This window comes from Mariniphaga sp. (assembly GCF_041687215.1).
Classification (GTDB): domain Bacteria; phylum Bacteroidota; class Bacteroidia; order Bacteroidales; family Prolixibacteraceae; genus Mariniphaga.
The window spans coordinates 1-57,671 of record NZ_JAWLCI010000020.1 but is presented as its reverse complement, the minus strand read 5'-3'; the positions used below and the strand labels follow the sequence as shown (position 1 = coordinate 57,671).

The 57,671-nt window shown below is 39.6% G+C and carries 52 protein-coding genes and 1 pseudogene (1 of these 53 running past the window's edge); 28 read left to right on the top strand and 25 right to left on the bottom strand.

From position 1 onward, the window contains the following. On the top strand, positions 1 to 302 hold the end of the coding sequence (locus ACESMA_RS09245) for a Do family serine endopeptidase (RefSeq protein WP_372948514.1). Its footprint begins 1,030 nt before the window's first position; 302 of the gene's 1,332 nt are visible here — the last part of the coding sequence; its start codon lies off the left edge, out of view; it ends in the stop codon at positions 300 to 302. An 83-nt stretch (positions 303 to 385) separates the two neighbouring features. Then, the gene (gene trxA, locus ACESMA_RS09240) at positions 386 to 685 is read left to right on the top strand and encodes a thioredoxin (RefSeq protein ID WP_372948513.1); all 300 of its coding nucleotides are present in this window, start codon (positions 386 to 388) and stop codon (positions 683 to 685) included. Positions 686 to 712: 27 nt separating this feature from the next. On the opposite strand, the gene ACESMA_RS09235 is transcribed toward trxA, so the two are convergent. From ACESMA_RS09235 to ACESMA_RS09215, 5 genes are all read right to left on the bottom strand, one after another. After that, entirely contained in the window at positions 713 to 1,066 is a 354-nt protein-coding gene (locus tag ACESMA_RS09235) for a hypothetical protein (RefSeq protein WP_372948512.1), read from the bottom strand. Between the two features lie 12 nt (positions 1,067 to 1,078). Continuing rightward, entirely contained in the window at positions 1,079 to 2,044 is a 966-nt protein-coding gene (locus ACESMA_RS09230) for a DnaJ C-terminal domain-containing protein (protein WP_372948511.1), read from the bottom strand. A gap of 164 nt (positions 2,045 to 2,208) precedes the next feature. Beyond that, positions 2,209 to 2,754, bottom strand: a complete 546-nt coding sequence (rsmD, locus tag ACESMA_RS09225) for a 16S rRNA (guanine(966)-N(2))-methyltransferase RsmD (RefSeq protein ID WP_372948510.1) — start codon at positions 2,752 to 2,754, stop codon at positions 2,209 to 2,211. A gap of 2 nt (positions 2,755 to 2,756) precedes the next feature. Then, positions 2,757 to 3,581 (bottom strand): DUF3822 family protein, encoded by an 825-nt coding sequence (locus ACESMA_RS09220; protein ID WP_372948509.1) that lies wholly within the window; start codon positions 3,579 to 3,581, stop codon positions 2,757 to 2,759. Between the two features lie 5 nt (positions 3,582 to 3,586). Continuing rightward, on the bottom strand, positions 3,587 to 4,219 hold the full coding sequence (locus ACESMA_RS09215) for a hypothetical protein (RefSeq protein ID WP_372948508.1): 633 nt from the start codon (positions 4,217 to 4,219) through the stop codon (positions 3,587 to 3,589). 92 nt (positions 4,220 to 4,311) lie between these two features. On the opposite strand from ACESMA_RS09215, the gene ACESMA_RS09210 reads away from it, so the two are divergent. The 4 genes from ACESMA_RS09210 (at position 4,312) to ACESMA_RS09195 (ending at position 8,225) form a co-directional block, all read left to right on the top strand. Continuing rightward, positions 4,312 to 5,730 carry an ATP-dependent RecD-like DNA helicase gene (locus tag ACESMA_RS09210; protein ID WP_372948507.1) on the top strand — a complete coding sequence of 473 codons (1,419 nt, stop codon included), beginning with the start codon at positions 4,312 to 4,314 and terminating at the stop codon, positions 5,728 to 5,730. 543 nt (positions 5,731 to 6,273) lie between these two features. Continuing rightward, the gene (locus tag ACESMA_RS09205) at positions 6,274 to 6,717 is read left to right on the top strand and encodes a hypothetical protein (protein WP_372948506.1); all 444 of its coding nucleotides are present in this window, start codon (positions 6,274 to 6,276) and stop codon (positions 6,715 to 6,717) included. After that, entirely contained in the window at positions 6,695 to 7,336 is a 642-nt protein-coding gene (locus ACESMA_RS09200; RefSeq protein ID WP_372948505.1) for a methyltransferase domain-containing protein, read from the top strand. The genes ACESMA_RS09205 and ACESMA_RS09200 overlap by 23 nt, the downstream gene beginning before the upstream one ends. Position 7,337: 1 nt before the next feature. Next, positions 7,338 to 8,225 (top strand): hypothetical protein, encoded by an 888-nt coding sequence (locus ACESMA_RS09195; protein ID WP_372948504.1) that lies wholly within the window; start codon positions 7,338 to 7,340, stop codon positions 8,223 to 8,225. A 140-nt stretch (positions 8,226 to 8,365) separates the two neighbouring features. On the opposite strand, the gene ACESMA_RS09190 is transcribed toward ACESMA_RS09195, so the two are convergent. From ACESMA_RS09190 to rpsA, 3 genes are read right to left on the bottom strand one after another with little or no spacing between them, the layout of a single operon-like run. Further along, the gene (locus tag ACESMA_RS09190) at positions 8,366 to 9,277 is read right to left on the bottom strand and encodes a ribonuclease Z (protein WP_372948503.1); all 912 of its coding nucleotides are present in this window, start codon (positions 9,275 to 9,277) and stop codon (positions 8,366 to 8,368) included. A 6-nt stretch (positions 9,278 to 9,283) separates the two neighbouring features. Continuing rightward, complete coding sequence (locus tag ACESMA_RS09185; RefSeq protein WP_372948502.1) at positions 9,284 to 9,637, bottom strand: STAS domain-containing protein; 354 nt, start codon at positions 9,635 to 9,637, stop codon at positions 9,284 to 9,286. Positions 9,638 to 9,684: 47 nt separating this feature from the next. Further along, positions 9,685 to 11,796: a 30S ribosomal protein S1 gene (rpsA, locus tag ACESMA_RS09180; protein WP_372948501.1), complete on the bottom strand. Its 2,112-nt coding sequence runs from the start codon at positions 11,794 to 11,796 to the stop codon at positions 9,685 to 9,687. Positions 11,797 to 12,032: 236 nt separating this feature from the next. Between rpsA and rfbA the strand changes: the two genes are divergently transcribed. The 7 genes from rfbA to ACESMA_RS09145 all read left to right on the top strand — a co-directional run bounded on the left by rfbA (position 12,033) and on the right by ACESMA_RS09145 (position 17,459). Next, positions 12,033 to 12,914, top strand: a complete 882-nt coding sequence (rfbA, locus tag ACESMA_RS09175) for a glucose-1-phosphate thymidylyltransferase RfbA (protein ID WP_372948500.1) — start codon at positions 12,033 to 12,035, stop codon at positions 12,912 to 12,914. Between the two features lie 7 nt (positions 12,915 to 12,921). Continuing rightward, a complete protein-coding gene (rfbC, locus tag ACESMA_RS09170; protein WP_372948499.1) occupies positions 12,922 to 13,476 on the top strand; it encodes a dTDP-4-dehydrorhamnose 3,5-epimerase in 555 nt (184 codons plus the stop codon). Positions 13,477 to 13,482: 6 nt separating this feature from the next. Continuing rightward, entirely contained in the window at positions 13,483 to 14,355 is an 873-nt protein-coding gene (gene rfbD / locus ACESMA_RS09165) for a dTDP-4-dehydrorhamnose reductase (protein ID WP_372948498.1), read from the top strand. 4 nt (positions 14,356 to 14,359) lie between these two features. Continuing rightward, positions 14,360 to 16,105 (top strand): phospho-sugar mutase, encoded by a 1,746-nt coding sequence (locus ACESMA_RS09160; RefSeq protein WP_372948497.1) that lies wholly within the window; start codon positions 14,360 to 14,362, stop codon positions 16,103 to 16,105. 83 nt (positions 16,106 to 16,188) lie between these two features. After that, positions 16,189 to 16,341: a hypothetical protein gene (locus tag ACESMA_RS09155; RefSeq protein ID WP_372948496.1), complete on the top strand. Its 153-nt coding sequence runs from the start codon at positions 16,189 to 16,191 to the stop codon at positions 16,339 to 16,341. Between the two features lie 9 nt (positions 16,342 to 16,350). Beyond that, entirely contained in the window at positions 16,351 to 16,683 is a 333-nt protein-coding gene (locus ACESMA_RS09150) for a type II toxin-antitoxin system PemK/MazF family toxin (RefSeq protein ID WP_372948495.1), read from the top strand. Between the two features lie 17 nt (positions 16,684 to 16,700). Next, positions 16,701 to 17,459, top strand: coding sequence for a DUF1080 domain-containing protein (locus ACESMA_RS09145; RefSeq protein ID WP_372948494.1), 759 nt, complete (start codon positions 16,701 to 16,703; stop codon positions 17,457 to 17,459). A 64-nt stretch (positions 17,460 to 17,523) separates the two neighbouring features. Here the strand turns inward: ACESMA_RS09145 and msrA are convergent, their stop codons facing one another. From msrA to ACESMA_RS09110, 7 genes are all read right to left on the bottom strand, one after another. Further along, positions 17,524 to 18,117 carry a peptide-methionine (S)-S-oxide reductase MsrA gene (msrA, locus tag ACESMA_RS09140; RefSeq protein WP_372948493.1) on the bottom strand — a complete coding sequence of 198 codons (594 nt, stop codon included), beginning with the start codon at positions 18,115 to 18,117 and terminating at the stop codon, positions 17,524 to 17,526. After that, positions 18,114 to 18,407 carry a DUF6787 family protein gene (locus tag ACESMA_RS09135; RefSeq protein ID WP_372948492.1) on the bottom strand — a complete coding sequence of 98 codons (294 nt, stop codon included), beginning with the start codon at positions 18,405 to 18,407 and terminating at the stop codon, positions 18,114 to 18,116. Before ACESMA_RS09135 ends, msrA begins: the two co-directional genes overlap by 4 nt. 61 nt (positions 18,408 to 18,468) lie before the next feature. Beyond that, positions 18,469 to 19,896: an L-fucose:H+ symporter permease gene (gene fucP, locus ACESMA_RS09130; RefSeq protein WP_372948491.1), complete on the bottom strand. Its 1,428-nt coding sequence runs from the start codon at positions 19,894 to 19,896 to the stop codon at positions 18,469 to 18,471. Positions 19,897 to 19,960: 64 nt separating this feature from the next. After that, on the bottom strand, positions 19,961 to 21,118 hold the full coding sequence (locus ACESMA_RS09125; protein WP_372948490.1) for a glycoside hydrolase family 172 protein: 1,158 nt from the start codon (positions 21,116 to 21,118) through the stop codon (positions 19,961 to 19,963). A 118-nt stretch (positions 21,119 to 21,236) separates the two neighbouring features. Beyond that, positions 21,237 to 21,812 (bottom strand): hypothetical protein, encoded by a 576-nt coding sequence (locus tag ACESMA_RS09120; RefSeq protein ID WP_372948489.1) that lies wholly within the window; start codon positions 21,810 to 21,812, stop codon positions 21,237 to 21,239. Positions 21,813 to 21,893: 81 nt separating this feature from the next. Further along, a complete protein-coding gene (locus ACESMA_RS09115) occupies positions 21,894 to 23,225 on the bottom strand; it encodes a c-type cytochrome (RefSeq protein WP_372948488.1) in 1,332 nt (443 codons plus the stop codon). 20 nt (positions 23,226 to 23,245) lie between these two features. Next, entirely contained in the window at positions 23,246 to 24,661 is a 1,416-nt protein-coding gene (locus ACESMA_RS09110) for a c-type cytochrome (protein ID WP_372948487.1), read from the bottom strand. 162 nt (positions 24,662 to 24,823) lie between these two features. Between ACESMA_RS09110 and ACESMA_RS09105 the strand changes: the two genes are divergently transcribed. Beyond that, positions 24,824 to 25,219: a DUF2721 domain-containing protein gene (locus tag ACESMA_RS09105; RefSeq protein WP_372948486.1), complete on the top strand. Its 396-nt coding sequence runs from the start codon at positions 24,824 to 24,826 to the stop codon at positions 25,217 to 25,219. A gap of 396 nt (positions 25,220 to 25,615) precedes the next feature. Here the strand turns inward: ACESMA_RS09105 and ACESMA_RS09100 are convergent, their stop codons facing one another. The 5 genes from ACESMA_RS09100 to ACESMA_RS09080 form a co-directional block, all read right to left on the bottom strand. Then, positions 25,616 to 26,443: a mechanosensitive ion channel family protein gene (locus tag ACESMA_RS09100; RefSeq protein ID WP_372948485.1), complete on the bottom strand. Its 828-nt coding sequence runs from the start codon at positions 26,441 to 26,443 to the stop codon at positions 25,616 to 25,618. Next, complete coding sequence (locus ACESMA_RS09095; protein ID WP_372948484.1) at positions 26,440 to 27,210, bottom strand: DUF432 domain-containing protein; 771 nt, start codon at positions 27,208 to 27,210, stop codon at positions 26,440 to 26,442. Before ACESMA_RS09095 ends, ACESMA_RS09100 begins: the two co-directional genes overlap by 4 nt. Before the next feature lie 131 nt (positions 27,211 to 27,341). Then, complete coding sequence (locus ACESMA_RS09090) at positions 27,342 to 27,848, bottom strand: DUF4252 domain-containing protein (RefSeq protein ID WP_372948483.1); 507 nt, start codon at positions 27,846 to 27,848, stop codon at positions 27,342 to 27,344. 135 nt (positions 27,849 to 27,983) lie between these two features. Then, positions 27,984 to 28,517 carry a hypothetical protein gene (locus ACESMA_RS09085; protein WP_372948482.1) on the bottom strand — a complete coding sequence of 178 codons (534 nt, stop codon included), beginning with the start codon at positions 28,515 to 28,517 and terminating at the stop codon, positions 27,984 to 27,986. Continuing rightward, on the bottom strand, positions 28,474 to 29,016 hold the full coding sequence (locus ACESMA_RS09080) for an RNA polymerase sigma factor (protein WP_372948481.1): 543 nt from the start codon (positions 29,014 to 29,016) through the stop codon (positions 28,474 to 28,476). The genes ACESMA_RS09085 and ACESMA_RS09080 overlap by 44 nt, the downstream gene beginning before the upstream one ends. A gap of 164 nt (positions 29,017 to 29,180) precedes the next feature. Between ACESMA_RS09080 and ACESMA_RS09075 the strand changes: the two genes are divergently transcribed. From ACESMA_RS09075 to ACESMA_RS09020, 12 genes are all read left to right on the top strand, one after another. Next, positions 29,181 to 30,461, top strand: a complete 1,281-nt coding sequence (locus tag ACESMA_RS09075; RefSeq protein ID WP_372948480.1) for a Gfo/Idh/MocA family protein — start codon at positions 29,181 to 29,183, stop codon at positions 30,459 to 30,461. A gap of 138 nt (positions 30,462 to 30,599) precedes the next feature. Further along, a complete protein-coding gene (locus ACESMA_RS09070) occupies positions 30,600 to 31,481 on the top strand; it encodes an SMP-30/gluconolactonase/LRE family protein (RefSeq protein WP_372948479.1) in 882 nt (293 codons plus the stop codon). Beyond that, the gene (locus ACESMA_RS09065) at positions 31,482 to 32,486 is read left to right on the top strand and encodes a Gfo/Idh/MocA family protein (protein ID WP_372948478.1); all 1,005 of its coding nucleotides are present in this window, start codon (positions 31,482 to 31,484) and stop codon (positions 32,484 to 32,486) included. A gap of 41 nt (positions 32,487 to 32,527) precedes the next feature. Beyond that, the gene (locus ACESMA_RS09060) at positions 32,528 to 33,136 is read left to right on the top strand and encodes an RNA polymerase sigma factor (protein ID WP_372948477.1); all 609 of its coding nucleotides are present in this window, start codon (positions 32,528 to 32,530) and stop codon (positions 33,134 to 33,136) included. A gap of 1,038 nt (positions 33,137 to 34,174) precedes the next feature. Then, the gene (locus ACESMA_RS09055) at positions 34,175 to 35,407 is read left to right on the top strand and encodes a FecR family protein (protein ID WP_372948476.1); all 1,233 of its coding nucleotides are present in this window, start codon (positions 34,175 to 34,177) and stop codon (positions 35,405 to 35,407) included. A gap of 154 nt (positions 35,408 to 35,561) precedes the next feature. Continuing rightward, complete coding sequence (locus tag ACESMA_RS09050; protein ID WP_372948475.1) at positions 35,562 to 38,987, top strand: TonB-dependent receptor; 3,426 nt, start codon at positions 35,562 to 35,564, stop codon at positions 38,985 to 38,987. A gap of 15 nt (positions 38,988 to 39,002) precedes the next feature. Further along, the gene (locus ACESMA_RS09045) at positions 39,003 to 40,919 is read left to right on the top strand and encodes a RagB/SusD family nutrient uptake outer membrane protein (protein ID WP_372948474.1); all 1,917 of its coding nucleotides are present in this window, start codon (positions 39,003 to 39,005) and stop codon (positions 40,917 to 40,919) included. A gap of 38 nt (positions 40,920 to 40,957) precedes the next feature. Beyond that, entirely contained in the window at positions 40,958 to 42,232 is a 1,275-nt protein-coding gene (locus ACESMA_RS09040) for a DUF5000 domain-containing lipoprotein (protein ID WP_372948473.1), read from the top strand. A gap of 16 nt (positions 42,233 to 42,248) precedes the next feature. Continuing rightward, entirely contained in the window at positions 42,249 to 43,430 is a 1,182-nt protein-coding gene (locus tag ACESMA_RS09035; protein ID WP_372948472.1) for a DUF4998 domain-containing protein, read from the top strand. Positions 43,431 to 43,544: 114 nt separating this feature from the next. Beyond that, the gene (locus tag ACESMA_RS09030) at positions 43,545 to 45,905 is read left to right on the top strand and encodes a T9SS type A sorting domain-containing protein (RefSeq protein WP_372948471.1); all 2,361 of its coding nucleotides are present in this window, start codon (positions 43,545 to 43,547) and stop codon (positions 45,903 to 45,905) included. Between the two features lie 65 nt (positions 45,906 to 45,970). Next, a complete protein-coding gene (locus tag ACESMA_RS09025) occupies positions 45,971 to 48,499 on the top strand; it encodes a glycosyl hydrolase family 95 catalytic domain-containing protein (RefSeq protein WP_372948470.1) in 2,529 nt (842 codons plus the stop codon). 26 nt (positions 48,500 to 48,525) lie between these two features. Continuing rightward, positions 48,526 to 49,320, top strand: coding sequence for a hypothetical protein (locus ACESMA_RS09020; protein WP_372948469.1), 795 nt, complete (start codon positions 48,526 to 48,528; stop codon positions 49,318 to 49,320). A gap of 247 nt (positions 49,321 to 49,567) precedes the next feature. Here the strand turns inward: ACESMA_RS09020 and tnpA (ACESMA_RS09015) are convergent. Beyond that, positions 49,568 to 49,956 (bottom strand): annotated as a pseudogene (gene tnpA / locus ACESMA_RS09015) (IS200/IS605 family transposase); the annotation flags it as partial. A 130-nt stretch (positions 49,957 to 50,086) separates the two neighbouring features. On the opposite strand from tnpA (ACESMA_RS09015), the gene ACESMA_RS09010 reads away from it, so the two are divergent. Continuing rightward, positions 50,087 to 51,112, top strand: coding sequence for an alpha-L-fucosidase (locus ACESMA_RS09010; protein WP_372948468.1), 1,026 nt, complete (start codon positions 50,087 to 50,089; stop codon positions 51,110 to 51,112). 638 nt (positions 51,113 to 51,750) lie between these two features. Further along, positions 51,751 to 51,975 (top strand): IS66 family insertion sequence element accessory protein TnpA, encoded by a 225-nt coding sequence (gene tnpA / locus ACESMA_RS09005; RefSeq protein WP_372948467.1) that lies wholly within the window; start codon positions 51,751 to 51,753, stop codon positions 51,973 to 51,975. A 103-nt stretch (positions 51,976 to 52,078) separates the two neighbouring features. On the opposite strand, the gene ilvC is transcribed toward tnpA (ACESMA_RS09005), so the two are convergent. The 4 genes from ilvC to ilvD all read right to left on the bottom strand — a co-directional run bounded on the left by ilvC (position 52,079) and on the right by ilvD (position 57,380). Further along, positions 52,079 to 53,125, bottom strand: coding sequence for a ketol-acid reductoisomerase (gene ilvC / locus ACESMA_RS09000; protein ID WP_372948466.1), 1,047 nt, complete (start codon positions 53,123 to 53,125; stop codon positions 52,079 to 52,081). An 86-nt stretch (positions 53,126 to 53,211) separates the two neighbouring features. Continuing rightward, a complete protein-coding gene (gene ilvN / locus ACESMA_RS08995) occupies positions 53,212 to 53,754 on the bottom strand; it encodes an acetolactate synthase small subunit (protein WP_372948465.1) in 543 nt (180 codons plus the stop codon). 67 nt (positions 53,755 to 53,821) lie between these two features. Continuing rightward, positions 53,822 to 55,519: a biosynthetic-type acetolactate synthase large subunit gene (gene ilvB / locus ACESMA_RS08990; RefSeq protein WP_372948464.1), complete on the bottom strand. Its 1,698-nt coding sequence runs from the start codon at positions 55,517 to 55,519 to the stop codon at positions 53,822 to 53,824. A 28-nt stretch (positions 55,520 to 55,547) separates the two neighbouring features. Continuing rightward, positions 55,548 to 57,380: a dihydroxy-acid dehydratase gene (gene ilvD / locus ACESMA_RS08985; protein WP_372948463.1), complete on the bottom strand. Its 1,833-nt coding sequence runs from the start codon at positions 57,378 to 57,380 to the stop codon at positions 55,548 to 55,550. Positions 57,381 to 57,671 lie beyond the last annotated feature (291 nt).

Below are 57,671 nucleotides of genomic sequence, written 5' to 3'. Positions count from 1 at the left end.
TGGACGAACGGCCCTCCAACGAAATTCTTGATATTCTTGGTGTTGAACTGGAGGAAATAGATAAAGAAACAGCCCGGAAACTCGATATTAAAGGCGGACTGCAAATAACCAGGATATATACCGGAAAATTAAAAAACAATACAGACATCCGTGTTGGATTTATAATTACCAAAGTTGACGGAAAAAATGTTAAGACAGTTGATGAGTTCGTGAAAATCCTGAAAAATAAAGAAGTAGGAGTAATGTTTGAAGGTGTGTATGAAGATTATCCGGGAACTTATTATTATGCCTTTGGACTGTAATTGATAAAAATAATTGGCATACCTGCGGAAATTTTGAAGTAATATTTTCCGCAGGTATTTTTGTATCATTAAAACTGAAAAATATGAAAGGAAATTTTAATTCAATTATCCAATCACAGGTTCCTGTTCTGGTCGATTTTCATGCTGAATGGTGCGGACCTTGCAAGATGCAGTCGCCCATTTTGGTTGAACTGGTAGGCGAACTGGAAGGAAAAATTAAGGTCATTAAAATAGATGTGGACAAAAACCAGGAAATTGCAAACCGTTTCCAAATCAGGGGTGTGCCAACACTGGCACTTTTTAAAAACGGACAGGTTGTATGGCGGCAATCCGGGCTGGTGCAAAAAAATCAGCTAAAATCAATTCTCCAATCTTATTTGTAATTTTTTTTATCAGGATGAATTAAGAGATTAAATCCCCATGTAACTCATTAATTCCTGTTGTATTTCTTCAATTTTCTGATTTTCAGGTTCGGCACTGATTATAATCAGGCTACAAGCCAGTTCCGACAATTTCCAGTCGCGCTGAGTGCCATTTGATGCCGAACGGTAAATGCAGGAGAAATGTTGCTGCACCGGAACCCCTGTTAAACGCAGAATGGCAATCGCTTTTCGGATTGATTCATTCAAATCGAAATCATCGGATTGCATTAACCGTTCCAGCAATTCGCTTGCATAATACCTGTAATTTAGGTCATTCATCCTTGAGAGGAATAACTCAATCATCGGGTCGGTGTAATTGTAATCATAGTATCTTGCCAGCATAATTTCTTCGTTTTAGTTGTGACTGTAAACGTGATTATTTCGCAATTCCTTTAACTTTTTAAACAGGTTTACTTCCTCCTGGCTCAGGTTTTTAGGAATAACTACATTTAATTGTACATACAAGTCGCCAAATTGACCTGGTTTTCCGTAAATTGGCATTCCTTTTCCTTTTAACCGCAGCTTACTTCCGGTTTGTGAGTCTTTCGGAACAGGGACATTTAATTTGCCTGCCAGGGTATTGATTTCAGCTTTTCCACCCAGAACGGCAGTATATAAATCGATGTCTGCTTTCAACGTCAGGTTGTTACCGTCAGTTTTATACAGACTATCCGGCTGGACTTTTATTTTAATATAAATATCGCCATCGGCGCCTCCTGCTGCTCCGCGGCCACCCTTTCCTTTTATGCGCAGCTCCAGTCCGTCGTAACTTCCGGGTTTTATGTTTACGCGCAATTTTTTACCGTCAACGTTGAGTATCCTGGAAGTTCCGTGGTAGGCTTCATACACGCTGATTTCCATTTCAGCCTGCAAATCCTGGCCTTTGCGTGGGCGTTGCCTGCCGGAAAATCCGGATTGTGCACCTCCGCGCCCTCCGAAAAAGGCATTGAAGAAATCGGAAAATCCACCGCCTGAACCACCAAAAATATCACCCATATCCCCTTCGTAATAGAAAGTCCTTCCACCACCGGGCGACTGGCCGCCAAACTGAGAGAAGTCAAATCCGCCACCACCACCGTAACCGGCATTTTCATATTGTTTCCAGTTGGCGCCCAGCTGGTCGTATTTTTTCCGTTTTTCAGGATCTTTTAAAACCTCGTAGGCTTCACCAATTTCCTTGAAGCGTTCTTCAGCTTTTTTATCACCATTGGTTTTATCAGGGTGATACTTTAGAGCCAGCTTGCGATACGCTTTTTTTATTTCATCCTGACTGGCATTTTTCAAGACTCCCAATATTTTATAGTAATCTTTGTATTCCATCTTTCGTGTGTTTAAAATTTGTTTTAAATCGAATTCGATTTAGTTTTTAAAATAAAAATACAAAATACAGTCCAATTTTCAATATTTTTTTAAAAAGACAAATTGTCCTTAATAATATGAAAATTAGGGATTTGAATTCTGTCAATTTGACGTTTGAGACGTGATTAATGGTTTTGCGAAATAATGAAAAAGCTAAAATTTACTTTACCGTACTTTCTGAGCTCTTTAAAATTTGCTGAACGGGAAAAATCGAAACTTTTTGGATGTTCCAAAATCAGAGTTCCTCCTTGTTTTAATATTCCTGAATCAAATATTACTTTGGGAATGTCATTTATAAACGGAGCATCAAAAGGAGGATCGGCAAAAATTAAATCGTATTTGTTTGGAGTAAATTTTAAAAAGCGAAAAACATCATCGCGAACAACCCGGGCATTTTTTATTTCCAGTTTCTCAATCACATCTTTTATGAAGCGAACGTGGTTGAAATTTGATTCAACAAAAGTGACTTCGCCTGCTTCTCTGCTAATAAATTCGTAACCAATACTGCCGGTTCCCGAAAACAAATCGAGAATGCTCATTTCCGACAAATCGTAACGGTTTGCCAGAATATTGAACAAAGCTTCTTTGGCCAAATCGGTGGTTGGCCGTGCCGTAAATTTTTTACCAGGATTGAAAATCCGGCCTTTGTATTTGCCGCCAACTATTCGCATAATTAAAGCACAGGAGTAAATTGTTGCACTTGCTCTCCGAAAATATTTTCGTTGTAATGCGCTGAAGCTTTTAAAAATTCAGTTTGAGAAAAATAATTGGGAAGTGAAGCAGTTATTTCGCTTGAAGAATTAATTTTCCCGGAAAGTAAAAGTGCAGTTTTTGCAGGGCTTATGTTTCTGCTTTTTAAAACAGAAAGAACGTAAAAAACTACGTCGTTTGGATGTTTAAAATAGTAGTTATTAATTATTTGCAGCTTTTTGTTTACGAATAAAAGAAGGCTGAAAAAATTGTTCTGAAAAGAAAGCGCAAGAATTCTTTCGTTTTTATCGGTTATAAAATTCTGATGGATTTTTTGACTTAAAATTGAAATCGGATGTAAAATGATACAACCCGGAAAAGCTTTTTCAAAGGTTTCCTTTAATGAATTAGGTACTGAAAAAATCAGATTTGCCTCGTCTTCCGGCAAATAATTGTCACGAACCGAATTGTTATTCAGTTTACCAAAAGCAGTTTCAATAACTTTATTTTGATTGGTAAATTCGTAAAATGAAGATGGAACCAGGGTAAATTTTTCTGAAAAGTAGAAAAGCTTGATTTCTGCGTATTTTTTTTGCAGCACTTCCACATCGTTTAACCACTCGGCAAAACGTCGTCCCAAAAATTTTTCAGAACTAATTGTTATTGGAAATAGTCCGGTGGCAAGCAACCTGTTTTCGAAAGGGTCAACCACTGAAAAAGAAAATCCATCCAGGCTGACCTGGATGGATAATTTATATTTTTCAGTCCGGTTAAAATCAAATCCTGGATCGGTTGTCAGGGCAATCATTTTAATTATTCCCAGTTACCTGAATTATTAACAGCTTCAGTAAGCGATCCAACTTTTAATCCCGGGTATCTTTCGTTCAGCCTGCGCTGTTCGTTCATGTTAATTACATACTGCCTGTCCAAACCTCTTAAAACAATATTGTTGTGAGCTTTGGCTTCAAATACCGGAACTTTAATTCCAGAACCGGTAACAATAACATTGGCACCCAGGGTGAACTCTGCAGTGGTGTCAGGAACCGGAACATACTTCAGGCTTTCAGGATCGAATGATTTTCCAAAAAGTGTTTCAAGCACACTTTCTTTAATGGTATCCCGAATAATCAGGCCCTCTCTCATTGCTCTTCTTTCAGTTAATCCGGCTTCAATCATACTGTCGGTCAGTTCACCAATTTTTCTTACATTTCTTAACGAATCATATTTTACGAAATGAATCAGGGTATCCCAGCTTCCGGTAAACCGTCCGTTAACTTCTCTAAATGCCAACTGGGCTTTTCTAATGTCTTTCAACCTTTCAATGGTTTTTTCGTACCTTTCATCTTTTGCTTTTTCAAATTCAATAGGATCCTGAATCCCTTTGTAAATGAAATAAACTAAGCCCAAGGCAACAATTGCAAGTAAAATCTGAATAATGGTTCTCATCTTTATAGTTTTAATACGATTATTGTCGAATGCTTGCAAAATTATAAAAAAAAACAAATTACCTTCCTTTGAACTTTGTTATTTTAGCAGGTATGATTAAAAATCATGTAAAAGCTTTACTTGAACAAAATTTATCATTCAGTCCAACAGTTGGGCAGTCCGAATTAATTTCCGGTCTGGCAACATTTATTGTTTCTGATATTCAGGACAAAATACTTTTGATTAAAGGATTTGCCGGTACCGGAAAGACTACCATGATAAATGCATTAACCCAAACATTCAAATTATTAAAAATTAAAATTGTTTTGATGGCGCCAACCGGCAGGGCAGCAAAAGTTATGGCTGGTTATACTTCAATGCCGGCGTTTACCATCCATAAGAAAATTTACCGGCAACAAACTTCAGCCGATGGGATGGGCCGTTTTGTGCTCGACAAGAACCTGCATAAAAACACCTGGTTTGTGGTAGATGAAGCTTCCATGATTTCCAACGAAAACAATGAAAACTCGGTTTTCGGCAGCGGTCGTTTGCTCAACGATTTATTAGAGTACGTTTATTCGGGCACAAACTGCCGGTTGATTTTGGTTGGTGACACGGCACAGCTTCCACCGGTTGGACTGGCCATTAGCCCGGCACTTGAGGCTTTTAACCTTACAAATGAAGGTTTTGAGGTTGATGAATTTATACTCACCGAAGTTGTAAGACAAGCAGCAGATTCCGGAATTTTATCTTGTGCCACACAAATCAGGCAGTTGGTTGAAGAACAAAATGCAACCGGATTTTTTAAACTTGGGTTAAACGATTTCAACGATGTTGTGCGTGTTTCAGGTGAAGAATTGATTGAACAAATATCATCGTGTTACGATAAATATGGTTTGTTTGAAACAACCATTGTAACACGGTCGAACAAACGGGCAAATCTCTATAATAAAGGAATTCGCGGATCAATTCTTTACCGTGAAAATGAGATCGAACGCGGCGATTTGCTGATGGTGGTAAAAAATAATTACTTCTGGATGGATGAAGAATCCAAGCTCGAATTTATTGCCAACGGCGATATTGCCGAAGTAGTTTCGATTTATGGGTACGAAGAACTTTACGGGTTCAGGTTTGCCGATGTTTGCTTGCGTTTTGTTGATTATGAAGATGTGGAACTTGACTGCAAAATATTTCTGGATACACTTTCCATCGAATCGGCCTCTTTTTCTTATGAACAAAACCGGCAACTTTTCGATTCGGTTTCAGAAGATTATCTGGAGATAAAAAACAAACGGGAGCGCTGGAAAAAAATAAAGGAAAACCCGCACTATAATGCGCTTCAGGTAAAATATGCTTATGCTTTAACCTGCCACAAAGCGCAGGGCGGCCAGTGGAAAGCTGTTTTTATTGACCATGGCTACCTGGTTGAAGATATGCTCGATATTGAATATTACCGTTGGCTGTACACCGCATTTACCCGTCCGGTTGAAAAATTGTTCCTGGTGAATTTTAATAAGAATTTTTTTGAATAACATGATTTATGCTTTCTTTTTCTCCTGGGAAGGTTTGGTGAAGTCTCCCACGCCTCCTTTCGCGCCGGGGGAACACTGGGGGATGTCTCCCAAGCTTCCTTTCCCGCCGGGGGAACACTGGGGGATGTCTCCAACGGCTCCTTTTCCGCGGGGAGAACGCTGGGGGATGTCTCCAAGGCTTCCTTTCTTGTCGGGGAATGTTGGGAGATGTCCCCGACGCTTTCTTTTTTACCCGGTGAAGCTTTTATTACATAATAACGACCTCTTTTTTATTTGAAAAATATAAATTTATGCTTAGTTTTAAGCCGCTAAAAACCAAAGCATTGATTATACAAGGCAACATAAGGCGGAAAAGAAGAACTTTTATTACCGGAGATTTATCGTTAAACTGCCGTTTAACAAGGCATTTCTCCATGCCAACATTGAAAAAAACATTTGATGAATTATAAATATAAAATACCTGAGGCAAACAATAATTCCGCTGGAAAGAAATATTGTATAGTTTAGGGTTAGAGGCAACAAAGTTATGCGCAAAAATGAAATATGGCTCCGATAATAGAAATAACATTTTATGATTTAATTTTTAATTCTTTTTGGATTAAATATGTGAATGGTTTTAATCAAAAATATCATTGTCAAAAATGTTTATTGGGCAGTTTAACAGAAAAATTCAAATATGTAAAATCAGAAATAAAGCTTAATAACAAATATACAGTCTATTTAAATGAACACAGAACTCCATATATTTATATATGTGGTGTTACAAATTCATATGAAAAGAATCTTCATGTACCAATACAACCGAGCAAAGACAAATCTTTCATTTTTGAAAATGAATATTTGAAAATCGAAGTAAGCAACGCAAAACAATTAAATATTAAAAAATTAGATTTAAACTTTCCTCCAGAGTTTTCTACATGTAGAAATTTTCAATTTGCTTATCAATATTTTAAATTGAAATCTAATGAAAAACGATTATTCGATTAAAATTAAAGAAAAGAACATTTCATGGGATCCAAACAAATCAACACCAAGTTGTAAGATGTCCATTAAGGAATTAGATGAAATAATTGAATATCTCAAATTACAAAAGATAAAATCTTGTGTGGATTTTGGATGTGGAAATGGAAGGAATAGCATTATTTTGAAAAAACATTTCAATTTAACACTTATTGAATGTGGACGAAATGTTGAAAAGCTTAAAAAGAATACTGATTTTCAAAATCTCAGTATCGTCAGTTATGACAATTTTTCAAATTTAACTGACTTAAATATTGACTGTTACTTTGTAAGTTTTGTGTTTCATACAATTCCGCATGATGAAATCAGAAGTGAGATTTTACAATTAATTCGAAAAAATATAAAAAAGGAGGGTATTTTATGTATCGTTTCACCTAAAAATGACTCAAAATATACTAGTTCAAAAACATCATTGCTTTTAAAACTTGGTGATGGTTTTATTAAACCACATGATGATTTTAAATTTTCATTTTATGAAAATTTAAAACAACAAAAAATAATTAACTTACTTGAAGAAAATGGATTTAGTTACACTTATAAAATAATATCAAAAGCTAGGAATATAATTTTCGCAAAACCAAAATAATATGAAAGATGCAATTAAATATATTTTTTCATCTTTAATGCCTTCTAAAGATGATGGTAGTTATATAGAGCTAGATAAAAATATGAAATCCCAAATGAAATTATTTGGAATAATTTCATTATTCATTTTTATTATAATCGTTGGTATAACAATTTATTTTTATTTAAAAACACCAATTGTCGTTAATATTATTAATAGAACAAAAGACATTATTGTAGATGAAATTATTGAAAGTGGTGATTTCCCGCAATGGATTATTAAAATATTTCTGTTGTCGATATTTATTATTATTGTTTTTACTCTTGTATTTTTCTATTTCCTCATTGACTTAAGTAAGGTCCATTATAAACTCGATAAGATTACTTTTAAAGTAATCAAAAAACTTAATTTGACACTTTATCAAAAAACAATTGAATATCTAAATTGTACCAACCATACAAGTTGTATAATTCGAAATAAATTAAATGATGCTGTATATCAAAGAAAATTTAGAAATGACTTTTTTTATTTTTTTACAAACAAAGATGAGATTGGAGCATTTAATCAAAAAGATAAAAGAAGACACGTTTTTAAAGAGTGGTCTAAATACTACACTTTCAATTTTGTATTCATTTTCTTAATTTTAATTTCCTTATGGATTGGATATTTAATAATAATATTAAATCCAAACAATCTTGGTTGGAAAATACCAATATATATTTTCTCACTGGTGATTATTATTTATAAGTATAAAAAAATAGGTTCAAAATATAGGACTTTGTTAATAGATTTAGCAATAGACCAACTTAATATAATTTTTACTGAGGTGAGAAATGATGCCTTTAGAAAACTAAAAGATGTATTTGGCAATTGTTTTGAAAATGGATGTAATTTCAATCAAAGCGTATAATAAGTGTAAATTTTATAGCGGGTTCGGTGGTGTAAGGGGTGCAGATTTTCGCTTCGTAGTTCCGTCCTCGCGGACAGGAAATCGCACGCAATCCGCAACTACAACTTGCTATCTACCAATAACTAAAAAATCAGTAAAGTTTATATGACATAAGTTTTCCCGTCCACCACATCTTCTGTATTTGGAAAAACTGTTTTGGCTTCCATTAAAAAAGGCTCTGCGCTTTCATACCGCGACGAAAAATGTCCGAGAATCAGTTTTCCTGCATGGGCCATTTGGGCAATTTTTGCTGCGTCGAGCGCGGTTGAGTGGTACGTTTTATCTGCCCAGTCGCGCAATTCTTCGGTAAATGTGGCTTCGTGATAAAGTAAATTTACCCCTTGAATCACATCTGCAACCGGCGGATAAAAGGCGGTATCGGAACAAAAGGCATACGAAAGCGGCGGTGGCGGGGGAGTAGTCAGTACTTCATTGGGAATGGTTTCCCCTTCTTCAGTAATAAAATCAGCTCCCTGTTTAATTTTTACAATTTGGGCGATGGGAATATTATACTGCTGAATACATTCCTTTTTTATGTTGGCTTCTTTTTCCTTTTCCCTGAATAAAAATCCGCAGCAATTGATGCTGTGTTTTAACGGAAAAGAAACCACTTCCACTTTTTTATCTTCAAAAATAAGCTGTGGTTTTTTAAAATTCAGCGGATGAAAAATAACATTGAACTGCAAATCGCCTTTTAAAAAGTCTAGCTGAGGCTGAATAATTTCTTTTAACTGGGAAGGGGAATAAATGTGGAGGTCGTTTTTTAAACCAAGCAAATTGAATGTGGAGATGAGTCCGATAAGTCCGTAGTAATGATCGCCATGCAGGTGCGAAATAAAAATGTGTTTTATTTTCCCAAAACCTATTTTCTGCCGGCGGATTTGCATTTGAGTTCCTTCGCCGCAATCGATCAAAAAAAACCGCCCAAGCATATTTAATACCTGGGCGGTTGGGTATCTTTCAGATGTTGGTGTAGCAGAACTGCTTCCCAGTATGGTTAACTCAAAAGCCATTCCTGCTTACATCTCCATCTTTTTCTTCAGTAAATCTTCAGCCTCATTGGCTGTTTTAGTAATTAAGAGTACAGTGTGCAGCATCGATATTCGAATCAAATGCTCCACATCAGGATTCAGACCGCAAAGAATAAATGTGCCAATGGCATCTTCGCACAACCGGTTTCCAACCAAAACAGAGCGCAATCCAGATGAATCGCAGTATTTGCATTGACTCAAATCGAGCACAATGTTTTTTACTCCGTTATTGTTTAAAACAACCAGCTCCGATTTTAATCCGGGTGCGGTGTTTGTATCAAGCCTTTCGGCATTTACCCTTACGAGAGTGTAACCCTCCTTATTCAAAATTTCTGTTGACATGCTACAATTTACGAATTTCAGTTAAAATATTTTTAACTGAACCCGGATTATTTTTCGCCATCTTCTTTTTTCTCCTTTTTCTCTTTATTCTCTTTATTCTCAAGCTGAGTTTTCAGAGCTGCCAAATCGGAGATGTCTCCCAAAGTTGTTTTTTCCATGTTCTCGTTCACTGATTTTACCGCTTTTTTGGCAGAACGCGATTGCGATTTCCGTTTTGCGGTGTCTTCAGAACGTTTTTCATCTTCAAAAATCCGGGAGTGTGAAACGATAATCCGTTTGGCTGATTTGTTGAATTCGATAACTTTAAAATCCAGTTTTTCGTCTTGTTTAGCCTGCGTACCGTCTTCTTTTACCAAATGACGCGGTGTTGCAAAACCTTCCACACCATAAGGCAGGGCAACAACTGCACCTTTGTCCATCAGGTCAATCACGGTTCCTTCGTGAATAGAATCGGTAGTGAAAATGGTTTCGAAAACATCCCACGGATTTTCTTCCAGTTGTTTGTGGCCAAGGCTCAGGCGGCGGTTTTCGGCATCGATATCAAGAACTACCACTTCAATTTCTTCGCCAATGGATGTAAATTCCGACGGATGTTTAATTTTTTTCGTCCAGCTTAAATCTGAAATATGAATTAAACCATCAACACCTTCTGCTATTTCAACAAATACACCAAAGTTGGTGAAGTTGCGAACAGCAGCTTTGTGTTTTGTGCCAACGCCGTAATTTTCTTCAATTTTTTCCCATGGGTCAGCTTTAAGTTGTTTCATACCCAGCGACATTTTGCGGTCTTCGCGGTCGAGGGTTAAAATTTCTGCCTCCACTTCGTCGCCCACTTTCAGGAAATCCTGAGCGCTGCGCAAGTGCTGGCTCCACGACATTTCCGAAACGTGGATTAACCCTTCTACTCCCGGGGCAATTTCTACAAATGCACCGTAGTCGGCCAATACCACAACTTTTCCTTTAACGGAGTCACCCACTTTCAGGTTATCGTCCAGTTTATCCCACGGATGCGGAGTAAGCTGTTTCAGACCCAATGCAATGCGTTTTTTGTCGTCGTCGAAATCGAGAATAACCACATTCAGTTTCTGATCCAGTTCCACAATTTCGGTGGGGTGGTTGATTCGTCCCCAGGAAAGGTCGGTGATGTGAATCAATCCGTCCACACCGCCAAGGTCCATAAATACACCGTAAGATGTAATGTTTTTGACTGTTCCTTCCAGAACCTGACCTTTTTCCAGTTTGGCAATAATTTCTTTTTTCTGTTGTTCCAGTTCAGCTTCAATTAAAGCTTTATGCGAAACAACTACGTTGCGGTATTCCTGGTTGATTTTTACCACCTTGAATTCCATGGATTTGCCCACAAAAACATCGTAATCACGAATGGGTTTCACATCGATTTGTGAGCCGGGCAGGAATGCTTCGATTCCGAAAACATCTACAATCATACCACCTTTTGTGCGGCATTTTATGTATCCTTTTATGATTTCGTCTTTTTCCAATGCCTCATTAACACGATCCCAGGAGCGGGTTGCACGCGCTTTTTTGTGCGAAAGAATCATCTGGCCTTTTTTGTCCTCCAGGCTTTCGATGTAAACGTCCACTTTGTCGCCAACTTTCAGGTCGGGATTGTAGCGGAATTCATTTAAGCTGACAATTCCGTCTGATTTGTAACCGATGTCAACTACAACTTCGCGTTTGTTGTATGCTATAACAGTCCCTTCCAGTACTTCTTTTTCGGTAACAGTATTCAGGGTGTTATCATACATTTGCTCCAGGTCGGACCGCTGTTTGTCTGAATAGGCATCTTGTCCTGTTTCAAGGCTTTCCCAGTCAAATTCACCAGTTTCTTCGGTTTCGTTTTCTGTTTTCGCTTCTACTGGTTCTGCAGGTGTTTCTTCTGCTTTTTCTTCAACAGCAACATCTTCGTTTTTCTTTGTTTCAGCTTCGGCAGGTTCTTCCTCTGCTTTTAGAGGTTCTTCAACTTCTGCTTTTTCAGGTTTTTCTTCAACCGCTTCCTCAGCAGCTTCTTTTTCAGGTTCCTCTGCTGGTTTTTCCGCTTTTGGAGCTTCTTTTGTTTCGGGAGTTTTTTCTTCCTGAACAGGTACCTCAGGCGCTTCCTGAGCCTCCTGCTCTACTTTTTCATTTTTCTTTTCAGTCATGTAATTCTTAATAAATTAATAAGTTAGACATTATTGTTGTAATAAATCGCGCGCAAAAGTATAACTTAATTCACTTATTTCAAAGGTTTTCAGTTAATTATTTTAGCTGAAAACGGATTTGGTTTAAAAATAAAAACTCAAACCTGCCGGTACGTTTTCTTAACCGCAAATAATGCCGGGCCGCTGAATTTTATTAATTTTGAATTTCATTTTAAAAAATTATTAAACCAAATAACATGAAAGGTATTATTCTCGCAGGAGGGGCAGGTACCAGACTTTACCCCATAACACGTTCTATTTCGAAACAAATTATTCCGGTTTACGACAAACCAATGATTTATTATCCGTTATCCATTTTAATGTTGGCTGGAATTCGTGAAATTCTCATTATTTCAACTCCAACCGATATTAAATTGTATGAAGAGCTTTTTGGTACCGGAGAGCAACTTGGTTTAAAAATTTCGTACAAAATACAACCCTCGCCCGATGGTTTGGCACAGGCATTTATTTTAGGTGAAGAATTTATAGGCGATGAAAATGTATGTTTGATTTTGGGCGATAACATTTTTTACGGATATAATTTTAGAAAAATTGTGGAGGAATCGGCTAAACTTGAAGATGGAGCCATTGTTTTCGGTTATTACGTGAAAGATCCGCAGCGTTATGGTGTGGTTGAGTTTAATGAAGAAAGGAAAGTTATTTCAATAGAAGAAAAGCCGCAAAAACCTAAATCGAGTTATGCAGTAACAGGCTTGTATTTTTACTCGAACGATGTAGTAGAAAAAGCCAAAAGCCTGAAACCTTCGGCTCGCGGAGAATTGGAAATCACAGATTTGAACCGGATTTATCTTGAAGAAAACCGGTTAGATGTACAACTGCTCGGACGCGGATTTGCCTGGCTCGACACCGGAACACACGACAGTCTGCTGCAGGCTTCCAATTTTATTGCCACCATTGAACAGCGACAGGGACTTAAAGTGTCGTGCATTGAGGAAATTGCCTTTAAAAAGGGTTTCATTTCGCGCGAACAGCTTCTTGAGCTTGCAAAACCCCTGAGTAAAAATCAGTATGGCGAGTACCTTTTGCGGCTGGCTGACAGACAAATTTTATCTTATTAAGGGTTGTATGAAAATTAAAGAAACACCGTTACCGGGACTATTAATTATTGAACCTCGGGTTCATGGAGATTCCAGAGGTTACTTTTTTGAATCGTGGCAGGAAGAACGGTATAAAAAAGCGGGAATTTTTGCCGGTTTTGTTCAGGATAATGAATCGAAATCGTTACGTGGAGTTGTTCGCGGACTGCATTACCAGTTGGAACCGTGGTCGCAGGCTAAACTGGTGCGGGTAGTGCAGGGCCGGGTTTACGATGTGGCGCTCGATTTACGTAAAGGTTCGCCAACTTTTGGAAAATGGTTTGGAATGGAACTTAACGATGATTCAAAAAAACAACTGTTTATTCCACGCGGATTTGCACACGGGTTTTCTGTGTTAAGCGATACTGCCATTTTCTCCTATAAAATTGATAACGCCTATAACCGCGATTCAGAACGTGCCATAAATATTAACGATTCGGATTTGAATATCGACTGGCAATTGGATGCGGAAAATTCAATCGTTTCTGAAAAAGATTTAAACGCACCTTTATTTAAGAACGCAGAAATGAACTTTAAATTTTAAGGTTGGATGAAGGTACTGGTAACCGGAGCTTACGGACAATTGGGTAACGAGTTGAAAGAATTATCGGTGAATTATCCCGACTGGCAGTTTCTTTTTACTGATGTAGATTCGCTTGATATTACCAATGAACATGAAGTTGATGTTTTTTTTCTTGAAAACAAACCTGATTTTGTGGTGAATTGCGCGGCATACACAGCAGTTGACAAAGCTGAATCGGATGCAGAAACAGCGCGCAAAGTGAATGCTTTGGCGCCGGAAATTTTAGCCGGGACAGCGAAAAATCAAAATGCCGGGTTTATTCATATTTCTACTGATTACGTTTTTGATGGAAATTCGTTTTTGCCTTACACTGAAAATGATCCGGTTAAACCATTGGGGGTTTACGGGAAAACAAAACAGGAAGGAGAGGCGCGAAGTTTGAATGTAAATCCAAATACAATAGTTGTTCGTACATCGTGGCTTTACTCTTCGTTTGGAAATAACTTTGTGAAAACCATGCTTAAGCTCGGGCAGGAACGTGAAATGCTGAAAGTGGTTTTTGACCAGATTGGCACGCCCACTTTTGCCGGAGATTTGGCAAAAGCTATTCTTCATATTATAAAATATTGTGTTGAACAGCCGGATAAATGCAATTCCGGAATTTACCACTATTCCAACGAAGGGGTGGCCAGTTGGTACGACTTTGCCAAAGCCATTTTCGAACTGGCCCTGATGGACTGTAAAATACTTCCCGTTTTATCGGAAGAATTTCCCACTGCCGCAAAACGACCAAACTACAGTGTCTTGAATAAATCGAAAATAAAAGTTACTTTTAATCTGGAAATTCCATACTGGAAAGACAGTCTAAAAATTTGCATAAATAAACTTCAAAAGAAATAATACCATGGATAATAAAGAATTACTGAAAAAGGTTCGCGAAAAAGCGCAGGAATGGCTTTCGGATACATACGACGAAGAAACCCGGAAAGAAGTTCAACTCATGCTCGATGCAGAAGATTCAACTAAACTAATTGATTCTTTTTACAGGAATCTCGAATTTGGTACCGGCGGACTTCGCGGCATAATGGGCGCCGGAACAAACCGTGTGAACAAATACACCATTGGGGCTGCCAACCAGGGACTTTGCAACTACCTGAAGAAAAATTTTGCCGACCTGCCACAAATAAAAGTGGCCATTGGCCACGACTGCCGGAACAATAGCCGGACATTTGCCGAAAGCAGCGCCAAAGTGTTTGCCGCCAACGGAATAAAAGCTTATTTGTTTGAAGATTTAAGACCTACCCCAGAGCTTTCGTTTGCCATAAGAGAATTAGGTTGCCAGAGCGGAATAATTCTTACGGCGTCGCATAATCCAAAGGAATACAATGGTTACAAAGCCTATTGGGACGACGGTTCCCAGATTGTTGCCCCACACGATGTCAATATTGTGAACGAGGTTTCAAAGGTTAAAGTGGAAGACATAAAGTTTGACGGACCGGATGATCTGATTGAAATCATGGGCAAGGAAATGGATGAAAAGTTTTTGGAGATGGTAAAAACTGTTTCCATTTCGCCCGATGTGGTGGAGCGGCACAAAAACATGAAAATTATTTTTACACCCATTCACGGAACTACAGTAAAAATGGTGCCTGCCGCGCTTCGGAAGTTTGGCTTTACCAATATTATAAATATTCCGGAACAGGATGTGGTGAGCGGCGATTTTCCAACCGTTGTTTCGCCAAACCCTGAAGAGAAAGCCGCCATGGAAATGGCCATTAAAAAAGCTTATGAAGTAGATGCTGATTTGGTAATGGCCAGCGACCCCGATGGTGATCGCCTGGGAGTTGCTGTGAAAAACGACAAGGGAGAATACATCATTGTTAACGGCAACCAAACTGCGCTCATTTTCATTTATTATATTATTACCAAAATGAAGGAAGCCGGCAAAATGCAGGGCAATGAATTTGTTGTAAAAACTATTGTTTCCACAGAACTGATTGCAGAAATTGCACGAAAAAACAACATCGGATATTATGATGTTTACACCGGTTTTAAATTCATTGCCGAAGTGATTCGCGAACAGGAAGGAAAACAAAAATACATTGGCGGAGGTGAAGAAAGTTTCGGATTCATGCCTGCCGATTTTGTTCGCGATAAAGATGCAGTTTCTTCCTGTGCGCTGATGGCTGAAATTGCTGCCTGGGCAATCGACCAGGGGAAAACGCTTTATGAACTTCTTCAGGACATTTACCTCGAATACGGATTTTCGAAGGAAAAATTGAAATCGGTTGTTCGCCCGGGCAAAAAAGGCGCCGACGAAATTCAGCAAATGATGAGTGAATTTCGGAATAACCCGCCACGGAAATTGGGAGGTTCACCAATGGAATGGGTAAAAGACTATTCCACCCTAGTAGCTAAAAATCTGATTACAGGCGAAGAGAAAAAAATCGACCAGAAAGTAACGTCCAACGTGCTTCAGTTTTTTACACAGGACGGTACCAAAATTTCGGTGCGGCCCTCGGGAACTGAACCTAAAATCAAGTTTTATTTTGAAGTGAAAGGTGAACTGAAATCACGCGCTCAGTTTGACGAAGCTGAAAAAACAGCCGATGCCAAAATTGAAGCGATTATGAATGAGTTGGGACTTTAGCCAGACTTTTTTGTTATTTTTGAGCGAGGAAAAATCTTGATAAAATGGAAACAGTTGAAATAAGAGTAAAAAGGTCAAATTTTTTGAGATTGAAAAGAGTTTTGGAAAAGCTTGACTACCTGGAATCGTACCGTATCAAAAATAGTGATCTTGATATTGTATCCATGGTTGCAGAAAAAAGTTTGGCTGAAGAATGGAGTAGTGATGAGGATGATCGATGGGATAAACTTCTTTAAAGTAAATTCATGTTCGAACAAGGTGATATTGTTGCCGTTTCATTCCCTTTTACCAATGCATCTCAGTTTAAAAAAAGGCCTGCCCTGGTAATTTCAAACAATAGGGTTAATCAGACAGGGGATTATCTTCTTATACAGATTACATCTAAGGTAAAGAACGATGGTCTTTCTGTAAATATTGAAGATGAAGATTATTTAACCAGTGTTTTACCTTTAAAAAGTTACGTACGAATTCATAAGATTTTTCTGTTAAATGAGTCATTGATAATTAGGAAAGTCTCAAAAATTTCGTTAAAATTTAAAGAGATATTGACCCAACGAATTATTGATTTAATCGACTAAATTAAAAAAATCAGAAGATGAGAAAGACTACAATTTTTTCTATTATGTTGTTATTTGCAGCATTTGGAGTTTTTGCACAAACCGATGGGCCTATGCCGATGAAGCCCGAAATGACTGAAATCTGGGACCCGGAAGTCCCTGTTATTAAACCCGGGGCGACTCCGCTCGATGCGCCATCGGATGCCATTGTGCTGTTTGATGGTGTTGATATTGGCAGGGAGTGGACCAATGGGAACGGAGGCGAACCGGGCTGGACAGTGGAAGACGGTTGCGTTACCGTAGTAAAAGGCCAGGGAGGTATAAAAACCAAACGTGTTTTCGAAGATTTCCAGTTGCACATTGAGTGGCGTTCACCTTCTGAAGTTGTGGGAACCAGTCAGGGACGCGGCAACAGCGGCGTATTTCTGCAGGAAAGATATGAGGTGCAGGTGCTCGACAATTATGACAACCGCACTTACCGTAACGGTCAGGCCGGAAGTGTTTACAAACAACATGCGCCCCTGGTAAATGCCTGCAAAGCTCCGGGCGAATGGCAGACCTACGACATCATTTATACTGCACCCCGGTTTAACGACAACGGTACCTACTTTACTCCTCCCACCGTAACTGTTTTGCACAATGGAGTTTTGGTTCAGAATAACGTAAAAATGCGGGGCCCCACAGAATACATTGGAATTCCCGAGTACAGTGTAAAAAAACATGGGCCGGGTAGCATTTCGCTTCAGGATCATGGCAATCCGGTAAGTTTCAGAAATATCTGGATTAGAGAATTATAATTTTTTGAAAATCATTTGATAAAAAGGAACGGAGCTTTTAATTGAGCTCCGTTTTTTGTTGGATTTATTTTACTTTTTCTTTAAAAATTTTTCTGAATTTTTCCACTTTTGGTGCCACAACAAACTGGCAATAGGGTTGATTTTTATTTCGTGCAAAATAGTTATGATGGTAATCTTCGGCCAGGTAAAACGCTTCAAAAGGAGTTACTTCTGTTACAATCGGGTCATCGTAAACTTTTTCCTGTTCAAAAAGCGCAATCACTTTTTCAGCAATTTGTTTTTGTTCTTCGTTGTGGTAAAAAATGGCCGAACGGTATTGTGTACCAACATCATTTCCCTGCCGGTTCAGCGTAGTGGGATCGTGTGTTTTAAAAAACACCTCCAGGATTTCTGAAAAAGTTGTGATTTCGGGATTGAATGTAATTTGCACAACTTCGGCATGGCCTGTTCTTCCAGTGGTCACTTCGCGGTAAGCCGGATTTTTAACATGCCCCCCGCTGTATCCGGGAACCACTTTTTCAACTCCTTGCATTTCAAGGAAAACTGCTTCAGTACACCAAAAACAGCCACCACCAAGCGTTGCCAGTTCAGTTTTTTTATTTTGTTCTGAAAAATTATTCATAAACAATGTGATTAATATGAGTGTAAAAATCTTCATTTTTTAAATTTAAAACGCGAAAAAACCCTTTTTTCAAATTCCCAGGCAAACCTAAACTGTCCGAATAAGGTTCCGATAACCATAAACAGGATTTGGTATGCAGGAACGATTATCAGCACATAAAGCGGAACTTTAATCCATAAACTTGTATCAGTTGTAATTCCGAGCCACTCGAAAACAAATTTTCTAACAACCAATGATGCACTTCCGGTTACTGAAAAGATTACAAGAATTAAAACCAATTGTAAGTTGCTTTTGATGTTCCACTTTTCTTTTAACTTTTTCAACATGAATTATTATTCAAATTCTCAATGGTAATAACAACAAAAGCCAGTGCTTGTTTTACATGCTTTAAACATTAACTGCTTTTTTACGGCTGATGATTGCACTGTAATATGCAATAATCATAAATGCGACAGCAGGCACCCAAAAGGCCAGTTTTATACTGCCCGACTGGTCGGAAACGATTCCCTGAATTTGCGTTAAAACCGCTGCACCGGCAATGGCCATAATCATTCCGGCCCCACCAATTTTTGTGTCTTTCCCAAGTCCGGAAATGCCAAGTCCGTAAATGGTTGGGAACATCAGCGACATACAACCCGAAATACAAACCAGTGCGTAAATGCCAATCCAACCCTCTCCGTAAATAGTTATCAGGCTGAATATCAAAGCTAAAATCGACAGGGTTGTTAACAGTGTGCGCGGTTTAAAATATTTCATCAACCAGGTGAAGGTGAACCGCCCGATTACAAATAGTATCAAAGAAATTATGTAGTAGGTTGCACCGGCCTGCTCGGCAGTTCGTGGTAAAAAAGCTTTAACTCCCAGCATTTCGGTGATATTATAAAATCCGGCTGCAAGTGGTTCGATGTTTCTCAACCGTGAAATGATTTGTTCAGGTGGGGCATTTTTCCCAAATTCTGCAACAACAGTATCCAATTGCATTTGTTGCATCACATACCTGATGATAAACGACCAGACGGCAATTTGTGCTCCCACATAAAAGAACTGGGCAATTACGCCCCAAACGTAGTTTTTATTTTTCATTAACCTGCGGAATGTACCGCCGAAATCCAGTTTTTTGTCTTCCTCTTTTGCATAAGGCATTTTGGTAAAATAAATAGCCAGTAAAATCACTACCATAACCAGACCAAGAGCTACATACGTGGTGGTAACGGCACTCAGTTCAGTTCCCTGAATTTTTATCAGTTCTTCCACAGGCAGGGCTGCCCGCTCTTCGGCACTGAGCGTATTTAACTGCGACAACACAAAAATCTGGCTCAGCACTACGCCGGTAATGGCGCCAAACGGATTAAACGACTGTGCAAAATTTAACCGTTGTGTTCCGGTTTGTTCCGGCCCAATGGCATAAACGTACGAATTGGCCGAGGTTTCGAGAATGGAAAGGCCTGCAAAAAGAATAACCAGAGCCAGCAGAAACATTAAAAAACTGATGTTAATGTTTACCCCGGCCAGCAGCATGGCAGGATAAAACATAAAAGTTCCGGTGGAGTACAGTCCAAGTCCTGCCAGAACTCCCGATTTATAGGTGTATTTTTTTATGAACAACGCTGCCGGAATGGCAAACCCTCCGTATCCAAACAGGTAACACGCCAACTGTATCCAGGCGGTTTTGGAGTCCGTCAGGCTCATAATCCGTTTGAATGCAGCCAGCATGGTGTCGGTTAAATTGTTGGGAATGGCCCATGCAAAAAACAGGGACGTTAACAAAATAAATGGCCACACAATTCCCCTGGGTATTATTCTATGGTTTTCCATGTGAAATTTCTGATTGCTTTAGAAACTGCTTTTTAAAAATTAATTTTCCGTTCTGTTCAGTTTATTAGTTTACTTCAAGTTTCTCCCATTCCGGCAGTTTTGGAAATTTGCCGTGTGGTTCGGCCTGGTACCAGAACGCCACCGAAGAGATATCTGATTTTTGCGGAAGATACCTTCCTCCGTGTCGCCAGCCCAAATCCTGAATGGTTACTTTTAAATCTTTTTCAAACCGAATGGGATCAAGAATATGCCACCGGTAAAGGCCAAACCGTTGCTGCGATTTGTATGCACCGTCGGGTTTGATAACCTGGTGCAAACCGGCATAAGGAGTATTGAAAACGGTGTATTGACCGCCCCTGTCGAAATTGTACGAACCGCAGAAATAATCTTCTGTACCTGTTCCGCAAATGGTTGGGAATTTGGTGTCTCCATCCATAAAAAACTTTATTTCACCCTCGCCCCACCATCCGTTTTTGTTAACTCCCCAGGCCATGTAAAGACCGACAAATTGGCCTTTGCCTTTAATGTTTTCAACAACAGTATAATCTGAAGTTTCATTAGGGTTTGTCCGGCGGAACTGAGCATGAAAATAAGCCGCATCATCGGGAAAATCAGTCAGGGTATAATCAATCTGGTAATAGAGCCTCATTTCGTCCTGGTCGTTTATATTTTCCATGGTAATTTTGCATTTTTTGTGGAAAGGCATTTGCCAGTAACAATTAAAAGCACTGCCCGGATTTACACAAATGGCCAGCGAACTGAGTGGTGCATATTCATTCCAGCCCATGGCAAAAAAATCGCCCACCGGCACCTCCACCGATGGTGTTTCCTCATCGTCCCAGTAAAACCGGAGGATGGAAAACCGCCAGTTTCCGGTAGGTGTCATCCAAATATGCTGAATAGCTCCAGGGCCTTCAATTTCAGCCAGCGTAAATGTTTCGCCGGGTTTTATGCGAATAAACGGATTAACTTTCCAGCCTTGCCCCAAATCGCGGGCTGCATTTGTAGCATTGGCCGTATTAACCGGAGCATCGGGGTCGGGAATGGCCATTCCACCTTTGCCTTTTTCACCTGTAAAATTTTCGGGACTGATAGAACGGGTTTTGGCGTCAGACATACGGAACAGGTTTCCCATATTCATGTTCAGACCGTTAAAATCTGACTGGGCAAATAACGGAGTGGCTGCAAGAAAAGCCATCATCAGGAAAATAGTTTTTTTCATGGTTATGCAGTTTTAATGTAACAATGAAGCTAAATTAAAACTTTTTGCAGTTTCAGGTTGAATTTTTTGCGATTTAGTTTACCACAAACTTTGATGTTTATTTTGGCTTAGCCAGAATTTAAATCTGGTGGGTTTGAAAAATAATAAAACCATAAACGGCAAACCTGATTAAACGAAAGACGGCATATCTCAGAAAACGCATTGAGGGGTAACCCGCTGACCCCACCATTAAACAAATGGCTGACCAGGGCAGGGGAGTAAGGGCCGCCACTATGATAAGAAAAATTCCGTATTTTTTTAACTGGGGCCACCACGTTTTCAGGTATTTAATGCGTACATATCTGAATGTGACTTTTTTATAAATGAATTGTCCGATCAAAAAAGTTACATATCCAAGTGCATACGACACTACTGCTAAAAAGGCAACGGTTAGTGTATAATTGATTACTCCACCCTTGTTGAAAGCCCAAATCATAAATAGTTCGGGAGGAATTATTCCAAAGAAAAACTCAGACGCAAAATAGATTAGGTAAATGATAAGTGGTTGGGCATAAAATTGTTCAACCCATGCATCCGGTGCTCTTGAGATAACAATTTCTTCGAAAAAAAAGTAAATACCCAGAATAACTGCAAGCCAGACTATTCCGCGTAGAAAGTTTTTTAAAAGAAATTGCATTCTCGAACTGAGTCTCATCGTTTTCAATGGTTTTATGAAACAGGGCGAAAAATACAACAAATTTTATTTCCAAAGGTTTTTTAGAGCCAAAATCAGACTTTATTCCCAATCAGTTTGCAATACATAATTAGCCACATCGGTAAGCTGTTTCTCTGTAAAATGCGGGAAACCAGCCATTGGAGGATAGTCCATCCGTTTTCTTCCGGGTTCTTTTATCCATTGTTTAAGCGCTTCAATATCATTTGTGTAAACCGGGGCGGCCTCTGCCATTGCCGGGCCAATCAGCCGCGTTGCAGGTGCGTGGCAAATGGCGCAGTTGGTTTGAAAAATATCCTGTCCGGGTGTGAATGAACCTGCTTCTGATTCTACCTGCGGCAATAAAAGGTTTTCATGCGCCTGCCTCACAGCTTCCCAATGGGCTGCCGTGCGTTCGGCCATCATTTCCTTGTGTGTTGACAGGGCGCTTTCGCGATACATGTGGCGGCCTGTTCCCATAAAGGCAACCAAAAAAGTAAACAATCCCAAAACCCAGTAGAATCGTTTGCCTGGAATATTACTGGCTTCACTGATCATTTTCCAAAGCTGGTACAAAATGATTGCTGCAATGGTTGCTCCGGCCAGAATCACCCAAAACAGTCCCCAGGTTACGCCCTTGCCCGGCAAGGTTAAAAACAACAACGGACCGAAAATGAATTGCGAACCTGTAGCTACAAGTACCAGGTTCACCATCTGTTTTTTGATTTCGCTTTTTAAAAGGGTTTCAAATTTGCCTTCCGTTGTAAATCCTCTGCGCCCGAACCAAAATGCCAGAAATAATCCTGTTATAGCCATACTAGCCGTTATAAAATGAAAATAGCGCGGGAAAACGTTGGGCAGGGTGAGTGCATCAAAAAATCCCTTAATTTCTCCCCATTTTTCAGGGAAAAGCATCAGATTAATGTTGGTGAGGAAGATAAAGGGAATGAGCAGAAAGCTGAATACTCCGATTCCCAAAATTCCAAGATGTACAGGTTTGTTGTCCGCCAAGCGGTCCCATGAATATTTGTGCAGATAAAGCAGAAGAAAAGATACAGCTACCCAGGGAACCACTGAAATCCAGATGTTTCCGGTCAGTGCGTTTGAGGAATAAAAATACAGTGTGTAAAGCACATTAATAGACAATAGCGGAGCAACACCCAATACCACTGCCAGACTTTTATTTACCGTAATTGTCGCAGCAATTTCACGGGCCAGGTTATCGTAGTCTTTATTTTTTTGACCCTTCAGTTCGTACCAAAAGGTAAGCACGCTTCCGCCAATCATCAGGTTAATGAACAGAATGTGTAACAAAAAGGAAAAAACCAAAATAATAACCAGCAACCACTCCGGTAATGGCATTGGCAGAGGAATATCTTTCGGAACAGGTATCTGATTTAAAACAGTAAGTATCATTTTTTTTGGTTTTAAGCAGGTTAGAATTTTATTTCTTTTACATCGACTCCCTTAATCTGAGGCCCTTCCAGCGTTTTTGGCCGTTTTTGCTGTTCGGCAAGGTATGCGGCCAGTGCATCCAGTTCGTCATCGTTTCCGGGGAATGGCGGCATGTAATATCTTACGTTGTGCATATTTTTCATATATACCTTCATGGCTTCTTCGTTCAGCGGATTTTCAGTACCGTACATCCGCTCGAATTTACGCACCACCGAACTAATGCCGTGCGTGGTGTGGCAACGGGTACAGGCCAGGGTAAAAACAGCCTCGCCGGCAGCTACCTTGTTTTCTTCTGTAACCTCGGAAAATTCTGTGTAAGGCGAATGTTTCAAAATTCCGGTTTGCTGATACAACGGGTATTCATCCACTAAAATTCCATTGGCATACATGTATTCGCCAATTACATAAGGTTTTCGTATAAATTCCCGAATTCTTTCAAAAGTACCGAGAAACAGAAACGAAGCAATTACCGGGATAATCAGCAGGTGTTTAGGTAACCTGCGGGGTGAAAAGGTGCCTAAAATACCAACGGAAAATCCGATGGCAATTACTACAATCATAACGGTTAACAGCGAACTGTACCAATCCTGAAACTGCTGGGTGCCGAATGCTACAGGCAAGTTTCCAATCATTGCGCGCGGAATGTGCCAGTAATACAAAAATGCACCCGATGCGGCAACAGGCATCCATAACAAAATCCAGAACGAAATGTATTTCAGGATATTGGTTTTCCATTTATTCTGTTTTTTTAGAGCATAAGCTACAAACATTAACGCTACGGTGCCGGCCATCATCATGGCAACAGGGGTGCGGAAAACAAGTTGCGGCAAATAAAGCGGGTTTAAAAATCCGGTTACAAGCGATTTCTTTTCAATCCAACTGCCCGGGTCCATCATAAATGCGAGGATGCCTACAATTATGGCCATGGTAAGCCAGGAGAAAATGCTGAGCCACACCCCGAAAAGAATATGCTGTCTTTTGCGTTTGGGCGATTCGTTTGATTTTTTCCAGGTGAGGAAATAAATCATGATGAAAACTACTTCAAGCACAAAAATGATCCACTCGGTAAACCAGGCGAAGTAAAACACCCGGATGAGGCTACCGAGCGATGCCGGGTTGGCCAGCGACGCTGCAAACCATATTCCGACTCCAGTGAGTGCACCCACAGTTGTGGTAATCACAAACGCAAAAAACATGAGCTTACGGGCTGTTTCGTCCCAGGCTTTACCTTCATCGGGTTTGGTTTTTCTTTTCAGGTAACCTCTGAATTCCAGAATTGTTACCAATGGTGCAAAACCCACGGCCAGTGCATGGTTGATTATAACGTGCAGAATGGCAATAACAGCAACCAACATACGGTTGCCCATAAAATCGAGATGAAACAACGGAAAATCCATGATTCCTGGTTTTTTTATTTTCCGAAAAATAGGAATAATTCTTTTTGGTTCTCCTGACAAATGAACAAAAAACCGGAATAAAATTAGATTGGCCTATGCAAACGCAATTAGCCTCTGTGCCTTATCTTCTTTTTTGTAACTTTACAAGCTAAACCAAAAGTTATGCACGAAGCATTTACACTTACAACTCCGGCCCTTTTATTTTCAGCGGTTTCGCTGATTTTGCTGGCCTACACCAACCGGTTTATTGCCTATACCGGCGTGGTGCGTAATCTTTACAAACAATATAAAGAGAATCCAACCTCGGTACTGAAAGGGCAAATCAATAACCTGCGTAAACGGCTTTACCTTATCCGTACTATGCAACTGTTTGGCGTTTTCAGTCTGTTTTTGTGTGTGGCCACCATGTTGCTTCTTTTTGTGAGTTATTTGCTGGTTGCAGCTTATTTTTTCGGGGCAGCACTTTTGCTGCTTTGTGCATCGCTGGCCCTCTCCATTTGGGAAATACAAATTTCGGTAAAAGCGCTTGAGCTGCATTTGAGTAATATGGAGGAGTAAGTTAAAGTGTATCATACTGTCGAAATCTCTTTAATTTAAAGGCAGGTCAATTATTTCGAGCACCTGGAATTTTATTTTCAAGCTTCATTTTACATATTTAACCTCTGAACTCGAAACAATACTCCCGTCTTCCAACTCCCGACTTCCGACTCCTCCTCCCCCACTTTATTTAACCTTATCCTCTCCCCTTTTTAGGGGAGATGTCCGGCGTAGGATTTGCGGGAAGGCATGGACAGTGGAGTGCAACATCAAACATTCCTTATTCTCTCCCCTATACTTTTTTGTCACCTTAAATTATGAAAGGACAGTCTTCCAACTTCCAACTTCCCTCTTCGGTCTTCCGACTGGACTTCCGACTTCCAACTTCCGACTTCCCTCTTCCAACTTCCCTCTTCTTCACTTCTTCACCTCCATCGGAAACGCCTTCGTTTCTTCACCGGTATAAAGACTGATGTGCGGGAAAGGAATTTCAATACCTTCGCGGTTAAAAGCTTCTTTAATTTCGCGGAAAACAGAATTTTTTACCTGAAGGTAGTTTTCACGGATGGTCCACACACCAAGTTGAATGTCGATTCCGCTGGCTCCAAATGCCTGGAAAATAATAATCGGTTCCGGTTCGTCCAAACAAAGCGGATTTTGTCTGGCAACCTCCTCGAGAATACTTTTTACTTTGCCCAAATCTTCTTTGTAGGCAACACTTACAATAACATCCATCCTGCGAATGGGAAACCGGGTTACATTGATTAACTCGGTGCTGATAACCGTTTGATTAGGGATTCGAATCAAGAGGTTGTCGAATGTTCTTATTTTTATGGAAAGCAAATCGATGCTGTAAACGGTGCCGGTTTTGTCGCCGATTCTGATGACATCGCCAATTTCAAACGATTTTTCCGACACCAGAAAAAAACCGCTAATGATGTTTCCAATACTGGTTTGCGAGGCGATACCCACAACAAGGCCAATTACACCAGCAGCTCCAAAAATGGGTGCCAAGCTAATTTCCAGTTCCGAAATTACAATCAGCACCAAAATGATAAATCCCGTGTATTGAACAGCCCGGTCAATAATCATTTTGCGCTGCCGCGACCATTTCAGTGGCAATATTTTTTTTACAAGAAAGGCAATGAAATAAATAACAGCAATTCCCACTGCCAAAATAACAGCAATCCGTATGATTTTTTCAAGGGTTGCTGCAGTAAAAAAGTCTGACCATTCGATGTTCATATTTCCTGTTTATATAGGTTTTTAATGAAATGAAAATTCATTTTCAGCAGGTTTCTGGTACTTTCGCTGCGTGGTTTGGTAACCAGTTCTGCCTTTTCACCATGAAATGATTTGGAATAATGGTAGGTTGCCGAGCTAATTACCTCCTTTCCCCTGTATTCAACAAGCAACTGACTGGTGATAATATTTTCTTTGTTTTGATACAATCCCATATTTTCCACCCTGATGATGAGTCTCTCTACCTCGAGAACGCCGTGAGAGTTATTATGGATGGTTACCGGACAAATGCTCTCGAAAGGCGAGAATACTGCTTCTTCCATTGTCATGAAAAAACCGCTTCCGATGGAAAAAGCCGGTTCGCCATCGAATGGCTCGCCAAACCATGTATCGGAAAGACGCTGGGTGGGAAATTCTTTCAAAAGGTTTTCAGGAATTATTTTCGAAAAATATACCTGAATGGTTAAAGGGATTTTTAAAAAGAAAGTGAGTTTTTGCCCGGGTGATACGTGAAGTTTACTGCCTTTAAATAGCAGGGGTTTTTCAGGAAGCGCAGGAACAATGAGAAGTGAGTTTGATTTACCGGTTTGAAAATATTCACCCTGCTCAAAATCCGGTTTTTCAGTGTCATCACCGGAAAAAAAATCTGGAAATAAAAGAATCCATCCCTCATTTTTACGTTGAGCTCCCAGGGTAAATCGTTCGCCGGAAAACAGGCGGTGTTCATCAGGTTTAAACTGGTGTTTTCCAAAAATTGCGTTATCAGGCATTTCAGTCAATATTAAAATTGTGCCCATAAAATTAAAAAAATGCACCAACTAATGGCTGTGCGAATCATAAAAAAAGAGACCGGTGGGGTTTTTCCACCGGTCTCTTCACTTTTCAGGAATGTTGATTCCGCTTATTCAACCTTCTTTCCCCCTACATTAATGTCCAGTGATTTGGTTATTTTTCCAATGTTTTCAGGGTCGATGACTCCACTGATGCTGATAAGCGCATTATCGTCGCCGCCAACTACCAGAATCAGATCAGAAAATTTTCCGTTGCCGCCGTCTTTCGCCAGAAAACGCACTACTTCGCTGGCTTCGGTAACCTCCATCAGCACTTCGTATTCGTTGTTTTTGAAAAAACCGTCTGTTTCCAGCTCTTTGTAAAAGTCCAGCTTCCCGGTAATTTCTTCATTGTCAACCGAAAGAATTCGTATGCCGGTTAGTTTTGATAACACATCGTCGGCTGCTTTATCTCCGGTTTCCATTTGACTGGCAAATCCCAGTAATTTTCCCGAAATATTTACTGTGGTAAAGCCCTCTTTGTTGGCATATTTTTCAAACAACCTTTCAACGGGCGATTTTTGTGCAAGTACTGCCATCGGCAATACAACTGCAAGAATTAAGATTAATCGTTTCATGGCATTCCATTTTAAATTTTTAAGTTTCAATTTTTTCACTCCTTCTTTTTTCATTTTTATTTTCTCTAATCAAACTGCAACTGTCCATTTCAACTGTCCATTGCGACTGTCCACTGCGACTGTGACTGTGACTGTTCACTGTCCTCCTCTCATATTTTCGATCTTTTCCAAATATTCATTTACCGGTTTCACTCCTTTTTGCATGGGTTCCTTAGCTGTTTCCAGCTTGTCGAAATTTGCCAGGCCAGCCAGTCCTTTGTTGTATTTTTCCGAAACATATCCGAGCGTTTGTTCGGCGTAGGCATAAGCTAATTCCGGATTGTCGAACGTATCTTTAAACGGTTCTTTTTCATGCTGGTAGAAAAGCACTCCGCCAATCACAATAATTATGGAGGCTGCAATTCCGGTAACCATTTGCCACAGCCAGCGTTTATTCGTAGTTTTATCCGGTTCATTTTTCAGAATGAAATCCATGATTTCCACTTCAAGTTCTTCATCTCTTCCGGTTTCAGAAAGCGCTGAAATCCCACTGAAAAACCCTTCATATTCCTTCAATTCATCTGCTACGTTTTCAGACTGAAAATATTTTTCCAGTAGCCGTTCTTCGGCCAGTGTGCTTTCGCCGTTAAAATAGCGTTGCAGCAATTGTTTTATTTCTTTCGTTTCCATTTGAATTCAATTTTAAAAATTCATCGCGTACTTTTTTTCTTGCCCTCGACAGGTTTACCCTGATGGCATTTACCTGTAATCCTGTTTGTTCTGCAATTTCTTCGTACTCCAGTTGTTCTATATCGCGTAAGTGCATTACTTTTTGCTGAATTTCAGGCAATTGTTCAATCAATGTTTTTACCTGTCCGGCAGCTTCGCTTAATTCAATTTGTGAATGAACATCAATGGTTTCCTGTTTCATTTTGCGGTCGGTTTCTGCATCAATGGGCACCACTTTGTTTGCCCTTAAAATATCGAGGCATCGGTTCCGGGTCATCCGCATGGCAAAAGCTTCCATATTTTCAATCTCGTCCAGTTCTTCCTTTTTTTGCCAAAGTTTCAGAAATACATCCTGTACCACATCTTTGGCTTCGTCCTCGTCTTTCAGAAAGTGGACCGCAAACCGGAGCAACTTTTTGCTCACTGGCAGAACCCTCGTTTTGAAATCACTGTCAACCATTTGTTTTGCTGTTTCTCGCTGCTTTTTTAGCAGGTTTTCAAAGTTAAGACGCAGGGGGGTAAAATTTATTACATCGAAAGATTTTTTTTTTGATCCCTCCGCATCCTTTTCAATGCACTTCACGCAAAATTTTATTATTTTAAGCGAATTTAAAACCGTAATATATGGACAGAAGATCATTTATTCAAAAAGCGTCAGTCAGTACCGCCGGAATGGTAACGGCTTTTCACATTCCTGCTTTTGCCCAAAACCGGAAGATTAAAATCGGGTTAATTGGTGCAGGCTGGTATGGTATGGTGGTAGCCAAGGCTGCCCTGAAAGTAGGTGGAGTTGAACTTGTTGCCGTTTGCGACGTTGATTCCGAACACCTGAAAAGCAGCGCTGCCGAACTCGTGTCGCTTCAGGGAAACCGTCCCAAAGAATTTAAAGACTACCGTGAATTGCTCGATATGAAAGGCCTGGAAGCAGTGATAATTGGAACCCCGCCACAATGGCATGCAATGCAGTTTGTGGCGGCCTGCGAAAAAGGACTCGATATTTTCTGTGAAAAACCGCTGGCCTACGATGTGGAAGAAGGGAAAGCCATGATTATGGCCGTGGAAAAAGCCGGAAACATTGTGCAAATTGGTTTTCAACGGCGACAAAGTGCGGCATTTCAAAAAGCCAAAGAACTGATTCAGGATGGAACCACGGGAAAAATTCATCAGATTGGCGCACAGATTCATTACAATCCGGTACATGAAGACACCACCATTCAGGACCCGCCGGCTTCGCTCGACTGGGATACCTGGTGCGGACCGGCACCCAAACTTCCTTACCGGCCAAGCATCGGACATAAAGCCTGGCGCCTGGAAAAAGAATACGGTAACGGCCATCTGGTTGACTGGGGCATTCATCACATCGACATCATCCGCACGATTATGGGAATGGAAATTCCGAAGTCGTTTCAAACATACGGGGAGATGGAAATTTTGAAAGACAAAATTACCACACCCGACACGCTGAATGCTACGATGCTTTTTGAAGAATGTCCGGTAATCTGGCAGCACAGGTTGTGGGGAAGCGGCGACTTGAATCCGCAGTTTAACAACGGGGTTTTCTTTTACGGCGAAAAAGCCACCCTGTTTGCATCCGACAACAAGCTGGTTTTGATGCCTGCCGGAAGAAACCAGAGTCCGCAGGAAATGGATGTTCCAACAACCGATATGCAGGAAAAACATGTGGCCGATTTTATTAACGCAGTAAAGGCAAAAGATAAGCGGTTACTGAGCTGCACCACCGAAGACGCCTGGAAATCGACCACAACGGTTCAACTGGCTACAGCCGCTTATTATATCGGCAGCGAAATAAAATGGGATGCTGTTTCCAAAACGGTCACAAACAATCCGGCGGCAGCAAAATTGCTGGCCCGAAATTACAGAAACGGATATCAAAGACCATCTTAAAGAATTAATATTCTTTAGTGTCAGTATGAGCGTAGTCGAAGACGTCATGAAACACACTTCAACTACGCTCAGTGTGACATCAGATTTAATACTTATAAGATGGATAAAAAATTGGAATTGTACTATAAATTATTTAAAATGAAAATATTAAGTATTGCTTTTTTCTTATTGATTTCTTTTACAGCTTTTTCACAAAAAGGCAACATCATAGCAAAGAATGCTGAGATAGAAAAAGCCGGAACAGGTTTTGCATTTACCGAAGGCCCTGCGGTTGCGCCTGACGGGAAAGTCTATTTTACCGATCAGCCCAACGACCGCATCTATGTGTGGGACGAAAAAGACGGTGTTTCATTGTGGCTGGAAGGTACACGCCGCTCCAACGGCATGTATTTCAATTCCAAAGGTCAATTGGTTACCTGTGCCGATTTGTACAACCAGCTCGGTTATTTCGATGAAAACAAGGAGTTTCACCTCATTCACGAAGGATACAACGGAAAGCTGCTCAACGCACCCAACGATTTGTGGATTGCACCCAATGGCGGCATTTATTTTTCCGATCCATATTACCACCGGAAATGGTGGAAAGAGGGCAGGACCCAGGAGCAGGACGTAAAGGGAGTTTACTACCTGAACCCGGAAGGTAAAATTACACGGGTTATCGACGATTTTGTTCAGCCAAACGGTCTAATTGGAACTCCTGACGGGAATACTTTGTACGCCGCTGATATCAACGATAAAAAAATCTGGAAGTACGACATTCAATCTGATGGCACACTGGCCAACAAAACATTTTTTGCTCCTCATGGGTCCGACGGCATGACCCTCGACAACAAAGGAAATGTGTATCTCACATCGAAGAAAGTCTGGGTTTATTCTCCTAAAGGTGAACTGGTTCAGGGAATTGAATTTCCCGAAAGTCCGGCGAATATCTGTTTTGGAGGCAAAAAGCGAAAAACACTTTTTGTTACGGCACGAACATCAGTTTACACATTGAAAATGAAAGTGAAAGGAGTGGACTAGATGATTAAAATCGTTGTGGTTGGTTTTGGGTTTATGGGAAAAACCCATACCGGGAATATTCTGAAAAATCCCAATGCGCAATTGGTCGCCATCGTGGACAAAAACACAGAAAACATTCAAAAAAATCTAAAAGATGAATCGGGAAATTTTTCAACTGATTCTTTTGGGGAAGAAGAACTGTTGAAAGTGAATATTTATGCCGATTTTGCAGAATGCCTGGAAGCCGAAAAACCAGACGCCTGTGTAATTGCTGTGCATACCAATCTGCATGTTGAAATGGCAAAACTGGCACTCGAATCCGGATGCCATGTTTTTCTGGAAAAACCGTTTACACTTGACATCAAGGAGGGAGAAAAGCTTATTGATTTAGCTCGTGCAAAAAACAGAATTTTAATGATTGGCCACGTGGTAAGGTTTATGCCGGCCTACCAAACGCTAAAAAGCTGGATTGACACAGAAGAATTTGGTAAGCTGGAATTTTTATCCCTGGCCCGTTTTTCGGGTGTACCGGCCTGGGGTCAGTGGAAAGACAAACAAAAAGATTTCGGTTCATCGGGCGGCGCTCTGTTCGACCTGGTGATTCACGACATCGATTTTGCCCAGTGGGTTTGCGGCGTTCCCGACGAAATCAGCGCCAGTTGCCTGCCTGGCAAACTCAGCAATCACGATTATGTTTCGGCACTTTGGAGTTACAGCAAGAAGAATCTGCACGTAAAAATTGAAGGCGGAAATACCTTCCACACTGCTTATCCGTTTCAGGCCTCATTTTCGGCAAGGTTCGAAAATGCCAGCGTTCTTTATTATCCCAAAGACCCGGAAAACATCATCGTTACAACCGATACCGAAACCACCTTAATCCCTGCCGGCGATGCCAATAATGGATTTTCAGAAGAACTGGACTATTTTGTTTCATGCATTGCAAAAAATAAACAGCCTGAAAAGTGCACACCGCAATCGGCATTGGAAAGTATAAAAATTTGTCACCGGCACGTGAAACCGTTTTGAATTCGAATAAATTGAACCTATATTTGGCACTTTCTAACTGAATGAAGCCGAACAAAAAAATATGGGATGACTTCCGCAAAGGCGAAAATTACGCCCTTTCCCATATCTATTTTCAGCATGTTCAAATGCTTTACCGGTATGGAAAAAAGTTTTCGCAGGACGACGAATTAATAAAAGATACCATTCAGGATTTGTTCTTCGACCTCATCCGTACCCGCAAAAATCTCGGAGAAACCGATAACATTTGTTTTTACCTGATGGCCTCATTTCGCCGGAAACTGGCAAAAAGTGGCAATAAAAAAATCCCGCTGGAATATTCCGGTGACGAGGATTTTGCAGCCGAAATTGTCTATTCTGCCGAGCATGACCTTATTGATAAAGAAGAATTTACACAACGCGAACAGGCAGTTAAAAAAGCACTGGCCGGGCTCAGCCCAAAACAACGGGAAATTCTTTACTATAAGTTTACCTGCAATTTCGAATACGATCAGATTTGTGAAATAATGAAACTGCAGTACGATTCGGCCCGGAAACAGGTCTCGCGAGCCCTGAAGGCCATGAAAGAAATTCTCTCCGGTTCGGACCTGTTTCTCTTCTTTTTGGGTATTCTTTCTGACAGAAATGATTTTCCCGCAGATTCCGCAGATTAACGCAAATGTTTTATGGATTCAAAGAAGGACTCGCTCCGAGCAATTGCCTGCGTTTCATCAAGGCTTCATCCCCCTTTGAACGTTTTTAAAATCTTGAAGCACAATGCTTTATTCAAAGGGGGTTTGGGGGATTGGAAGCACAAAAAATTTGTTATGGTTTATTCGTTTTTAATTGCGTTTACCAATATTAATAAATGAATTTATAAAAATCGGATAGTTCTAAATCCCCCTTTAGTTCCCCCTTTGGAATTCATAAATCATTTTTCATGGCAAAATAAGCATCCAAGGGGGACTGGCTCCGAATAACCACCTGCGTTTCATCATCGCTTTGTCCCCCTTTGCCTGTTAATAAAATCAGATAGCACATTGTCATATGCAATGGGGGATTTCAGGGGGATTTAAAGCAAATAATACATAAAAAATCAAATCTTAAACCATAAAATTTTTTCGAATATCCATCTTCATTTTTTTATTTCTGGTACTGAATCCCCCTATAATCCCCCTTTGGAAATCATAAATCGTTTTCCACCACAAAATAGCATCCAAAGGGGGATGTGCTCCGAATAACCACCTGCGTTTCATCAACGCTTTGTCCCCCTTTGCCTGTTAATAAAATCAGATAGCACATTGTCATATGCAAAGGGGGATTTCAGGGGGATTGGAACCACAAAAAACAATAGGAATCCCAAACTTACCGCTTCTTTTTTGTCCACAAAACTCCAATTCCCGGCTTTCTCTAAAAAAGGGTAGTGTTCTGCCCGAAATCATAGTTTAGGTTAGTTGGAAACAGCGCTCTTTTTAATAGGAGCGCTTTTCTTTTTTCGAAGCATAAATTTCCAATTTTTACCAACGGTTCATTGAAACCTCTTCATCCCCCTTTGATTGCTGATTTTCTATTGGAATTTATTGCTCAATATCAAAAGGGGGATTCAGGGGGATTATAAAATTCAAAATTCATTTTTAAAAAATTTTTAAGATTTTTTGTCCACAAAAAATCAAAACCTGCCTTTCTTTTATTATAGACAACCAAAAATTTGAATGAAACCAGAATTTTTTAAATACAACCTGGAACAACTCCTCGAAGAAAAATCCTTCATTTCGTGGGTATTAAATCAGGAAAACAATACAGAATGGGAGCGTTTTGTGGAATCCAATCCCGGATTTCGTTCCAAAGCCAAAAAAGCCCGCGAGATAATACACATGCTGCAGGACCGTTACGAGGTACTCGATGAAAACTCCGTTCTGGAAATCTGGAAAAACATCGATAAATATGAACAACAATACAAGCAAAAAATAAGAAGATTGAAGATCAGAAGAAGGCTCAGTTGGGCTGCTTCGGTTTTGCTTGTTGTTTCGCTGGGTACGTTTGGTTACCTGTATTTAAATGAAAAGGACCAGGGCTATCAGTTTGTTACTTCAGATTTACAACAAAACAGCAAAGCCCGGATGGTACTCTCCACAGGAGAGGAAATTGCACTGAAAAAAGACAACTCTACCATAGCGCTGAACGATGCCGCCAGTCAGGTAACGGTAAACGACAGTATTGTCAATTTATCGGAACAAACAGGCACCGGGCAGCAAACGGCGCAGATGAATGAGGTAATTATTCCTTATGGAAAAAAGACGGAACTGTTACTGGCCGACGGCACAAAAGTGTGGTTAAACGCAGGCAGCCGGTTGGCTTTTCCATCAAAATTTACGAAAAACACCCGCGAAATTTACCTTGAGGGTGAAGCCTGTTTTCTGGTAGCAAAAAATGAAAACCAGCCTTTTATAGTAAAAACCGGAGGATTGGATGTGAAAGTATTGGGAACCCACTTTAATGTGTCGGCATACTCCAAAGATGCGACCATTGAAACCGTTTTGCTTGAAGGAAGCGTTGCCGTGCAAAAACCAAAAGCTTTCGGGCTCGGGAAAACGGAAGTTGTTTTAAAACCCAGCCAAAAAGCCAGTTTTCAAAAAGAAGAAAGCGAATTTACGGTTACCGACGAAGTTGATGTTGATTTGTACGTCGCCTGGACTTACGGCTGGCTGAAATACGACAAGGAAAGCCTTCTGTCGGTGCTGCGAAAAGTGGAACGCTACTACAATGTAGAAATTCAATTGCCGGCTAATTATCCCGGCGACGATTTAATCACCGGAAAGCTCGACTTGAAAGAATCGCTGGATGCCGTTATGGTGGTGTTGGCCGATGCTTCGCGGTTTGAATTCCGGATAAACGAAAATAAAGTATTTATTGAAAAGAAAATGGAAGAATTGAGACGACGATAATGGATCAATAAAAAAAGAAAACCGGAAGGCGTGCAGGCCCACCGGCTTTCGGATAAATTAAAATAGTGTTTAATCTAAACGATGTAAAGGTATGAAAAAACTTTGTATGTTATTTTGCTTCTCACGTGGAAGCAAGTTTAAAATTAGTTTAAAAATGAAACTACTGGCCTTTTTAATGTTTGCGGTACTGGCTGTTTCGGCAGCCGACAGTTACTCCCAGGCTGCCAAATTCAGTTTAAAACTGAAAGATGCAACCGTGAGGGAGGTATTCGATCACATTGAAGACAACAGTGAATTCATTCTGTTGTATAACGAAAAATGGGTGGACGTAAACCGCCGGGTGGACATTAACGTAAAAAACGGAACGGTGGAAAAAGTGCTCGACCAAACGTTTAAAGGAACCCGGAATGTGTACAAAATTTACGACCGGCAGATTGTTATACTAGAGAACAAAAATGCCGAAGTTCCAATAAATATTCAGAATAAAATTAAAAATCCAAATATTACTGAACAACAACCAAATATTATTAAAGGGAAAGTGACAGACTCGGATGGTTTGCCACTCCCGGGGGTAACCATTACAATTGTTGGTACAACAAAAGGAGTTATCACTGACAATGATGGGGTCTATTCTATTGAAGCCAATTCGGCAGATAAATTGGTTTTTTCGTTTATCGGGATGGAAAGTCAAATTGTTGATGTCTTAAACCAGTCTATTATTGACATTACGATGGAAGAAAAAAGAGAAGAATTAGAGGAAATAATGATTGTGGCATTTGGTAAGCAAAAAAGAGAAAGTGTTGTTTCAGCTATATCTACAGTCAAACCAGAAGAGTTACGAGCCCCATCAAGTAATCTGACAACAACCCTGGCAGGCAGATTGTCAGGATTAATATCATACCAGCAAAGTGGTGCACCTGGTGATGATAATGCCAGATTCTTTATTCGTGGAATTACAACATTTGGTTCAGGAGTTCCTGATCCATTAATTTTAATTGATAATGTTGAGCTGACATCGAGGGATTTAGCAAATTTAAATCCAGATGATATTGCAAGTTTTTCAATACTAAAAGATGCAACTGCAACTGCCCTCTATGGTGCAAAAGCTGCAAACGGAGTTGTCCTAATTACAACAAAGGAGGGACGAGAAAGTAAACTATTAGTTAATGTCCGTCTTGAAAAATCTATATCTGCTCCAACTGTAACCTACGACATGGCAGATCCTGTAACTTTTATGGAATTAAATAACGAAGCGGTTGCGACAAGAGATCCATTGGCAAGCCGGCCATATTCACGTGAAAAGATTGATAAAACAAGAGCCGGGGTTAATTCATATGTTTACCCTGCTGTTGATTGGTTAGGTCTAATGACTAAAGATTTGGCAGCAAACGAAAGAGCTAGTATAAACTTATCAGGAGGAGGAAAGGTTGCAAGTTATTACATTTCAGGAAGATTAACAAACGATCAGGGAATTTTGAATATTCCCGATATTAGTGGATTCGATAACAATATTAGTCTGAAAAAATATGGTGTCCGATCAAATGTAAATGTAAACCTTACGAGTTCAACTCTTGCAAAAATTAAAGTTAGTGCACAATTTGATAACTATCGAGGACCCATTCCGACTGGGAATGAGACGTATGAAAGCAGTTTAAATGCTAATCCAGTGTTATTCCCAGCTACCTATGAGCCGGATTTGGCTTTTTCAAATGCAAATCATATATTATTTGGAAATGTTGGCACTGATTTTCCGCAATATTATAATCCTTATGCTGATTTATTGAGAGGATACAGAGACACACGTTCTTCTACGGTTTTAGCTATACTTGAGTTAACTCAGGATTTAGATTTTATTACTGAAGGCTTAGATTTGAGGATGCTAATTAATTCCTCTACTAAGTCAGATTTTAGTATTATACGTTCATACAATCCGTTGTATTACGAAATGAATTTGTACAATAAACAAACAGATGAATATTCACTAAGAGAAATTAATCCAACAACTGGTCGACAAACTTTAGATTTAGAAGGAACTTCAAATAATTCTATAAATTCAGTTTACCTTGAAGGTGCACTGAATTACAATAGGACTTTTAATGAAACTCATACTTTAGGTGGGGTTTTTGCATATACGATGAAAGAATTATTATCTGCTTCTGCCACCGATTTTCAATCTTCATTACCTTTTCGAAATGTTGGTTTTGCAGGCCGTTTAACCTATGGATATGCGAACAAATACAATGTCAATTTTAGTTTTGGGTACAATGGATCTGAACGATTTAGCGAAAAGCACAGATTTGGTTTCTTTCCATCGACTGGATTAAGTTGGACTGTTTCAAATGAAAATTTTTGGGCTGATTCTTATATTAATGACATTGTAACAAAATTAAGAATTCGAGGTTCCTATGGTGTAGTAGGTAATGATAGGATCGGTAGTGAATCAGAACGTTTTTTCTATTTGTCGGATGTTAATTTGAACGCTGGAATGGCGGGTAGATTTGGTACTAATTTTATCGAAAGTACACAAACAACCAAAATAAACAGGTATGGCAATGAAGATATTACCTGGGAAAAAGCCTACAAATCAGATATTGGTATTGAAGTTGACTTGATTGATGATATAGAGATCAGGTTAGATCTTTACCACCAGAAAAGAACAGATATTCTTATGGCGCGCACAGATATTCCTTCAACAATGGGATTATCCTATAGTCCTAAATCCAATATTGGTGAAGCGGCAAGCAAGGGATTTGATCTTACTGTAGATTACAATTTAATATTAGGAAATTCCTTTTGGGCAACAACAAGAGTTAACTTTACCTATTCAGAAAGTAAGTATCTCAAATATGAAGAGCCCTATTATCCTGATGCACCATGGCTTTCGCATGTTGGACAGCCTATTGGATCGCAATTGGGATATGTTGCACAACGACTCTTTATTGATGATTTAGAGGTGAAAAATTCTCCTCAACAAGTGTTCCCAGGTCTTCCAGTTCAGGGTGGAGATATTAAGTATCTTGATATAAACAATGACGGGGTTATTAATTTTTACGACCAAACATATATCGGATTCCCTACTACTCCCGGAATAATTTACGGATTTGGTTCTTCTGTGGGATACAAAGGTATTGATTTCTCTTTTTTCTTTCAGGGATCTGGGCGTTCAAGTTTCTGGATTGATTATAATGCAATGTCTCCATTTAAAGAGCAAGCAGTAGGTAGTGCAAAAGGTAATACTGTTCTATCTCAGTTTATTGCAGATGATCATTGGTCTGAAGATAATCGAAATTTATACGCAACATGGCCAAGGTTAGCGGCATCAACTGATTTAATCAACAGTAATAATGCACAGCGTAATACCTGGTTTTTAAGAAATGGATCTTTCTTAAGGTTAAAATCAATAGAAGTAGGTTATACAATACCTGAAAAGATAATTCCTTGGGAGACTCGTATTTATTTTAGTGGTATTAACCTGCTAACGTTCTCTAATTTTAAACTGTGGGATGTGGAGATGGGTGGAAATGCACTGAATTATCCGATTCAAAAAGTTTTCAACTTTGGTCTTAATATAAACTTTTAATCAAAACTTAGCATAATGAAAAAAATAATTATATTACTCGCTTTTTGCATTTTGTTTTCTTGTGAAGAAGGATATCTGGATGTAGTACCTGATAATGTTACTACAGTTGCAGATGCATTTCAAAATAGAAATTACACTAAAAATTTTCTATACACATGCTATAGTTATATACCCAGTGCTGCAATGCCTGATCAGAATCCTGCTATGGTTGCAGGAGATGAGGTTTACTATGATGATGAATCTGTAAGAGTTAAGTATCCGGGAAATGTTAATGCATCAAGAATTGCCAGAGGTTTACAAAATAGTTCTTTCCCATATCTTAATTATTGGGATGGGGGTTCAGGTGGACGCAATTTATGGGAGGCTATCCGCACATGTAATATCTTTCTCGAGAATGTTGATACGCCCATTGATTTGGATGAGGCAGAAAAAAAGCGTTGGATTTCAGAAGTAATTTTTCTTAAAGCTTATTTTCACTATTATCTTTTTCAACTATATGGTGCCATTCCAATAATGGATGTTAATTTACCTTTGAATGCTAGTGTTGATGAAGTTAAGGTTTATCGGGAACCGGTTGATGAAGTGGTAGACTATATCGTTACTACAATAGATAAATCATTAGAGAACTTACCTGAAAAAATAACAAGTGAAATTTCTGAACTTGGCCGAGTTACAAAGCCAATTGCATTAGCGGTAAAAGCCAAAGTACTAACATTGGCGGCGAGTCCGCTCTTTAACGGGAACAGTGATTTGGTTCATTTAATAGATAATCGAGGCAAACAGCTTTTCCCAAATGAGGATCCAAACAAATGGGTTATTGCTGAAAAAGCATTAAAGGAAGCAATTGATGCTGCACATCAATCAGGTGCAAAGTTGTTTGACTACAGAGAAAATAAGCTTATGGATGATAAAAATTTACCAGAACCCCTACTCCTTAGTTTAAACATAAGACAATCTGTTTGTGAAAAATGGAACTCTGAACTTATTTGGGGCAGTACTGAGCCAACAAGGCAAATTCAAATAAATTGCGCGGCAAAACTCACAACTCAAGAGAGAAGGAACGGTAGCTTTGCTCAGTTTCATAGTCCTACAATGCGTATTGCAGAACAGTTTTATTCCAGTAATGGAGTACCAATCAGTGAAGATAAAGACTGGGTAGAAAATGGATGGTACTCGGATCGTTTTAATAGTAAGTTATCAACCCCTGAAGACAATCATCAGTATTATCTTAAAGAAGGGGACTATTCTGCTGTACTTCACTTTAACCGGGAGCCGAGATTTTATGGTACTTTAGGTTTTCACAATGGAACGTGGTATAGGTCAGAAGAAGAGCCTTACATTCTTAATGGATTGGTAAGTGGAAATGCTGGTCCTTATCAAAACGAGGACTTTTCGGCAACGGGGTACTATTCAAAGAAATTAGTAAGTATAGAAACTAAACCTGAAGCTCCATATGGAATTATAACCGAGAGCTATTCATTTCCACGCATTAGGCTATCTGATTTATATCTCTTATACGCTGAAGTGATAAATGAAGTTGGAGACAAATCTGAAAATGAAATATTTGAATATATAGATTTGGTAAGAACTAAGTATGGTTTAGGCGGAGTAGTGAGTTCATGGACTAATTATTCAGTTAACCCAGCTAAATATACTTCACAACAAGGAAGAAGAGAAATAATTCATCAAGAACGTTTGATCGAATTAGCGCTAGAGGGACAACGTTATTGGGATTTGCGCAGATGGAAAAAGTTGAGTGATGAAATGAACAAACCATTGTTTGGATGGAACATTTATGATGAAACTGTTGGTGGATATTTCAGAAGAGTTACCTTGGAGTTCAGAAGTTTTGAACCGAAAGATTATTTATGGCCGATCCAATCAGGTTCTATAGATGTGAATAATAATTTAGTGCAAAATCCCGGGTGGTAAAATTTAGTACGTGAGGATTAACCAAAAAAATTAATATTATGAATAAATATTATAAAAAAATAAACAGTTTGAGGAATTCAATCCTATATGGTTCAATTTTGGTGTGTATCGCAAGCTTTCTTTTATCTTGTGGAAGTGAATTCAATGTTCAGGATTTGACAAGTGGCGATTCACAAGCTCCTTCAAATCCAACTGTAGATAACGTTCTTAATTCGAGTGGTTCAGTTACAATTGAGTGTTTGCTTCCTCCTGAAGAAGATGTGCTTTATTTGATGGCCGAATATAATGTAAATGGGGTACAACGCGTGGTGAAATCATCCTTCTATAAACCAGTTTTATTTCTTGATGGATTTCCTGAGGCCGGCGATTATAAAGTGATAATAAAAGCAGTTGACAGAAACGAAAATGAATCTTCCGGCATTCAATTAACTGTTTCTCCGACAACCCCTTCCTATATAATAGCCGGTAACAATATTTCAATTGAGGCAACTTTTTCAGGAGTAATTGTTAGATGGCAGGGAAATGTGGAAAAAGATGAATTGATTATACAGTTACTTGGTTATGATGATGAGGGTGAAATAGTAATATTAGATGATAATTACACTGATTTTGAGAAAGGGTGGTTTCTTTCAATGGATCCATCTTATGGGTATTCAGAAAGAGAATTTGGCGTAGTAGTAATAGATAGATGGGGAAATACATCGCAGGCTACCTGGAAAAGCTTACAACCCTTATTTGATGAACAACTGGATCATACAAAAATGTCTCCTGTAAGGGATTATGCCATGCCGGGTGCATACGATATTGCAGAAGGATTGTGTGTAGATGTTGGGCCAAATTTTAGAGATCCACAAACACAGTTTGCTCACCTTTTTGATGGACAACTTAATACATATTATGAAACTGGAGATGGTGTTCCTCCATTCAGTTTTACATTTGATCTTGGAGTAACAGCAAATCTAAGCCGATATAAGTATTATCAAAGAGATGATGGCTCTGGTACCAATTTTTCATTTAACCATAATACTATAAAAAAATGGCGGGTATATGGATCACTTACTAAAGAACCTTGTCTGGATCATCCTTCATGGAAACTTTTAGGCACTTATGAGATGGTAATACCATCGGGAGAAGACGTTCCCACGCAGGGAGACTTTGATGCTGCTGATGCAGGATTTGATTACTTTATAGATATTGAAGCGACTAACATACCGGTAAGATTCATTAGGTTTGCAATAGATGAGAATTGGTCAGGTGGTACCATGGCTCACTTTGGGGAGCTAATGATATGGGGGGTTATTCTTGATAATTAATATTAAAAATAGAAAAATGAAAAATATATATATAATATTGGCTTTAATTTTTGTTTTGTCTTGTTCCAAAATGGAAGATAATTTCAAAAATTATCTTGAAACGGAGGAGACTATTTATGCTGCAAAAGTAGATAGTGTTTTAGTAAAACCAGGATACAATCGAGTTAAGTTTGATATTTCAATTGGTGTAGGAAATATTGAAACAATACGGATTTTCTGGAATAATTATACTGATTCAACCGAGGTAAATATTAATAACCAAACGGGTGTCTTTAGTAAAATATTGGCGAATTTGCCTGAAAAGGACTATGCTTTTAATTTTATAAGTTTAGATGCGCATGGAAATAAGTCTTTACCTTTTGATGTTTATGGGAAAGTTTATGGGGATAAATACATGGCTGTTCGTGCAATCAGGCCTATTAAAGAAGTTGTGATAATAGATGTTGAGCATATTATAATAGTATGGAATGGTATTGTTGATGATGGCGTAAGTTGCAGATTGAACTATACAGATGTTAATGGAGAGGAGGTTATCCTTAATGTCCCGATGTCGGAAATGGAAACAGAAATTACTGAGATAAATGTAAAAAAAGGTTTTAGTTATACGACATTATATGAGCCAGAGCCAAATGTAATTGATGAGTTTATCTCGGATTCTCTTACTATTGTTCCTACAATTGCGTTGGAACTGAATAAAGATACATGGTCATTTGTTAAATTGCCAACGGATACACCTGGAGATTGTTATGGAGGAAACATTACTAACCTATGGAATAATAAGACTAATGACTACTACCACAGCGGTTGTCATGGAGAGAATAATGATGGCATACCGCATCATTTTACCATAGATTTGGGGGTTGATGTAAGTTTGGTTAGAATTCAGTTGGATCCTAGAAAGGATTGTTGTCAGGGACGAAATCCAAAGAAATTTCAAATTTGGGGGATACCTGATATTACTGATGCTTCAACCACGCTAGAATCAAATGATCCGGGCTGGGAAAACGAAATGATCGAAAAAGGATGGATTAAATTGCTCGATCATGAAACTTCACCTGATTGGAATGGTTCTCCTGATAGTTACAAAACTGATATTGGAGATGATACACCGGTGAGGTATATAAGATATAGAATTTTGGAGACTTGGAATGGAGAGCCATATACTGCATTGTCAGAAATGACATTCTGGTACGAATAAGCTTTCTTTATTTTAACTCAATTGTTGAATAGTTAGTTTATTATTTAGGAAGATATGTAACAACATATCTTCCTAAATAATTTCTAACGATAATTTATCAAATTAAAATTCAATATGAAGAAAAGAAAAAAAATTCACTTAGTGCTTTTGTTAGAAATTTTAGCTGTTTTATTTTCACACAATAGCTATGCTCAAGATTTTCCTTCTTTTGTTAATCTTAAGGAGAACATTAGAGTAAAGAACGATTCTTATGAATCGGGAAAAGAAAAGGGCTACTTTGATGTTGATTATAATGATTCAGCGTGGGAAGAATTTCTTACTCCTTCGGAATTAACTAACCGAGAGACTTTTCTTGTTTCGCAAAAGGGATTTAGTGGTGCAACATGGTTTCGTAAAGAGTTTAATGTTCCCCAGCAATGGACCGGAAAGTCCGTACATCTTGTATTGGGTACCTCTAAAATGAATCATTTTATTTACCTTAACGGTGATTCAATTGGAAGATCCGGAACCTGGGTAGATAAATCTTTTGATGTAAGTGAATATATAATTCCAGGTAATAAGAATGTATTAACAACCTTTCTTTCTGAAAGTGATGGCACAGAAGGATTACACCAACTCAACAGACTGAGAATAACGATTACTGATCCGATATGTAATATTGGATTATCTAAAGCTATTCCTGTTGTATCGGATACTGTTACAATAACAGGTTATATGGATAATGCAGAAAATTCACCAATAACACTTGAACTGCCAGATGGTTCGATAGAAAACTTAAAGTTAAATGCTTTGGGACAATTAAAACTAGTTGTTAATACTTATGGTAAGTATACAATTAGTTGTCAAGAATATGAAAGAATATTTTATGCAACTGCCGTTCCTCTGATGTTTCATTTCTGGAGTCCGCTTGTTCTACCTAAATATGCGACACACATGTTATCCGTTAGTCAGGAATCTAAATTTAATGACTATTATATTAAAAATGGCACAAAGTTGTCTGGATATGGATATGGTTACGGACTTGAAAACCTTAGTGTATATAGTATTAAAGATTATTGGAAAAAAAGTTTAAATCATGATGATTATTCGGGAATTACGATTGATGAGTTGTATGTCCATGATAGCGAATACCAGATGAAACTTCATAAAGCCCTTTGGTTGCTCTATGAAGAAAAAGGTGGGTTGTTTGAATGTCTTCCGTATGTTGCAGGTATAGAGTATAAGACAGGAAAAGCAGCATGGAATTTGAGAAAAGCCAAAGCTATATGCTTCAGTGAGAACTACTATGGAGGAGATGAGTTGACAAAGAAACGCTGGAGTGACATGAAAGAATCAAATTTGGATTATTATGGTGGCCTACTTTCAATGAGTCCGGGTTTTGTTTTGAATATAGACCAAACGAATGTCAACTACGGTCCATTAACTGCTTATGATTTAAAGAAAGAATTTGCCAGTTACAGAAGAATTGCTCCTGAAATGAATGGTATTTCTTTCTTCAATGCATACTTTGCAGTAAGTCTTGAAAGTTTGTTGGATGAAAATATTATTGACTTTTTCTTTAAGCCGGTCATTCATATTCATCCAAAAGGTGGACATTTGGCTTTTCAGAACATAGGAAATGAAGATATTCCAGAGGGCGTTATTGTTCAGTTTATTAGTGTCTTGGGTGAAGAGATTGGCTCAACAAAATTACCTTCGATTAAACCTACCGAGAGCGTTAATTTAATATTGCCGGATAATACAAAGAAAATACATTTTGAGCAACCCAAGCATATGGTTTCTCTATATCCGGATAACACCTACTATGTTCCAGAAGAACTTAATCCTCTTCAAATAGATTCCTGCACGGTAAGCGAGGGAGATATAGCCTATAAGGGACAGCAGGAATCTTTTTTTGTAAAAGTGCAGTTTAATCAAAAAATACGAACACTTTTCAACAGTGGAATTGCAAATATAATTCAGAATGGAGGAGGTGTATTTTCTCCGGAAAAGATGACTTTTAATGACGAGACGAATATTCTGTTGTTAGAGTACAAAGGATTAAGAGAAGGTGAGTATGGATTAAATTTAAAGAGTGGTCTTAATGGTTTTAAATCCTTGGAAGGGGCTCTTCTTGATGGTACTGATAATGGTCTTTTAGATACCAAGTATTCTGACGATTATAATGTCTTCTTTATTTTAAAATATAAGGATGTAAATACTTCTGTTGTTAATGATAATTTTGGTAACTCTATGATTAAACTCTATCCGAATCCTGCAAATAGTAGGCTAAATGTCGAGATAGCAGGAATTCGCGGAATGTTTCATTTAAGGTCTATTCAGGGGAAAACGCTTTTGGAAAAGGAGTTAACAAAAGGAAACAACACGATCTCACTGGGAAAAATTGCAGATGGTTTCTATATCGCAAATATTACTGAAGGATCTCATATACACGTAGAAAAAGTCATTGTTAAAAAAAATATTTATATTAAATAAGTTGATTAATAGGAAATTTTTAAAGTAAAAAAAGAAAAACTTGAGTTATTTAAAAATATAATACAATGAAAAATTATTTTATTCTGTTACTAATTTCGTGTATTTTTTTATTCTCTTTTAAAGGTAAGCATAAGGATAAAGAACATGGCGAAGAAACATTAATTCAGATGAAATCATCATCCTTTAAAGTGTTGCCATCTTATTTGTCAAAACATGATATTGTTTTTCTATCACCAACACAGTTGGAAGCAGAAGGATTCCCCATGGGAAACGGTGATTTAGGTGGAATGATTTGGAACCATGAAAATGGTATTGAAATACAAATTAACAAAAATGATTTGTGGTCTGAGCCTGATCCACGAGAAAATGACTTTAGTAGCTTAAGGCATTGCGGAAGGTTGAAAATAGACTTTGGCGCACCGGTTTTTAGTTGGATACACATGAGTGACTTTGAAGGAAGACTTTCACTTGCAGATGGAGAGGTTACCTATAGAGCCAATACAGCATACTCAAAAACTAATATAAGTACCTGGTTATCTCATGGAAAAAATGTATGGGTAATTGAATGTGAAAATTTACCGGAAAATAAGTTCATGAAGGATGGATTAATTTCTACCATTTCACTTGAACGTATTGGAAGCCGGTCTTTTTCAGGTTGGTATGGTGGTAACTTTCCAAAACAAGTAGATGTTGCAATTGGAAATACCATTACACAAGTTCAGGGGAAAGATATCATTTTGGAAGAGACTGGAGCTGGTGTTAACTTCGTTGTTGCTTGCAGGATTCTTGACAACGAAAGTCTTCCTTCCAAAATAAGTTCTCATAGGATTGAACTTAAAAACACTAATAAAAAATTTACAGTTCTGGTAAGCGTTGTTACCATTAAAGAAAGTTCAAACCCCAAAGATGCAGCCATAGCTCTTCTTGATGAGGCAGAGCAGACTACTGTGCAGCAACTTAAAAAAGAAAAAAATGAATGGTATAATTCATTTTGGTCTAAATCGTTTGTGAAACTTGGTGATGACTACCTCGAAAACATTTATTATTTACGTCGGTATTTGATGGGAGCTGGTTCGCAAGGAAAATATCCAATCAATTTTAATGGTGGCTTATGGCGTTGGAACAGAGATGTTTTAAATTGGGTGATACCTCACCACTGGAATACGCAACAACAATACTGGGGATTATGTGCTCAAAACGATTGCGATTTGATGTCACCCTACCTCAATACATACTTTAATATGATTCCGTTTGCAGAAGAACTGGCAAAGGAAAAAGGTGCTACAAGCGACGCGATACTAATTACAGAGGCACATGATTTTGATGGTAGGCAAGTAAGTAAGAACTGGGGAAGTATGAAACATAACTACATACCGGCAAGTCAAATAGCTGCTTTATTTTGGGATTATTATGATTATACCAGAGATATTCAGTTTCTCAAAGATAAAGCTTATGTGTTTATGACAAAAGCTGCAAATTTTTACTTAGATAAACTGGAATGGGACAATAATAAAAAAGAATATTTTTTACTGGCTTCTATGCAGGAATCCGAAGGAATACAATATGTTAAAAATCCAATTACAGATAGGAATAGTATTGAGGCCCTTTTGAAAAATTGTATTACTGCCGCAACTATTTTAAATACAGATCATGATAAAATTAAAAAGTGGAAATATGTTTTAGAAAATCTATGGGAAAGGAGAATCGAACATTTTGATGACATTGGTGATGCCATTGTTCCCGCAGATGAATATTTTACTGATAAGAGATATTCTCCATTGGTTTGGATGAATGGTGGCTCCATTGCATTCCCTTCCGGCGTGATAGGTATTGATGAAAAAAATACTGCATTAGGAAAAGCCGTTGCAAATGTGGTGAAATGCAGGGAACATACCAATGCTCATTATCCGACTCCTATAGTAGCTGCCCGAATTGGGATGGGAGATGAAGCATTAACCTATTTGTTAAACGGTATTAAAATTCATCAAATGTATCCACAGGGTTTAATGACTAATGTGACCGGATATCCCGATAATATTTATAATCTAAAATCAGTTCATGACTTATTAGATGGTGCATACAGAATCCGATCGCATGCATTTTTTCAATGTGGGTTGGAGCCTATCAGTAATTATGCTACAACAGTAAATGAAATGATGTTGCAAAGCAATGAAGGTAAGATTCGTGTTTTTCCGGCAGTTCCTAAAGCCTGGGATAATACACCATTAGCGTTCAAATTATTGGCAAGGGGTGCTTTTTTAGTATTATCTGAAAGAAATGATAAAAATGAAATTATTCAGGTAAGCATAAAAAGCCTGGAAGGGAACACGTGCAAATTGCAAAATCCTTGGCCTGACCAGGAGGTTTCTGTGTATTTAATGGATACAAAACATCAAATTAAAAATAAAATCATTGACAGTGATGTTATTTCATTTAACACAAAACCGGGAACTGAATACATCATTTGTCGTGCATCTGATAAGCCTGTTCTTCAAAAATCTATTTATTCAGGGGAACCTAATAAAGCTCCTAAAAGACTTGGAGATAAAATTTTAGGAAAAGAAAGTGGTTGGGACATGGGGCCGGATTATTGAAATTGATAATTTTAAAAAGATACAATATGGCAGGAAAATATTATTTACTGGTTTTAAGCCTATCTGGTATTTTTATAATGCATTTAACAATTAGTCATTTAACCGGATATGTAGTAATTCAAAAAAAGACGGGACAAAACAACTCACTTAACCAACCCACAGCTGCAAATCAAAAACTATTTCAAGTGAAAACTGAAGAATGGAATTTTTTCTCACTTGATGAAATTGTTGATGGTTCCCAAAATATGGATGGCAGAATTAACTATTTTTTGAATGGAGATACCCTTAAAATGTTTACTCGTCCAAATTCATATGACAGACCCAAAGTAAGGACTAAAAGCAAAATATATCTGGACGGAAAATATACCTGGAGGGTATATGTCCCCCGGATGGGTGAAGGCGATATGGCCAGCATAGGGTGTTTTTTATATTATGATGATTTGCACGAGCTGGATTTTGAAATCGGATATGGGAAAGAGGAAGTAAGAAAAAAAGTAAATGCAACAGGTTCAGATTTGGTCTGTTATGTAACCTCACAGGGGAATCCATGGCATCAGGAAATAAAACCAATAAAGGCAAATGCCTGGTATGAATTTAGTATGAAGCTGAGTTTAAAAAAGGATAAATATTTTATTGAGTGGTATGTCGATCATAAACTGATTTCTTCCCGGCAATTAAATTTTGGAAGAGAAATACCCTTTTATATTTTTTCCAGTGTCGAAAACTTAACTTTTATGGGAGATCACATAGCTAAACAAGAAAACTACGCGCTTTTTGATTTTATGAAGTTTGAAGGAATGGTTAGTCACACATTGGATTAAAAAGGATGAACTAAAGGTTGATGTCACTTTCTATTCCGTCTCAATAAATCATGCAAAGAATTATTTAAACAAATTGAATGAAAATATGGAATGCTTATTTTGCCATTAATACTTTTTTTAATATGGAATGGAGCTTCTAACAGCAAGCCATTTAACATTTAAAAATTATTAAAAAAAACATTAAAGAATCCACCCTCAAAGAAGGTGGACTTATTAGGTCGCCCCTATAGGGGTCGAAGTTAAGCCGCTGCTGCTCTTCGAGACGTTCTTGCTCTTCTTGATATTTTAGGTATTTCTTGATCTTGTCTTCGTCAAGACCAATTGTATCTACACAATACCCTTTGGCCCAAAAATGATTACCCCAATAGGGTTTTGTACGCAACTGAGGATAACTTTTGAAGATTTGTTGGCTGTTTTACCCTTCAAGGTTCCCATAAGTTGAGATATTGAAATCTTGGGCGGAACACTTACAATCAGGTGTACATGATCTTTTTGAATGTTCATTTCGATCATCTCGCTTGACCTCCATTCCAACAACATCGGAATATCTTTTGAAAGCAATTCTTTAACAAGACCTTCAAGAACTCGATATCGGTACTTTGGTGACCAAACAATGTGGTACGTACACCTGTAAATTACATGCCTTAACTTTTAAAAATTACTCATGTGACGAATTTAGCAAAATTTTGGCGTAGCCTTTTAAACATGACCACCCCCAAAGGAGGTGGTTTTAACATTTATATTAAAAACCAAAATTATGTATCAAATGAAAAGTTATTTAAGCATCCTTATTGTAGCAATTTTTATTGGTTGCACTAATCGGTCCAATGTAGATTACACCGTGAAAATTGATGACAACACACGCGCTGAACAAATAAAAGAAATGAAATGGGGCATGTTTATATGCTGGTCATTCAGTACTTTTTCGGGGCAGGAGTGGACTCCGACACTCGACAAAGATGTGGGTTATTTTAAAGCCACAGGTGTTGACACCGACCAATGGTGTAAAGTGGCCAAAGATGCAGGTATGGGCTATATCTTATTCCTGACTAAGCACCACGATGGTTTTTGTTTGTGGGATACCGAAACCACTGATAAGAAAGTGACCAACAGTCCACTTGGTTTAGATGTTCTGGATGAATTGCGAAAGTCATGTGATAAATACGGAATAAAACTGGCACTATACTTCTCAGAGGGAGATTGGAACTGGCCTGGTGCTGTTGATGGAAAAGGAGGGGGAGCGGGTAAAGGCATCAATCCGGAAATGAAAAAAGCTCAGCTCAAAGAACTTCTGACAAATTATGGACCCATAGAATTTTGGTGGATGGATCACGCCGTCGGAGATGGGGGATTAAATCATAAGGAAACTGTTGAATGGGTGCATCAGTTTCAACCCAATAGTTTTGTTGGATTTAACCATGGAGAACCTGCCGGGAGGTTAAATTTGCGTGAAATGGGGAGACCGGGTCATATTGGTGATACAACTGCAACTGTATATAATGCAGAAGCTGAATCAACTTACAAGGGATATCAGGTTGCAGAATTCACCTATCCTCTCCTACCCCAAACCCTGGAAGATGGATCGAGACGTCAGGGAGGGGCTATGTGGTTTTACTCACTGCCCAAATGGGACGATTTAGTACACCCGGCCAAAAAGATCTATCAGGATTACTTGGGTGCAGTGAAATACGGAAATATATTTTCTATAAATGTGGGGCCAAATTACGAAGGCAAATTGAGAGAAATTGATGTAAAAACGCTAACAGAAGTTGGGAAAATGATTAACAACTAAATCATTGATTATTTTTGAAAAAGTAACCGAATGATTTATTCAGCTGGCATGTAAATCGGGTGTCAGACACACCAGATTCGAAGCTTTTGCCAAGATTGAAGTATTTTCGTAGAATTATCAAAATATAAAAAATGAGGCATACACTAATTATTTGGGCAACAATCCTCCTACTCTCGGGATGTTGGACCCACTCACAAAAAAGAGTCAGCATTTGATTCTTTTATCCGGAAAGGAGCTGTAATAAAGGTAAAGCCCGAAAAGTTTGATTTTTATAAAAAACTCCCCTGTATTTACTGGGCCGAGTAGCACTTTGCACCGTACGGGTAGAACTTTTTTACAATTCGAGTAGAGGTTTTGGGTGTCCTGTTGAACTTTGCCCCGCACGAGTAGGGGTTTTTATGAAAACGTGTAGAGGTTTTGGATGCACGAGTTAAACATTTGGATTCGCGGGTTGAAAAAGGGGCGTCTGCCAATTGGCAGACGCCCCTTTCTCATTATTCGTTAGCGGGTTCGCTTTCTTCTTCCGGTTCCCCGGATGACTTGCGGCTGTTTTTGCGTTTCCAGAACTCGCTGGTATGTATCCCGTCTACTAACCTCGTCTTGTTAGATGACCCGCAGGCTCCTATCTTCGTGCTGCCATGCGAAAAAATCAGAAAGCCAGTCCGGCAACTGACGGATATAGCAAAGAAGAAATGTATCTGGCAATAGAATTGTGGCAGGAAAGCGGATTATCCCAGAGTAAGTTTTGTTCCCGCGAAAACCTATCGGTAAAAACATTCAGCAACTGGTACAGAAAGTACAAGAAGGAAGAAGGACTCTTGGTTGGACCCAACAAAGAAGTTTCCGATACATTCACCTGTTAAGCTTCATTGGTATTTGCATTAAATGGAAGAAATAGCCGATTATCCCAAAAAAACCTGTTCCTTTATTTTGGAACAGGTTTTTTCGATAAGTAATTCTAAAGAATTATTTCTTAGGCCGCAGTTTTCTTACTGCTGCTCCGGCCTGCCACAATTCCGATTCGCGCATTTCTTTAAGTTCGGCATTCAGGCTGGTTTTGTAGTCGGTACTTGAAGTTGAATCCAAAACGCGTTTGGTTTCCACGCCTGATTTTACACTTTCGTACAGCTCGTTGAATACCGGGAGGGTAGCTTCGCGGAATTTATGCCGCCAGTCGAGGGCGCCGCGTTGTGCGGTGGCGCTGCAATTAGCATACATCCAGTCCATACCGTTCTGGTCAACCAGACGAATGAGACTTTGTGTCAGTTCTTCCACGGTTTCGTTAAAAGCTTCCGACGGGCTGTGTCCGTTGTCGCGCAAAACTTTGTACTGAGCTTCGATTATTCCGGCCAGAGCGCCCATCAGGACTCCGCGTTCGCCGGTAAGATCAGAATACACTTCGTTTTCGAAAGTAGTGGGGAAGAGGTACCCCGAACCAATGGCGATTCCCAGTGCAAGGGCGCGTTCTTCGGCTTTTCCTGTATAATCCTGGAATACCGCGTAGCTGGAATTAATACCGTTTCCTGCGAGGAAATTGGTGCGAACACTGGCACCCGAACCTTTGGGTGCAACCAGAATTACATCCACATTTTTGGGAGGAATAACACCCGTTTGTTCTTTGTAGGTAATGGAAAAACCATGCGAGAAATACAGCGCGTCACCTTCGTTGAGACAAGGTTCAAGTTGCGGCCAAATGATTCGTTGTGCTGCATCGGATACCAGGTACTGAATAACTGTTCCTTTTTTGGCGGCTTCTTCCACCGGGAAAAGTGTTTCGCCCGGTACAAAACCATCGCGGACTGCCTTATCCCAGTCTTCTTTAAACTCGGGTGCCTGACCAATGATGACGTTGAACCCGTTGTCTTTCATATTCAGCGCCTGGGCCGGTCCCTGAACGCCGTAGCCAATAATGGCAATGACTTCGTCTTTTAATACTTCGCGTGCTTTTTCTACCGGAAATTCTTCGCGGAGGACCACTTTTTCGGTTACTCCGCCAAAGTTAATTTGTGCCATAATTTTTGATTATTGTTTTAAATTTTAATTTTCTTGTTAAAAACGGTGCAAATTTATCATTTTTTATTCAGTTTTTATGCTGAATATTAATCCAGACTTTCAAGTAACGAATCCCGTTCTTTTAAAAATTCGGAAAGGCGCTCGATGGGATCGCGTGTAAGTGCCACCCGGCCTGATCGAATAAACTGCATAACCTTGATTTTGTTCAATTCGTTAAACAATGCCTGTGTTTCTTTCTTGTGTCCGGTTTTTTCAATCACCGTGTATTCCCTGGTAATTTCCAGAATACGCGCCCCTGAATTTCTGACTACCTGTTCAATGGTATCGTTTTCAAAAAGCGCTTCGGTAGGTACTTTATACAAAGCAATTTCCTGGTAAATCATCTCTTCGTTGGTATGGTAAAATGCCTTTAATACATCGATTTGCTTTTCGATTTGCCCTACGATTTTTATTACCAGTTCCCTGGTTGATTTTATCACAATGGTAAATTTGTAAACCCCCTGTATGGCTGATTCCGAGACGGTTAAACTCTCAATATTTACTTTTCTCCGGGTAAAAACAATGGTGATGCGCGTAAGCAAACCAATGTGGTTTTCCGAATAAACCGTGATGATATATTCCTGTTTCATTTTTATCAACTTTTAACTTTTAACTTTAAACTCTGTCCCGATAGCTATCGGGATAAACTCTGAACTCCTACGGTTCCAGCATAATTTCCGAAACCGATGCCCCTGTGGGTACCATGGGAAATACATTGTCTTCCTTTTCAATAACCACTTCGAGTAAATACGGTCCGGGATGATCAATCATTTTTTGAATACCTGTTTCAAGGTCTTCCCGTACTTCCACTTTGTGCCCTTCAATCCCAAAACCTTTACCGATGGCAATAAAATCGGGATTTTGCAATTCGGTAAACGAATACCTTTTTTCGAAGAAAAGCTGCTGCCACTGACGCACCATTCCGAGGAAATTGTTATTCAAAATGATAATTTTCACAGGAAGTTTATTTTGAGCAATTGTGCCCAGTTCCTGGATGGTCATCTGGAATCCGCCGTCGCCAATAACGGCAATAACCGTTCGGTCGGGGGCTCCCAGCTGCGCTCCCATGCTTGCCGGCAGACCAAATCCCATGGTTCCCAGTCCGCCGGAAGTAACGTTGCTGCGTGGCTGGCGGAATTTAAAGTACCTGGATGCAACCATCTGGTGCTGACCCACATCGGTTACCAAAATGGCCTCGTGGCTTGTTTTGTCGCCGGCAATGCGAATTACTTCTCCCATGGTCAGTCCCGGTTTTTCGGGGAAAAGGTCCTTATGAATGATTTTTTCATTTTCAATTTTATCGCATTCCCTGAAACGGGCAAGCCAGTCATCGTGTCGGTTTTGTTTCACGTTGTCGGTAAGCATTTTCAGGGTTTTTTTTGCATTTCCGAGCACAGCCACGGTTGCATTTTTAATTTTATTGATCTCAGACGGATCAATTTCAAGATGTATGATTTTGGCATTGCCGGCATAAGCTGTTACTTTGCCGGTTACCCGGTCGTCGAAACGCATACCTACGGCAATAATTACATCGGCTTCGTTGGTTAGCAGGTTAGGGCCGTAATTTCCGTGCATCCCCAGCATTCCCACATTCAGCGGATGATCGGTTGGCAGGGCCGAAAGTCCCAGCAGGGTCCAGGCAGCCGGGGTACCGGTTTTTTCCACCAGTGCTTTCAGTTCTTCTTCAGCCTGTGCAATAATTACCCCCTGACCGAACAGTACCAAAGGCTTTTTGGCTTCATCGATGATGTCGGCAGCTTCTTTTACTTTGAAAGGATCAATCTGCGGCTCGGGAACATAACTCCTGATTTTCCGGCACTTTTTATACTCGAAATCCAGTGCGCCAAACTGAGCATCTTTGGTTATGTCGAGCAACACCGGTCCCGGGCGACCGGTTTGTGCAATGTAAAATGCTTGTGCAATCGCCTCCGGAATTTCTTCGGGTGTTGTAATCTGGTAATTCCACTTGGTAACCGGCATGGAAATGCCCACCACATCCGATTCCTGGAAAGCATCTGTTCCCAGCAGCGGGGAAGCCACCTGCCCGGTGATGCAAACCAGCGGCGTGGAATCAATCATGGCATCGGCAATTCCGGTAATAAGATTGGTCGCGCCGGGGCCTGAAGTAGCAAAGCAGACACCCGCCTTTCCGGTCACCCGTGCATAGCCTTCGGCAGCATGTACTGCTCCCTGTTCATGTCGGGTGAGAATGTGCTTTACATTTTTGTCGTGGTCGTACAACGCATCGTAAATGGGCATAATCGCCCCGCCCGGATACCCGAAAATGGTATCGACGCCTTCTTCCAGCAGGGAAAGAATTACGGCTTGCGAACCTGAAACTGTTTTCTTTGTCATATTTTCGAATTTTTAGATTTTCAAATAACTAATCAATTAAGCGAACCGCTCCCATATCGGCAGATGATACCAGGCTGGCATAGGCTTTCAGCGCTTTGGAAACCTGGCGTTTGCGTTCGGTTGGTTGAAAGGCATTTTCTCCTTTTGCTTCTTCAGCTTTTCGTCGTTCAGCCAGTTCTTCATCTGAAATAACCAGATTGATGGTGCGGTTTACAATATCAAATTCAATTTTATCATTGTTTTGAATAAGCCCGATGGCTCCTCCGGCAGCAGCTTCGGGAGATACATGCCCCACAGATAACCCCGATGTACCACCGGAAAAACGTCCGTCGGTAATCAGGGCACAATATTTATCCAGTTGCATCGACTTCAGGTACGAAGTGGGGTAGAGCATCTCCTGCATTCCCGGACCACCTTTTGGACCTTCGTAACGAATTACCACCACATCGCCTTTCTGCACCGAATCGCCTAAAATTCCGTTTACAGCATCATCCTGAGAGTCGAAAACTTTGGCTGTTCCGGTAAATTTGAAAATGGAAGGATCGACACCGGCGGTTTTTACTATACAGCCTTTTTCAGCTATGTTTCCGTAAAGTATGGCCAGTCCGCCATCTTTATTGTAGGCATTTTCCACACTGCGGATACAACCATTTTTACGGTCGGAATCCAGTTCGGTATAATAATTCTCCTGCGAGGCCATGGTCAGATTGCGCTTTCCGTCGCCGGGGGATGACAGAAACCGCTGTTTTGCATCGGACGAAAGATTGTTGTTCATCACATCATACGCTTCAATGGCTTCCTTTAAAGTTCGGCCATCGATGCGGTTTACCGAAGTTTCCAGGAGGCCGCCACGGTCGAGTTCGGCCATAATGGATAGAATGCCTCCGGCACGGTTCACATCCTGAACATGGTAGTGCGAGCTGGGAGCCACTTTGCAAAGATTGGGTGTAATTCGCGAAAGCCGGTCGATGTCTTTCATAGTGAATTCCACTTCTGCCTCGTGGGCAATAGCCAGCAGGTGCAGTACCGTGTTGGTGGAGCCACCCATGGCAATGTCCAGCTTCATGGCATTTAAAAATGCATCGCGGTTGGCAATGTTTCGGGGCAGAACCGATTCATCGCCTTCAAAATAATATTTTTTGGTAGCTGAAATGATTTTCTCCACAGCTTCTTCGAACAGTTTTCGGCGGTTTGCGTGGGTGGCAACAATGGTTCCGTTTCCGGGCAGTGCCATGCCAATGGCTTCAGCAAGGCAGTTCATAGAGTTGGCGGTGAACATACCCGAGCAAGAACCACAGGTGGGGCAGGCGTTTTGTTCGATTACCGCAAGTTCCTGGTCGGAAACCGACTGGTCGGCAGCCATAACCATGGCATCCACCAAATCGAAATGTTTTCCTCCAATTTCCCCGGCTTCCATGGGGCCGCCCGAAACAAACACCGCCGGAATGTTCAGCCGCATGGCCGCCATTAACATTCCCGGAGTAATTTTATCGCAGTTTGAAATGCAAATCATCGCATCCACCTTGTGACCGTTGCACATGTATTCCACACTGTCGGCAATCACGTCGCGCGAAGGAAGGGAATAGAGCATTCCGTCGTGTCCCATGGCAATGCCGTCGTCGATGGCGATGGTGTTAAACTCGGCGGCAAAATAGCCTTGTTTTTCGATTAACCCTTTCAGGTATTGGCCAATTTCGTGCAGGTGGGCATGACCCGGCACAAATTGCGTAAACGAGTTTACAATGGCAATCACCGGCCTGCCAAAGTGTTCTTCTTTCATTCCGTTGGCCCGCCAGAGACTTCGTGCGCCGGCCATCCGGCGCCCCTGGGTGGTTGTGTTGCTTCGTAATGTAATTTGCATACTTTTTTGTCTTTTTATTCAAATTTTTTATTAAAAAAGCCTTCCCCGTTTTCGGGAAAGGCTTGTTTTGTATCTTATACAACTACATATAATTCTATCCTTTCCCGGTGTTTCCAGAAATGACCACGAGAATGACTAGAATGTATGTAGCAACTAATTTCATCAACTAAATTTTTATTTATGCAGGCAAATGTAAAAACTATATTTAAAAATCAAAATGAATTGAAAGTAAAATTGCATTTTTTCTGATAAAATTAAGTTTGAAGGTGGTTTTTAGTTGGAAAGTGAATT

Bases quoted from the DNA above. Each gene is read 5' to 3' on its own strand.
- trxA (WP_372948513.1), top strand. From the start codon at position 386: ATGAAAGGAAATTTTAATTCAATTATCCAATCACAGGTTCCTGTTCTG.
- ACESMA_RS09235 (WP_372948512.1), bottom strand. From the start codon at position 1,066: ATGCTGGCAAGATACTATGATTACAATTACACCGACCCGATGATTGAG.
- ACESMA_RS09230 (WP_372948511.1), bottom strand. From the start codon at position 2,044: ATGGAATACAAAGATTACTATAAAATATTGGGAGTCTTGAAAAATGCC.
- rsmD (WP_372948510.1), bottom strand. From the start codon at position 2,754: ATGCGAATAGTTGGCGGCAAATACAAAGGCCGGATTTTCAATCCTGGT.
- ACESMA_RS09220 (WP_372948509.1), bottom strand. From the start codon at position 3,581: ATGATTGCCCTGACAACCGATCCAGGATTTGATTTTAACCGGACTGAA.
- ACESMA_RS09215 (WP_372948508.1), bottom strand. From the start codon at position 4,219: ATGAGAACCATTATTCAGATTTTACTTGCAATTGTTGCCTTGGGCTTA.
- ACESMA_RS09210 (WP_372948507.1), top strand. From the start codon at position 4,312: ATGATTAAAAATCATGTAAAAGCTTTACTTGAACAAAATTTATCATTC.
- ACESMA_RS09205 (WP_372948506.1), top strand. From the start codon at position 6,274: ATGGCTCCGATAATAGAAATAACATTTTATGATTTAATTTTTAATTCT.
- ACESMA_RS09200 (WP_372948505.1), top strand. From the start codon at position 6,695: ATGAAAAACGATTATTCGATTAAAATTAAAGAAAAGAACATTTCATGG.
- ACESMA_RS09195 (WP_372948504.1), top strand. From the start codon at position 7,338: ATGAAAGATGCAATTAAATATATTTTTTCATCTTTAATGCCTTCTAAA.
- ACESMA_RS09190 (WP_372948503.1), bottom strand. From the start codon at position 9,277: ATGGCTTTTGAGTTAACCATACTGGGAAGCAGTTCTGCTACACCAACA.
- ACESMA_RS09185 (WP_372948502.1), bottom strand. From the start codon at position 9,637: ATGTCAACAGAAATTTTGAATAAGGAGGGTTACACTCTCGTAAGGGTA.
- rpsA (WP_372948501.1), bottom strand. From the start codon at position 11,796: ATGACTGAAAAGAAAAATGAAAAAGTAGAGCAGGAGGCTCAGGAAGCG.
- rfbA (WP_372948500.1), top strand. From the start codon at position 12,033: ATGAAAGGTATTATTCTCGCAGGAGGGGCAGGTACCAGACTTTACCCC.
- rfbC (WP_372948499.1), top strand. From the start codon at position 12,922: ATGAAAATTAAAGAAACACCGTTACCGGGACTATTAATTATTGAACCT.
- rfbD (WP_372948498.1), top strand. From the start codon at position 13,483: ATGAAGGTACTGGTAACCGGAGCTTACGGACAATTGGGTAACGAGTTG.
- ACESMA_RS09160 (WP_372948497.1), top strand. From the start codon at position 14,360: ATGGATAATAAAGAATTACTGAAAAAGGTTCGCGAAAAAGCGCAGGAA.
- ACESMA_RS09150 (WP_372948495.1), top strand. From the start codon at position 16,351: ATGTTCGAACAAGGTGATATTGTTGCCGTTTCATTCCCTTTTACCAAT.
- ACESMA_RS09145 (WP_372948494.1), top strand. From the start codon at position 16,701: ATGAGAAAGACTACAATTTTTTCTATTATGTTGTTATTTGCAGCATTT.
- msrA (WP_372948493.1), bottom strand. From the start codon at position 18,117: ATGAAGATTTTTACACTCATATTAATCACATTGTTTATGAATAATTTT.
- ACESMA_RS09135 (WP_372948492.1), bottom strand. From the start codon at position 18,407: ATGTTGAAAAAGTTAAAAGAAAAGTGGAACATCAAAAGCAACTTACAA.
- fucP (WP_372948491.1), bottom strand. From the start codon at position 19,896: ATGGAAAACCATAGAATAATACCCAGGGGAATTGTGTGGCCATTTATT.
- ACESMA_RS09125 (WP_372948490.1), bottom strand. From the start codon at position 21,118: ATGAAAAAAACTATTTTCCTGATGATGGCTTTTCTTGCAGCCACTCCG.
- ACESMA_RS09120 (WP_372948489.1), bottom strand. From the start codon at position 21,812: ATGAGACTCAGTTCGAGAATGCAATTTCTTTTAAAAAACTTTCTACGC.
- ACESMA_RS09115 (WP_372948488.1), bottom strand. From the start codon at position 23,225: ATGATACTTACTGTTTTAAATCAGATACCTGTTCCGAAAGATATTCCT.
- ACESMA_RS09110 (WP_372948487.1), bottom strand. From the start codon at position 24,661: ATGGATTTTCCGTTGTTTCATCTCGATTTTATGGGCAACCGTATGTTG.
- ACESMA_RS09105 (WP_372948486.1), top strand. From the start codon at position 24,824: ATGCACGAAGCATTTACACTTACAACTCCGGCCCTTTTATTTTCAGCG.
- ACESMA_RS09100 (WP_372948485.1), bottom strand. From the start codon at position 26,443: ATGAACATCGAATGGTCAGACTTTTTTACTGCAGCAACCCTTGAAAAA.
- ACESMA_RS09095 (WP_372948484.1), bottom strand. From the start codon at position 27,210: ATGCCTGATAACGCAATTTTTGGAAAACACCAGTTTAAACCTGATGAA.
- ACESMA_RS09090 (WP_372948483.1), bottom strand. From the start codon at position 27,848: ATGAAACGATTAATCTTAATTCTTGCAGTTGTATTGCCGATGGCAGTA.
- ACESMA_RS09085 (WP_372948482.1), bottom strand. From the start codon at position 28,517: ATGGAAACGAAAGAAATAAAACAATTGCTGCAACGCTATTTTAACGGC.
- ACESMA_RS09080 (WP_372948481.1), bottom strand. From the start codon at position 29,016: ATGGTTGACAGTGATTTCAAAACGAGGGTTCTGCCAGTGAGCAAAAAG.
- ACESMA_RS09075 (WP_372948480.1), top strand. From the start codon at position 29,181: ATGGACAGAAGATCATTTATTCAAAAAGCGTCAGTCAGTACCGCCGGA.
- ACESMA_RS09070 (WP_372948479.1), top strand. From the start codon at position 30,600: ATGAAAATATTAAGTATTGCTTTTTTCTTATTGATTTCTTTTACAGCT.
- ACESMA_RS09065 (WP_372948478.1), top strand. From the start codon at position 31,482: ATGATTAAAATCGTTGTGGTTGGTTTTGGGTTTATGGGAAAAACCCAT.
- ACESMA_RS09060 (WP_372948477.1), top strand. From the start codon at position 32,528: ATGAAGCCGAACAAAAAAATATGGGATGACTTCCGCAAAGGCGAAAAT.
- ACESMA_RS09055 (WP_372948476.1), top strand. From the start codon at position 34,175: ATGAAACCAGAATTTTTTAAATACAACCTGGAACAACTCCTCGAAGAA.
- ACESMA_RS09050 (WP_372948475.1), top strand. From the start codon at position 35,562: ATGAAACTACTGGCCTTTTTAATGTTTGCGGTACTGGCTGTTTCGGCA.
- ACESMA_RS09045 (WP_372948474.1), top strand. From the start codon at position 39,003: ATGAAAAAAATAATTATATTACTCGCTTTTTGCATTTTGTTTTCTTGT.
- ACESMA_RS09040 (WP_372948473.1), top strand. From the start codon at position 40,958: ATGAATAAATATTATAAAAAAATAAACAGTTTGAGGAATTCAATCCTA.
- ACESMA_RS09035 (WP_372948472.1), top strand. From the start codon at position 42,249: ATGAAAAATATATATATAATATTGGCTTTAATTTTTGTTTTGTCTTGT.
- ACESMA_RS09030 (WP_372948471.1), top strand. From the start codon at position 43,545: ATGAAGAAAAGAAAAAAAATTCACTTAGTGCTTTTGTTAGAAATTTTA.
- ACESMA_RS09025 (WP_372948470.1), top strand. From the start codon at position 45,971: ATGAAAAATTATTTTATTCTGTTACTAATTTCGTGTATTTTTTTATTC.
- ACESMA_RS09020 (WP_372948469.1), top strand. From the start codon at position 48,526: ATGGCAGGAAAATATTATTTACTGGTTTTAAGCCTATCTGGTATTTTT.
- ACESMA_RS09010 (WP_372948468.1), top strand. From the start codon at position 50,087: ATGAAAAGTTATTTAAGCATCCTTATTGTAGCAATTTTTATTGGTTGC.
- tnpA (WP_372948467.1), top strand. From the start codon at position 51,751: ATGCGAAAAAATCAGAAAGCCAGTCCGGCAACTGACGGATATAGCAAA.
- ilvC (WP_372948466.1), bottom strand. From the start codon at position 53,125: ATGGCACAAATTAACTTTGGCGGAGTAACCGAAAAAGTGGTCCTCCGC.
- ilvN (WP_372948465.1), bottom strand. From the start codon at position 53,754: ATGAAACAGGAATATATCATCACGGTTTATTCGGAAAACCACATTGGT.
- ilvB (WP_372948464.1), bottom strand. From the start codon at position 55,519: ATGACAAAGAAAACAGTTTCAGGTTCGCAAGCCGTAATTCTTTCCCTG.
- ilvD (WP_372948463.1), bottom strand. From the start codon at position 57,380: ATGCAAATTACATTACGAAGCAACACAACCACCCAGGGGCGCCGGATG.